This is a genomic window from Burkholderia sp. S-53, assembly GCF_025560745.1.
In the GTDB taxonomy this organism is placed as follows: Bacteria; Pseudomonadota; Gammaproteobacteria; order Burkholderiales; family Burkholderiaceae; genus Burkholderia; species Burkholderia pyrrocinia.
This window is the reverse complement of sequence record NZ_CP090484.1, coordinates 1,647,552-1,704,753: the sequence shown is the minus strand read 5'-3', so window position 1 is coordinate 1,704,753 and position 57,202 is coordinate 1,647,552. Positions and strand designations below refer to the sequence as shown.

General features: G+C 68.4%; 51 protein-coding genes (2 of these 51 only partly in view). 33 read left to right on the top strand and 18 right to left on the bottom strand.

Annotation, left to right across the window (positions count from 1 at the left end; translation table 11 throughout):
- The 6 genes from LXM88_RS29755 to LXM88_RS29730 form a co-directional block, all read left to right on the top strand.
- Positions 1–483, top strand: the 3' portion of a protein-coding gene (locus LXM88_RS29755; RefSeq protein ID WP_262542919.1) for a dihydrodipicolinate synthase family protein. 447 nt of this gene lie to the left of the window's left edge; only the last 483 of its 930 coding nucleotides appear in the window; its start codon lies off the left edge, out of view; the stop codon is at positions 481–483.
- A 25-nt stretch (positions 484–508) separates the two neighbouring features.
- Positions 509–1,438, top strand: a complete 930-nt coding sequence (locus LXM88_RS29750) for a Gfo/Idh/MocA family protein (RefSeq protein ID WP_262542917.1) — start codon at positions 509–511, stop codon at positions 1,436–1,438.
- 73 nt (positions 1,439–1,511) lie between these two features.
- Positions 1,512–2,525 (top strand): arabinose ABC transporter substrate-binding protein, encoded by a 1,014-nt coding sequence (locus tag LXM88_RS29745; protein ID WP_262542916.1) that lies wholly within the window; start codon positions 1,512–1,514, stop codon positions 2,523–2,525.
- Positions 2,526–2,546: 21 nt separating this feature from the next.
- The gene (gene araG, locus LXM88_RS29740) at positions 2,547–4,100 is read left to right on the top strand and encodes an L-arabinose ABC transporter ATP-binding protein AraG (protein WP_262542915.1); all 1,554 of its coding nucleotides are present in this window, start codon (positions 2,547–2,549) and stop codon (positions 4,098–4,100) included.
- Between the two features lie 31 nt (positions 4,101–4,131).
- On the top strand, positions 4,132–5,148 hold the full coding sequence (gene araH, locus LXM88_RS29735) for an L-arabinose ABC transporter permease AraH (RefSeq protein WP_262542914.1): 1,017 nt from the start codon (positions 4,132–4,134) through the stop codon (positions 5,146–5,148).
- A gap of 58 nt (positions 5,149–5,206) precedes the next feature.
- Positions 5,207–6,115: an SMP-30/gluconolactonase/LRE family protein gene (locus LXM88_RS29730; RefSeq protein WP_262542913.1), complete on the top strand. Its 909-nt coding sequence runs from the start codon at positions 5,207–5,209 to the stop codon at positions 6,113–6,115.
- Between the two features lie 16 nt (positions 6,116–6,131).
- On the opposite strand, the gene LXM88_RS29725 is transcribed toward LXM88_RS29730, so the two are convergent.
- The 7 genes from LXM88_RS29725 to LXM88_RS29695 form a co-directional block, all read right to left on the bottom strand.
- A complete protein-coding gene (locus LXM88_RS29725) occupies positions 6,132–7,091 on the bottom strand; it encodes a D-2-hydroxyacid dehydrogenase (RefSeq protein ID WP_262542912.1) in 960 nt (319 codons plus the stop codon).
- A 29-nt stretch (positions 7,092–7,120) separates the two neighbouring features.
- On the bottom strand, positions 7,121–9,100 hold the full coding sequence (gene tkt, locus LXM88_RS29720) for a transketolase (protein ID WP_262542911.1): 1,980 nt from the start codon (positions 9,098–9,100) through the stop codon (positions 7,121–7,123).
- 112 nt (positions 9,101–9,212) lie between these two features.
- Complete coding sequence (locus LXM88_RS29715) at positions 9,213–11,072, bottom strand: TRAP transporter large permease (RefSeq protein WP_262542910.1); 1,860 nt, start codon at positions 11,070–11,072, stop codon at positions 9,213–9,215.
- A gap of 4 nt (positions 11,073–11,076) precedes the next feature.
- The gene (locus LXM88_RS29710; protein ID WP_262542909.1) at positions 11,077–12,120 is read right to left on the bottom strand and encodes a TRAP transporter substrate-binding protein; all 1,044 of its coding nucleotides are present in this window, start codon (positions 12,118–12,120) and stop codon (positions 11,077–11,079) included.
- Between the two features lie 142 nt (positions 12,121–12,262).
- The gene (locus LXM88_RS29705; protein ID WP_262542907.1) at positions 12,263–13,027 is read right to left on the bottom strand and encodes an SDR family NAD(P)-dependent oxidoreductase; all 765 of its coding nucleotides are present in this window, start codon (positions 13,025–13,027) and stop codon (positions 12,263–12,265) included.
- 58 nt (positions 13,028–13,085) lie between these two features.
- Complete coding sequence (locus LXM88_RS29700) at positions 13,086–14,087, bottom strand: transketolase family protein (protein WP_262542906.1); 1,002 nt, start codon at positions 14,085–14,087, stop codon at positions 13,086–13,088.
- Positions 14,084–14,929, bottom strand: a complete 846-nt coding sequence (locus LXM88_RS29695; protein WP_262542905.1) for a transketolase — start codon at positions 14,927–14,929, stop codon at positions 14,084–14,086. Before LXM88_RS29695 ends, LXM88_RS29700 begins: the two co-directional genes overlap by 4 nt.
- A 219-nt stretch (positions 14,930–15,148) precedes the next feature.
- Between LXM88_RS29695 and gcvA the strand changes: the two genes are divergently transcribed.
- The 8 genes from gcvA to LXM88_RS29655 all read left to right on the top strand — a co-directional run bounded on the left by gcvA (position 15,149) and on the right by LXM88_RS29655 (position 25,493).
- On the top strand, positions 15,149–16,039 hold the full coding sequence (gene gcvA / locus LXM88_RS29690; protein WP_262542904.1) for a transcriptional regulator GcvA: 891 nt from the start codon (positions 15,149–15,151) through the stop codon (positions 16,037–16,039).
- A gap of 109 nt (positions 16,040–16,148) precedes the next feature.
- Positions 16,149–16,652, top strand: coding sequence for a MarR family winged helix-turn-helix transcriptional regulator (locus LXM88_RS29685; protein ID WP_262542903.1), 504 nt, complete (start codon positions 16,149–16,151; stop codon positions 16,650–16,652).
- 230 nt (positions 16,653–16,882) lie between these two features.
- Positions 16,883–17,713, top strand: a complete 831-nt coding sequence (locus LXM88_RS29680; RefSeq protein WP_262542902.1) for a p-hydroxycinnamoyl CoA hydratase/lyase — start codon at positions 16,883–16,885, stop codon at positions 17,711–17,713.
- Between the two features lie 47 nt (positions 17,714–17,760).
- A complete protein-coding gene (locus LXM88_RS29675; protein WP_262542901.1) occupies positions 17,761–19,209 on the top strand; it encodes an aldehyde dehydrogenase in 1,449 nt (482 codons plus the stop codon).
- Positions 19,206–21,119 (top strand): feruloyl-CoA synthase, encoded by a 1,914-nt coding sequence (locus tag LXM88_RS29670; RefSeq protein WP_262542900.1) that lies wholly within the window; start codon positions 19,206–19,208, stop codon positions 21,117–21,119. The genes LXM88_RS29675 and LXM88_RS29670 overlap by 4 nt, the downstream gene beginning before the upstream one ends.
- Positions 21,120–21,323: 204 nt before the next feature.
- A complete protein-coding gene (gene mhpT, locus LXM88_RS29665; protein WP_262542899.1) occupies positions 21,324–22,529 on the top strand; it encodes a 3-(3-hydroxy-phenyl)propionate transporter MhpT in 1,206 nt (401 codons plus the stop codon).
- A gap of 65 nt (positions 22,530–22,594) precedes the next feature.
- Positions 22,595–23,743 carry a porin gene (locus tag LXM88_RS29660; protein ID WP_262542898.1) on the top strand — a complete coding sequence of 383 codons (1,149 nt, stop codon included), beginning with the start codon at positions 22,595–22,597 and terminating at the stop codon, positions 23,741–23,743.
- Positions 23,744–23,771: 28 nt separating this feature from the next.
- Positions 23,772–25,493, top strand: coding sequence for a tannase/feruloyl esterase family alpha/beta hydrolase (locus tag LXM88_RS29655; RefSeq protein ID WP_262546900.1), 1,722 nt, complete (start codon positions 23,772–23,774; stop codon positions 25,491–25,493).
- 63 nt (positions 25,494–25,556) lie between these two features.
- Here the strand turns inward: LXM88_RS29655 and LXM88_RS29650 are convergent, their stop codons facing one another.
- Complete coding sequence (locus LXM88_RS29650) at positions 25,557–26,033, bottom strand: Lrp/AsnC family transcriptional regulator (protein ID WP_262546899.1); 477 nt, start codon at positions 26,031–26,033, stop codon at positions 25,557–25,559.
- Positions 26,034–26,212: 179 nt separating this feature from the next.
- On the opposite strand from LXM88_RS29650, the gene LXM88_RS29645 reads away from it, so the two are divergent.
- Together LXM88_RS29645 and LXM88_RS29640 are read left to right on the top strand one after the other, a co-directional pair.
- Positions 26,213–27,445, top strand: a complete 1,233-nt coding sequence (locus LXM88_RS29645) for a diaminopropionate ammonia-lyase (protein WP_262546896.1) — start codon at positions 26,213–26,215, stop codon at positions 27,443–27,445.
- A 29-nt stretch (positions 27,446–27,474) separates the two neighbouring features.
- A complete protein-coding gene (locus LXM88_RS29640; RefSeq protein ID WP_262546894.1) occupies positions 27,475–28,659 on the top strand; it encodes a M20 aminoacylase family protein in 1,185 nt (394 codons plus the stop codon).
- A 50-nt stretch (positions 28,660–28,709) separates the two neighbouring features.
- Here LXM88_RS29640 and LXM88_RS29635 read toward each other — a convergent pair whose 3' ends face one another.
- The gene (locus LXM88_RS29635) at positions 28,710–29,423 is read right to left on the bottom strand and encodes a GntR family transcriptional regulator (RefSeq protein ID WP_262546892.1); all 714 of its coding nucleotides are present in this window, start codon (positions 29,421–29,423) and stop codon (positions 28,710–28,712) included.
- Between the two features lie 172 nt (positions 29,424–29,595).
- On the opposite strand from LXM88_RS29635, the gene LXM88_RS29630 reads away from it, so the two are divergent.
- From LXM88_RS29630 to LXM88_RS29610, 5 genes are read left to right on the top strand one after another with little or no spacing between them, the layout of a single operon-like run.
- Entirely contained in the window at positions 29,596–30,894 is a 1,299-nt protein-coding gene (locus tag LXM88_RS29630; RefSeq protein WP_262546891.1) for an MFS transporter, read from the top strand.
- A gap of 58 nt (positions 30,895–30,952) precedes the next feature.
- Positions 30,953–31,681, top strand: coding sequence for a maleate cis-trans isomerase family protein (locus LXM88_RS29625; protein WP_262546889.1), 729 nt, complete (start codon positions 30,953–30,955; stop codon positions 31,679–31,681).
- Positions 31,682–31,691: 10 nt separating this feature from the next.
- A complete protein-coding gene (hydA, locus tag LXM88_RS29620; RefSeq protein ID WP_262546887.1) occupies positions 31,692–33,107 on the top strand; it encodes a dihydropyrimidinase in 1,416 nt (471 codons plus the stop codon).
- A gap of 49 nt (positions 33,108–33,156) precedes the next feature.
- Complete coding sequence (locus tag LXM88_RS29615; protein ID WP_262546886.1) at positions 33,157–34,353, top strand: serine hydrolase domain-containing protein; 1,197 nt, start codon at positions 33,157–33,159, stop codon at positions 34,351–34,353.
- Between the two features lie 46 nt (positions 34,354–34,399).
- Complete coding sequence (locus LXM88_RS29610; protein WP_262546884.1) at positions 34,400–35,629, top strand: serine hydrolase domain-containing protein; 1,230 nt, start codon at positions 34,400–34,402, stop codon at positions 35,627–35,629.
- A gap of 218 nt (positions 35,630–35,847) precedes the next feature.
- Here the strand turns inward: LXM88_RS29610 and LXM88_RS29605 are convergent, their stop codons facing one another.
- On the bottom strand, positions 35,848–37,206 hold the full coding sequence (locus LXM88_RS29605; protein ID WP_262546882.1) for an aspartate aminotransferase family protein: 1,359 nt from the start codon (positions 37,204–37,206) through the stop codon (positions 35,848–35,850).
- Positions 37,207–37,640: 434 nt separating this feature from the next.
- On the opposite strand from LXM88_RS29605, the gene LXM88_RS29600 reads away from it, so the two are divergent.
- Positions 37,641–39,641 carry a glycoside hydrolase family 28 protein gene (locus tag LXM88_RS29600; protein WP_262546880.1) on the top strand — a complete coding sequence of 667 codons (2,001 nt, stop codon included), beginning with the start codon at positions 37,641–37,643 and terminating at the stop codon, positions 39,639–39,641.
- A gap of 148 nt (positions 39,642–39,789) precedes the next feature.
- Here LXM88_RS29600 and LXM88_RS29595 read toward each other — a convergent pair whose 3' ends face one another.
- Together LXM88_RS29595 and LXM88_RS29590 are read right to left on the bottom strand one after the other, a co-directional pair.
- Entirely contained in the window at positions 39,790–40,299 is a 510-nt protein-coding gene (locus tag LXM88_RS29595; RefSeq protein WP_262546877.1) for a GNAT family N-acetyltransferase, read from the bottom strand.
- Between the two features lie 432 nt (positions 40,300–40,731).
- Positions 40,732–41,364, bottom strand: coding sequence for a glycine zipper 2TM domain-containing protein (locus tag LXM88_RS29590; protein ID WP_047902162.1), 633 nt, complete (start codon positions 41,362–41,364; stop codon positions 40,732–40,734).
- 535 nt (positions 41,365–41,899) lie between these two features.
- On the opposite strand from LXM88_RS29590, the gene LXM88_RS29585 reads away from it, so the two are divergent.
- The 3 genes from LXM88_RS29585 to LXM88_RS29575 are packed head-to-tail and all read left to right on the top strand — an operon-like array spanning position 41,900 to position 44,863.
- Positions 41,900–43,090, top strand: a complete 1,191-nt coding sequence (locus tag LXM88_RS29585) for an amidohydrolase family protein (RefSeq protein ID WP_262546874.1) — start codon at positions 41,900–41,902, stop codon at positions 43,088–43,090.
- Positions 43,091–43,148: 58 nt separating this feature from the next.
- The gene (locus LXM88_RS29580; protein ID WP_262546872.1) at positions 43,149–44,333 is read left to right on the top strand and encodes an amidohydrolase family protein; all 1,185 of its coding nucleotides are present in this window, start codon (positions 43,149–43,151) and stop codon (positions 44,331–44,333) included.
- A gap of 56 nt (positions 44,334–44,389) precedes the next feature.
- A complete protein-coding gene (locus LXM88_RS29575) occupies positions 44,390–44,863 on the top strand; it encodes a nuclear transport factor 2 family protein (protein WP_262546869.1) in 474 nt (157 codons plus the stop codon).
- Between the two features lie 61 nt (positions 44,864–44,924).
- Here the strand turns inward: LXM88_RS29575 and LXM88_RS29570 are convergent, their stop codons facing one another.
- Entirely contained in the window at positions 44,925–45,785 is an 861-nt protein-coding gene (locus LXM88_RS29570; RefSeq protein WP_262546867.1) for a LysR family transcriptional regulator, read from the bottom strand.
- A gap of 544 nt (positions 45,786–46,329) precedes the next feature.
- Between LXM88_RS29570 and LXM88_RS29565 the strand changes: the two genes are divergently transcribed.
- Positions 46,330–47,130, top strand: coding sequence for an ABC transporter substrate-binding protein (locus LXM88_RS29565; protein ID WP_262546866.1), 801 nt, complete (start codon positions 46,330–46,332; stop codon positions 47,128–47,130).
- Positions 47,131–47,161: 31 nt separating this feature from the next.
- A complete protein-coding gene (locus LXM88_RS29560) occupies positions 47,162–48,010 on the top strand; it encodes a phytanoyl-CoA dioxygenase family protein (RefSeq protein WP_262546864.1) in 849 nt (282 codons plus the stop codon).
- 84 nt (positions 48,011–48,094) lie between these two features.
- Here LXM88_RS29560 and hutC read toward each other — a convergent pair whose 3' ends face one another.
- Both hutC and LXM88_RS29550 read right to left on the bottom strand, forming a co-directional pair.
- On the bottom strand, positions 48,095–48,832 hold the full coding sequence (hutC, locus tag LXM88_RS29555) for a histidine utilization repressor (RefSeq protein ID WP_262546862.1): 738 nt from the start codon (positions 48,830–48,832) through the stop codon (positions 48,095–48,097).
- 31 nt (positions 48,833–48,863) lie between these two features.
- A complete protein-coding gene (locus LXM88_RS29550; RefSeq protein ID WP_262546860.1) occupies positions 48,864–49,406 on the bottom strand; it encodes a helix-turn-helix domain-containing protein in 543 nt (180 codons plus the stop codon).
- Between the two features lie 133 nt (positions 49,407–49,539).
- On the opposite strand from LXM88_RS29550, the gene LXM88_RS29545 reads away from it, so the two are divergent.
- From LXM88_RS29545 to LXM88_RS29535, 3 genes are read left to right on the top strand one after another with little or no spacing between them, the layout of a single operon-like run.
- Positions 49,540–50,322 carry an aldolase gene (locus LXM88_RS29545; RefSeq protein WP_262546858.1) on the top strand — a complete coding sequence of 261 codons (783 nt, stop codon included), beginning with the start codon at positions 49,540–49,542 and terminating at the stop codon, positions 50,320–50,322.
- 50 nt (positions 50,323–50,372) lie between these two features.
- Entirely contained in the window at positions 50,373–51,269 is an 897-nt protein-coding gene (locus LXM88_RS29540) for a dihydrodipicolinate synthase family protein (protein WP_262546857.1), read from the top strand.
- Positions 51,266–51,970, top strand: coding sequence for an MOSC domain-containing protein (locus tag LXM88_RS29535; RefSeq protein ID WP_262546855.1), 705 nt, complete (start codon positions 51,266–51,268; stop codon positions 51,968–51,970). The genes LXM88_RS29540 and LXM88_RS29535 overlap by 4 nt, the downstream gene beginning before the upstream one ends.
- A gap of 25 nt (positions 51,971–51,995) precedes the next feature.
- On the opposite strand, the gene LXM88_RS29530 is transcribed toward LXM88_RS29535, so the two are convergent.
- Positions 51,996–52,760: an SDR family oxidoreductase gene (locus LXM88_RS29530; RefSeq protein WP_262546854.1), complete on the bottom strand. Its 765-nt coding sequence runs from the start codon at positions 52,758–52,760 to the stop codon at positions 51,996–51,998.
- Between the two features lie 444 nt (positions 52,761–53,204).
- On the opposite strand from LXM88_RS29530, the gene LXM88_RS29525 reads away from it, so the two are divergent.
- A complete protein-coding gene (locus LXM88_RS29525) occupies positions 53,205–53,918 on the top strand; it encodes a YceH family protein (RefSeq protein WP_262546851.1) in 714 nt (237 codons plus the stop codon).
- A gap of 80 nt (positions 53,919–53,998) precedes the next feature.
- On the opposite strand, the gene LXM88_RS29520 is transcribed toward LXM88_RS29525, so the two are convergent.
- Both LXM88_RS29520 and LXM88_RS29515 read right to left on the bottom strand, forming a co-directional pair.
- Positions 53,999–54,421 (bottom strand): hypothetical protein, encoded by a 423-nt coding sequence (locus LXM88_RS29520; RefSeq protein ID WP_262546850.1) that lies wholly within the window; start codon positions 54,419–54,421, stop codon positions 53,999–54,001.
- Positions 54,422–54,452: 31 nt separating this feature from the next.
- Complete coding sequence (locus LXM88_RS29515) at positions 54,453–55,007, bottom strand: hypothetical protein (RefSeq protein WP_262546848.1); 555 nt, start codon at positions 55,005–55,007, stop codon at positions 54,453–54,455.
- A gap of 458 nt (positions 55,008–55,465) precedes the next feature.
- On the opposite strand from LXM88_RS29515, the gene LXM88_RS29510 reads away from it, so the two are divergent.
- On the top strand, positions 55,466–56,782 hold the full coding sequence (locus LXM88_RS29510; RefSeq protein ID WP_262546846.1) for a lipase family protein: 1,317 nt from the start codon (positions 55,466–55,468) through the stop codon (positions 56,780–56,782).
- Between the two features lie 192 nt (positions 56,783–56,974).
- A protein-coding gene (locus LXM88_RS29505) for a 3-deoxy-7-phosphoheptulonate synthase (RefSeq protein WP_262546844.1) crosses the window boundary here: on the top strand, positions 56,975–57,202 show its start. It continues 903 nt past the right edge of the window; the window shows 228 of its 1,131 coding nt (coding positions 1–228); its start codon is at positions 56,975–56,977; its stop codon lies beyond the right edge, outside the window.

Here is a 57,202-nt window from a genome sequence, read left to right as displayed (position 1 = left end):
ACCGCGCTCGCGGCGCCGTTCCTCGCGCGGATGGCGCGCGAGATCGAGCAGGTTGCGTACTTCAAGATCGAGACGCCCGGTGCGGCGAACAAGCTGCGCGAGCTGATCCGGCTCGGCGGCGATGCGATCGAAGGGCCGTGGGACGGCGAGGAGGCGATCACGCTGCTCGCCGACCTCCATGCGGGCGCGACCGGCGCGATGACGGGCGGCGCGTTTCCGGACGGCATCCGGCCGATCCTCGAAGCATGGCGCGAGGGTCGCCACGACGATGCGTACGCGCGCTACCAGGCATGGCTGCCGCTGATCAATCACGAGAACCGCCAGTCCGGGATCCTCACCGCGAAGGCGCTGATGCGCGAAGGCGGCGTGATCGCGTGCGAGCGGCCGCGGCATCCGATGCCGGAACTGCATCCGGACACGCGCGCGGAACTGCTCGCGATCGCGCGCCGGCTCGATCCGCTCGTGCTGCGCTGGGCGCACTGAGCGATACGCGAAGGAGGAACGCACAATGAGCAAGCAGGTTACGCTGGGCGTCGTCGGGATCGGCAAGATCGCGCGCGACCAGCATCTTCCGGCGATCGCCGCCGAACCGGGCTTCGCGTTGACGGCCTGCGCGAGCCGCCACGCGGAAGTGGCCGGCGTGCGCAACTATCAGGATCTTCGCGCGCTGCTGGCCGCCGAGCGCGAGCTCGACGCGGTGTCGCTGTGCGCGCCACCACAGGTGCGCTACGCGCAGGCGCGCGCCGCGCTCGAAGCGGGCAAGCACGTGATGCTCGAGAAGCCGCCGGGCGCGACGCTCGGCGAAGTGGCCGCGCTGGAGGCGCTCGCGCACGCGCGCGGCCTCACGCTGTTCGCGACCTGGCATTCGCGCTGCGCGAGCGCGGTGGAGCCCGCCCGCGCATGGCTCGCGACGCGCACGATCCGCGCGGTGCAGGTGCGCTGGAAGGAGGACGTGCGGCGCTGGCATCCGGGGCAGCAATGGATCTGGGAGCCGGGCGGCCTCGGCGTGTTCGATCCGGGCATCAATGCGCTGTCGATCGTCACGCGGATCCTGCCGCGCGAGCTCGTGTTGCGCGAGGCGACGCTGTTCGTGCCGAGCGACGTGCAGACGCCGATCGCGGCCGAACTCGATTGCGCGGATACCGACGGCGTGCCAGTACGCGCGGAATTCGACTGGCGGCACGGCCCGGTCGAGCAATGGGAGATCGCGGTCGACACGGCCGACGGCGTGCTCGCGATCAGCCGCGGCGGCGCGCAATTGTCGATCGCCGGCGAGCCGGTCGAGATCGGCCCCGAACGCGAGTATCCGGCACTGTATGCTCACTTCCGCGCGCTGATCGCGCGCGGCGAAAGCGACGTCGACGTGCGGCCGCTGCGGCTCGTCGCCGATGCGTTTCTGTTCGGCCGGCGCGTGCAGACCGACGCGTTCGGCCGCTGAATGTGCCGGCGCGCTTCGCCGCGACCGTGCACGATGAATGATGAAGACCCAAGACGATACCAGGAGACACGGCATGACCCGCACCACTCACACGATTCGCCGACACACCCTGCGCGCGCTGCTGGCCGCGCTTTGCATCGCGCCGCTCGGCATGCAGGGCGCCGCGCGCGCCGACGCGCCGCTGAAGATCGGCTTCCTGGTGAAGATGCCCGAGCAGGCGTGGTTCATCAACGAGCAGAACGCGGCGTCCGCGCTCGGCCAGAAGGAGAATTTCTCGGTCGTGAAGATCGGCACGCCCGACGGCGAGAAGGTGCTCGCCGCGATCGACAACCTCGGTTCGCAGGGCGCACAGGGCTTCGTGATCTGCGCGCCCGACGTGCGCCTCGGCCCGGCGATCTCCGCGCGCGCGAAGCGCTACAACATGAAGTTCGTGACCGTCGACGACCAGCTCGTCGATTCGACCGGCAAGCCGCTCGCGAACGTGCCGCACCTCGGGATGTCGGCGACCAAGATCGGCAACCAGGTCGGCCAGGCGATCTCCGACGAGATGAAGCGGCGCGGCTGGAAGCCCGAGGAAGTCGGCGCGCTGCGGATCACCAACAACGAGCTGCCGACCGCGAAGCTGCGCACCGACGGCGCGACGCAGGCGCTGCTCGCGAACGGCTTCCGCAAGGAGAACATCTTCGACGCGCCGCAGAAGACGACCGACGACGAAGGCGGCTTCAGCGCGGCCGCGCCGGTGCTCGCGCGGCATCCGAACGTGAAGAAATGGGTGGTCTACGCGCTGAACGAGGAAACCGTGCTCGGCGCGGTGCGCGCGACCGAACAGCTGCACATCCCGGCGGCCGACGTGATCGGCGTCGGCATCAACGGCGCCGGTGAAGCGTTCGCCGAGTTCCAGAAGAAGGAGCCGACCGGCTTCTACGGGACGATCGCGGTCAGCTCGACGAACCACGGCAAGGACAGCACGCAGAACCTCGTCGACTGGATCCGCAACGGCAAGACGCCGGCGGCCGACACGCAGACGAGCGGCAAGCTGATGACGCGCACGAACTGGCAGGCCGTGCGCACCGAGCTCGGCATCTGAGCGGTGCGAGGCGAACACGCGATGACGATGCAGACGATGACGGCCGTGTCCCGCAGCAACGACGCTGCGGCAGGCGCACCGCCGCAGGACGCCCCGCTGCTCGCGCTCGACGGTATCACGGTGACGTTCCCGGGCGTGCGCGCGCTCGACGCCGTGTCGCTGTCGGTGCGCGCGGGCGAAGTGCACGGGCTGATGGGCGAGAACGGCGCGGGGAAATCGACGCTGCTGAAGGTGCTGTCCGGCGTGAACCAGCCGCAGTCCGGCACGCTGACGCTGAACGGCACGGTGCAGCGCTTCGCGTCGACGCGCGCCGCGCTCGAGGCCGGCATCGCGATCATCTACCAGGAGCTGCATCTGGTGCCCGAGCTGACGGTTGCCGAGAACCTGATGCTGGGGCAACTGCCGAGCCGGCTCGGCGTGGTCGACGAGCGCACGCTCGCCGCGCGTGCGCTCGATGCGCTGGAGCGGCTCGGCGAGCACATCGATCCGGGTATTCCGGTGAAGTACCTGTCGATCGGCCAGCGCCAGATGATCGAGATCGGCAAGGCGCTGATGCGCGATGCGCGCGTGATCGCGTTCGACGAACCGACGAGCTCGCTGTCCGCGCGCGAGACCACGCAGCTGTTCCGGATCATCCGCGCGCTGCGTGCGGAAGGCCGTGCGATCGTCTACGTCACGCACCGGATGGAGGAAGTCTACGAACTGTGCGACCGCGTGACCGTGTTTCGCGACGGCCGCCGGATCGACACGTTCGATTCGGTCGCCGATCTCGACCGCGACCGGCTGATCGGCTGCATGGTCGGCCGCTCGATCGAGGACGTGTACGGCTACCGGCCGCGCGCGGCCGGCGATGTGCTGATCGAGGCGAAAGGGCTGGCGGGGCCCGGGCTGGCGGAGCCCGTGTCGTTCACCGCGCGGCGCGGCGAGATCGTCGGCTTCTTCGGGCTCGTCGGCGCGGGCCGTTCGGAACTGATGAAGCTGCTGTACGGCGCGGTGCGCCCGAGCGCCGGGCACGTCGAGCTGGGCGGGCGTCGCGTCGCGTTTGCCAGCCCGCGCGACGCGGTGCGCGCCGGCATCGCGCTGTGCCCGGAAGACCGCAAGCAGGAAGGCATCGTCGCGATCGCGTCGGTGGCCGACAACCTGAACATCAGCGCGCGCCGCCATTTCAGCCCGGCGCGCATGCTGCTCGACACGCGGCGCGAACGCGAGCTCGCGCAACGCTATATCGAGCGGCTCGCGATCAAGACCCGCGACGGCGACACGCCGATCGGCGCGCTGTCCGGCGGCAACCAGCAGAAGGTCGTGCTGGCGCGCTGGCTGGCCGAGCGCATCGACGTGTTCCTGATGGACGAGCCGACGCGCGGCATCGACGTCGGCGCGCGCGCGGAAATCTACAACCTGTTCTACGAACTCGCGGAAGCGGGCCGCACGGTGATCCTCGTGTCGAGCGATCTGGCCGAGGTGATCGGCGTGTCGGACCGGATCATCGTGATGAAGGAAGGCCGGATCGCGGGCGAGGTGGCGAAGGCGCAGGCCACGCCCGACGCGCTGATCAAGCTCGCGCTGCCGCGCTAGCGGCTTGCTGTTCAACCGGAATGCAAATGATATGAGCCAGGCAATGCAACCCCAACGCACTTCTCCATCCCCCGATGCCGCTGCGCCCATGAAGGCGCGCGGCGGCGTGTGGCAACTGATCAACCGTTCCGGCATCGTGATGGTGTTTCTGGTGCTGTTCGCGACGCTGTCGCTGACCGTGCCGGACTTCCTCACGCCGCGCAACATCCAGGGCCTGCTGCTGTCGGTCACGCTGATCGGGTCGATCGCGGTGACGATGATGTTCGTGCTCGCGCTCGGCGAGGTCGACCTGTCGGTCGCGTCGATCGTCGCGTTCTCGGGCGTCGTCGCGTCGACGCTGATCACCGCGACGCACAGCGTGCTGTTCGGCACCGCGGCCGGCGTGCTCGCGGGCGGCGCGGTCGGGCTCGTCAACGGCGTGCTGATCGCGCGCTACCGGATCAACTCGCTGATCGTCACGCTCGCGATGATGGAAGTCGTGCGCGGGCTCGCGTTCATCACGTCGAACGGCGACGCGGTGATGATCTCCGAGGAACGCTTCTTCGAACTCGGGGCCGGCTCGTTCCTCGGCATCTCGTATCCGATCTGGAGCAACGTCATCGGCTTCGTCGTGTTCGGCTTCCTGCTGCGCAAGACGGTGTTCGGCAAGAACGTGCTCGCCGTCGGCGGCAACGGCGAGGCCGCGCTGCTCGCGGGGCTGCCGGTGATGCGCATCAAGATCACCGTGTTCGTGCTGCAGGGGCTCGTGACCGGCTTTGCCGGCGTGATGCTCGCGTCGCGGATGAGCCTCGGCGATCCGAAGACGTCGGTCGGCCTCGAGCTCGGCGTGATCTCCGCGTGCGTGCTCGGCGGCGTGTCGCTGACGGGCGGCGTCGCGACGATTTCCGGCGTGCTGGTCGGCGTGCTGATCATGGGCGCGGTGCAGGACGCGATGAGCCTGCTGAACGTACCGACCTTTTACCAATATCTGATACGAGGCGGAATTCTGTTGCTCGCGGTGCTGTTCGACCAGTATCGTCGCAACCAGCGGCGCGCGATGAAGATCTGACCGGCAGCGCGCCGCCCGCGAACGCGACGGATATTCGCGACAGATATCGGGAGACGGCATGCAACAGAATCATCCGGCCGCGTCGGCGACGCTGCTGGCCGACAGCCGCAGCACGCTCGGCGAAGGCGCGACGTGGTGCGATACGACGCACGCACTGTACTGGACGGACATCGAAGGCGCGCAGTTGTGGCGATGCCGCGCGGACGGTTCCGACCTGACGTCGTGGGCGATGCCCGAGCGGCTCGCGTGTTTCGCGCTGACCGACGATCCGGGCGTGCTGCTCGTCGGGCTCGCGACGCATCTCGCGTTGTTCGACCTGCGCAGCGGCGCGTTCACGCGGATCGTCGACGTCGAACCCGAGCTGCCGACCCGGCTGAACGACGGGCGCTGCGATCCGTTCGGCGCGTTCGTGTTCGGGATGAAGGACGAAGGCGGCGAGCCGCCGCGCGCGATCGGCGGGTTCTACCGGCTCAATGCCGACCTCACGCTCGAACGGCTCGCGTTGCCGACGGCGGCGATCGCGAACAGCATCGCGTTCTCGCCGGACGGTTCGAAGATGTATTTCTGCGATTCGCTGGTGCGCGAGATTTTCGTTTGCGATTACCGCGCGGGCGGCGACGTCGCGAACGTGCGGCCGTTCGCGCGCCTGACCGACGCGACCGGCGACCCCGACGGCTCGACAACCGATCGCGACGGCGGCCTGTGGAACGCACAGTGGGGCGGACGGCGGGTGGTGCGCTACGGGCCGGACGGCGTCGAGACCGAGCGCGTCGACGTGCCGACCGCGCAGCCGAGCTGCGCGGCGCTCGATGGCGAAGGCCGCCTGTACGTGACGAGCGCGCGCGTCGGGCTGAGCGACGACGTGTTGGCGAGCGATGCGCATGCGGGCGGCGTGTTCGTCGCGCAGACGCGGCATGCGGGGCTGCCGACTGCGCGGTTTGCGCCCACGCGCGCGCTGCGCGGCTGATCGCGTACCGCCGGCATCACGCCTGCACCAGATTCCTCGGCGATCCCGCGACAAACCGTTCGATGTTGCCGATCAGCTGATCCGCGAGCGCCTGCTGCGCGTCGTCCGACGCCCACGCGACATGCGGCGTCAGGATCACGTTGGGGCGGCCGGCGATGCGCATCATCGGATCGTCGGCGGCCGGCGGCTCCGCCGATGCGACATCGAAGCCGGCGCCGCCGATCAGCCCTTCGTCGAGCGCCTCGACCAGATCGTGCTCGTTGACGAGCCCGCCGCGCGCGGTGTTGATGATCAGCGGCTTGCGCTTCATCGCACGGAATTCCGGCGCGGCGATCAGGTTGCGCGTGTCGCGCGTGAGCGGACAGTGCAGCGTGATGATGTCGCTGGTTTCGAGCACGGTTTCCCACGGCGTGTAGAGCATGCCGGCCGTGCCGCCGCCCTTGTGCACGGCGAACAGCGGCCGCATCCCGAACGCCTTCGCGAGTTCGGCGACGCGCTGCCCGAGCACGCCTTCGCCGACGATGCCGAGCGTCGCGCCCGACAGGTCGCGGATCGGATGGTCGAAGAAGCAGAACTGCCCCGATTCCTGCCAGACGCCGCGCAGCACGTCGTCGCGATATGCGACGAGGTTGCGGCGCAGCGCGAGAATCAGTGCGAACGTGTGCTCCGGCACGGTGTCGATTGCGTAGCCGCGGATGTTCGCGACCGCGATGCCGCGTTGCGCGCACGCGGTCTTGTCGACGCAGTCGGTGCCGGTCGCCGCGACGGCGATCAGCTTCAGGTCAGGCAGTTCGGCGAGCATGTCGGCGGTGATCGCGACCTTGTTGGTGATCGCGATGGTCGCGCCGGCGAGGCGTTCGACCACCTGTCCGGCGAACGTGCCCGGATATTCGACGAGGCGATGCGCGAACGCCGGCGCGGGCAGGGTGATTTGCGGCGCGAGCGTCGCGCGGTCGAGGAAAACGATCGTATGCATGGCAGTGGTTCGATGAATGGCTCGACGGTTCACAGATGCCGCGCTGCGGCGGCGACGATGTGCTCGGGCGTGATGCCGAAGTGCGCGTACAGCGTATCGGCGGGGCCCGATGCGCCGAAGCCGGACATGCCGACGAATTCGCCGGTGTCGCCGAGGTAGCGGTCCCAGCCGAAGCGCACGGCGGCCTCCACCGCGACGCGCACCGTGCCGGTGCCGAGCACGCTTTGCCGGTACGCGGCGTCCTGTTCGTCGAACAGCTCGCAGCACGGCATCGACACGACGGCGGTGCCGATGCCGTCCTGCTGCAGCCGTTCGCGCGCGGCCAGCGCGAGTGCGACTTCGGAGCCGGTCGCGATCAGCGTGACGCGGCGCGGGCCCGCCACCGCTTCGGCGAGCACGTACGCGCCGCGCTCGCACGCGTTGCCGGGGCCGGCCGAGCGACGCACGAGCGGCAGCGTCTGGCGCGCGAACACGAGCGTGCTGGGCCCGCTGCGGTGCCGGTACGCGAGCGCCCAGCATTCGGCGGCCTCGACCGCATCGGCGGGGCGGAACACGCGCATGTTCGGCATCGCGCGCAGCGACGCGAGGATCTCGACCGGCTGGTGCGTGGGGCCGTTGCGGCCGACGCCGATCGAGTCGTGGCTGAACACGAACTTGACCGGCAGGCCCATCAGCGCGGCCATCCTCATCGCCGGCCGTTCGTAGTCGGAGAACGCAAGGTACGTGACGCTGAGCGGAATCACGCCGCCGTGCGCGGCCATTCCGTTCGCCATCGCGCCCATCAGGTGCTCGCGGATCCCGCAATGCACGTACGCGCCGGCCCGATCCGCAGCGGTGAACGCGTGCAGGCTGCGCTTGTGGCTCGTCGGCGCTTCGAGGTCGGCACAGCCGACCATGCGCTCCGGCAGTACCGGCGCAAGCAGGTCGTTGATCTCCGCGGAAATCATGATGCCGGCCTGCGCTTCGCCGGAGTCGAGCGCGGTGCGCTGGTAGCGTTCGAGCACATCCTGCCAGCCGTCGGGCAGCTCGCCCGCGATCACGCGCTCGAATTCGGCGCGCTCGGCGGCCGGCAGCGCGGCCACGCGCGCGCGCCACGCGAGATACTCGCCTTCGCTGCGCCGCCCGGCCGCACGCCACGCGGACAGCACGTCGTCCGGAATCTCGAACGGCGCATGCGGCCAGTCGCGGTCGCGGCGCGCGGTATCGGCGTCGGCATCGTAGAGGCGTCCGCTATGCCCACCGCGCTGGCCCTGCAGGCGCGCAATGCCACGCGCGATGTCGGTGCGGCACGCGATCATCGATGGCCGCGGGTCGTTGCGGGCCAGTGTCAGCGCGGCCGACACCGCGTCGATGTCGTGACCGTCGACGTCGACCACATGCCAGCCCGCGACGCGGAACCGCTCGGCAACGTCCTCGGAAATCGACAGCATGGTGCTGCCGTCGTCGGTGATGCGGTTGTCGTCCCAGCACAGGATCAGCTTGCCGAGCCGCAGATGGCCGGCGAGCGAGATCATTTCCTGACCGACGCCTTCCTGCAGGCAGCCGTCGCCGACGAATGCGTACGTGTAGTGGTCGACGACGCCGTCGCCGAAGCGCGCGTTCAGGTAGGCCTCGGCCACCGCCATCCCGAACGCGTTCGCGATCCCCTGGCCGAGCGGCCCGGTGGTGATCTCGATGCCGGCCGCGGGATCGAATTCGGGGTGGCCCGCGCAGTGCGAGCCGAACTCGCGGAACGTCCTGATCGCGTCGAGATCGATGCGTCGGTAGCCGGTCAGGTGGAGCAGCGCATACAGCAGCATCGAGCCATGGCCATTCGACAGCACGAAGCGGTCGCGGTCGGGCCACGCGGGATCGGCCGGATTGAACTTCAGGTGGCGCGTGAACAGCGCGGTCGCGATTTCGGCCATGCCGAGCGGCACGCCCTGGTGGCCTTCGCCGGCGCGCACGATCGCGTCGATCGCGAGAAAGCGGATCGCATCGGCGAGCGGCGGGGTGGCGGGAACGGACATGATGCAGGACTCCTCGGCGCCGTCCGGTCACGGACGGCGCACACGATAGGCGTTGCGGGGAAAGGGAAGCGGACGTCCTCGCGAGCGTCGGAAAAATCGCGAGGACGCGGGATCAATGCAGCAGGCCGATCGAGATCCACGGCACCGCGGCGACCACGATCAGGCCGACGATCAGTGCGGCGATGTAGCCGACGATCGGCTTCATTCCTTCGTCGGGATTGATGCGGCTGACCGCGCAGGCCGAGTAGTAGCCGACACCGAATGGCGGCGCGAACAGGCCGACGCCCATCGACAGGATCACGACCATCGCGTAGTGGACGTCGTGGATGCCCATCTGCCGGGCGATCGGGAACATCAGCGGGCCGAACAGCACGATCGCCGGGATGCCTTCGAGCACGCTGCCGAGCACGATGAACGCGACGATCGACGCGGCCATGAACATCGCGGCGCCGCCCGGCAGGCCGGCCATCGCGCTCGCGAGCTGGCCCGAGAAGCCCGACTGCGTGAGCGCCCACGCCATGCCGGTGGCCGCGCCGATGATCAGCAGGATCGCGCCGGACAGCGCGGCGGTGTCGATCAGCATCGGCTTGAGCCGCCGCCATTCGAAGCGGCGGTAGATCAGCAGGCCGGCGATGACCGCGTACGCGATGCCGATCGTCGACACTTCGGTCGCGGTCGCGACGCCTTCGACGACGGCCGCGCGGATCACGAACGGCAGCGCGAGCGCGGGAATCGCGACGAGCAGCTTGCGCAGCACCTCGGCGCGGCTCGCGCGCTTCACGTTCGACAGGTCGTCGCCGCGGTAGCGCCACCAGACGACCGCGCACAGCGTGATCGCGAGCACGATGCCGGGCAGCATGCCGCCCGTGAACAGCGCGGAGATCGACACGCCGGTCACCGAGCCGAGCGTGATCAGCACGAGGCTCGGCGGGATCGTCTCGGTCTGCGCGCCGGTGGCCGCGAGCAGCGCGACGAGGTCGCCGGGCTTCGCGCCGCGCGCCTTCATCTCGGGGAACAGCACCGGCGCGACGGCCGCCATGTCGGCCGCCTTCGAGCCGGAGATGCCCGACACGAGATACATCGCACCGACCAGCACGTAGGACAGGCCGCCGCGCACGTGGCCGAGCAGGCTCGCGAGGAACGCGATCATCGCCGCGGCCATGCCGGTCATCTCGATCAGCTGGCCGAGGAATACGAACAGCGGCACCGACAGCAGGATCAGGTGCGACATCCCTTCGTCCATGCGGCCGACCACCACGACGAGCGGCGTGCTGGTCGTGAGCGCGAGATAGCCGAACGTCGCGAGCCCGAACGAGAACGCGATCGGCACGCCGGACAGCACCGCGACCGCGACGAGGCCGACGAAGAAGATCAGCAGGTTCACGTTGCCGAGGTTCTGCAGCAGCGGCGCGGCGATGACGAAGCCGCCGGCGATCGCCGCGACCGCCGCGATCGCGCCGAGCGTCAGGTGCCAGTTCGCGGTGCGGATCAGCCGCAGGCACGCGACGAGCGCCATCAGCGTCGTGCCGACCGGCAGCGCGGCCGCGCGCCAGCTGTTCGGGATCTCGAGCGCGGGCGACGTGATGAACGCCTCGTCCTGCGCGAAATCGACGGCCGGCCCGATCACCAGCACGAGGAACGCGAGCGGCGCGGCGATCGCGACGACGTCGAGGAACGCGCGCACGCCGGGCGACGCCTTGCCGACGAGCGCGGTCATCCGCATGTGCTCGCCGCGCCGCAGCGCGACGACCGCGCCGAGCATCGCGAGCCACAGGAACAGCATCGACGCGAGCTCGTCGGACCAGACGAGCGGCGCGTGCAGCAGGTAGCGGCTCGTGACGCCGGCGAGCAGCACGACGATCTCGGCAACGACGAGGATCGCGGCGGGAATCTCGACCAGGTGGCCGAGCAGCGTGTCGAGGGCACCGGCGATGCGGCGCGGCGCCGGGTGCGGGAGCAGGATCGTCGTCATCGCGTCATACCAGCTTGCCTACGTTCTTTTCGAGCAGCGCCCATGCTTCGGCGCCATACCTGGCCTTCCAGTCGCTGTAGAAGCTCGTCTTGCGCAGCGCGTTGCGGAACGCGTCGTGATCGACGTCGACGACCGTGACGCCCTTGGCCGTCAGGTCGGCGCGCAGCGACGTGTTCAGGCGCGCGATGTCCGCGCGCTGCAGCAGCGCCGCGCGCTCGAACTCGCGGGTGACGATCGCGCGCATGTCGGCGGGCAGGCGCTCCCACGCGCGGCGGTTGCCGAGAATCCAGTACGCGTCCCACACGTGCGACGTCAGGCTGATCGACTTCTGCACCTCGTACAGCTTCGCGGTCGCGATGATCGGCAGCGGGTTCTCCTGACCTTCGACGACGCCCGTCTGCAGTGCGGAATACAGCTCGTTGAAGTTGATCGGCGCGGGGCCCGCGTCGAGCGCCTTGAACATCGACGTCAGCATCGGCGCCTGCGGCACGCGGATCTTGAAGCCCTTCAGGTCTTCCGGCTTGCGGATCACGCGCGTCGACGAACTGACCTGGCGGAAGCCGTTGTCCCACGGCCGCGACACGGACACGATGCCCGACTTCTCGATCTGCGCGCGCACGTACGCGCCGAGATCGCCGTCCATCGCGCGCCACACCGTGTCGTAGTTCTGGAACGCGAAACCCGTGTTGACGATGCCGGCGGCGGGCGTCAGCGTCGCGAGGATCGACGACGCCTGGTTGAAGAACTCGACGCCGCCGCTTCGCACCTGCGACAGCAGGTCGGTGTCGGAGCCGAGCTGGTTCTGCGGAAACAGCTTGATGTCGAGCCGCCCGCCGGTCGCTTCGCGGATGCGGTTCAGCGCTTCCTGCGCGCGCACGTTCACCGGATGCGTCGGGTCCTGGCCGGTCGCGAGCTTGTAGTTGAATTCGGCCGCGAACGCGCGCCGCGTCGACACGCCCCAGAGCGGCACCGCCGCGGCTGCCGCTGCGCCCGCCTTCAGGAACGTGCGCCGGTCGATGCCTTTGGCTGCTTTCGAATCGATCGTCATGATGTCTTCCTCCAATGTGGTTTCGTTATCGTGTCGTCCGAGGCAACGCGCTCTGCGGCGTGTTTGCCGGGCGGCGCACCGTGTCGGCGCGCGCTGGCGGCGGCGCCCGCGCTGCCCGCGCGGGGCCCCGCGGCTCGGCTCGTCAGCCGTGGATCAGCATCCCGCCGTTGACGTCGATCACCGCGCCCGTCAGGTACGACGAGATGTCGGACGACAGGAACAGGAACGCGCCCGCGACATCGTCCGGCACGCCGAGGCGGCCGATCGGAATGCCCGCGAGGATGTCGCCGCGCTTGTCGTCGGGGATCTTGCCGGCGTTGATGTCGGTCTGGATCAGGCCCGGCGTCACGCAGTTCACGCGGATGCCGGCCGGGCCGAGCTCGCGCGCCATCGCCTTCGCGAGGCCGAGCACGCCGGCCTTCGCGGCCGAGTAGTGCGGCCCGCCGAGGATGCCGCCGCCGCGCTGCGCGGACACCGACGACATGCACGCGATCGCGCCCGAGCGCTGCTTCTTCATCTGCGGCACGATCGCCTGCGACAGATACAGCACGCCGCGCAGGTTCACGTCGAGGATCCGGTCCCAGCTTTGCGGGTCGATGTCGAGCAGCTGCGCGGGCTGCGTGATGCCCGCGTTGTTGATCAGCACGTCGATCTGACTGAAATCGGCGACGATCTGCCCGGCCGCCTGTGTGCACGCTTCGCGATTCGTCACGTCGCATGCATAACCGCGATGCTCGGGCCCGATCGACGCGGCCGCATCGCGCGCGGCGGACGCATCGAGATCGAGGATCGCGACACGCGCGCCGTGCTTCGCGAACATCCGGGCGGTGGCCATGCCGATGCCGCGCGGGGATGCGGCGCCGGAAATGACGGCGACCTTGCCGTGGAGAAGACGGGATTCTGACATGATGGGTTCTCCTGATGATGGTTGATTCATGTTGGTGTCGGGGTCGGGCGGCCGGTGCTCAGCCGAGCCAGCCCCTGATCGTGTCGCACATCGCCTGCGTGGAAATGCCGTAGCGGTCGTGCAGCGTCGGCAGCGCGCCGGCGTCGAGGAACGCGTCGGGCAGCGCGATCTGCCGGAACTGCGGCGTGACGCCGGCCGTGAGCAGCGCGGTGGCGACCGCCTCGCCGAGCCCGCCGATCGCCGAATGGTTTTGCGCGACGACGACGAGGCGTCCGCTGCGCTTCGCTTCGCGCAGGATCGTCGCGGTGTCGAGCGGCTTGATGGTCGGCACGTGCAGCACGCCGACGTCGACGCGGTCCGCCGCGAGCGCCTTCGCCGTTTCGAGCGCGCGCATCGTCAGGATGCCGGACGAGATGATCAGCACGTCCGCGCCGTCGCGCAGCAGCTTCGCCTTGCCGAGTTCGAAGCGGTAGTCGTATTCGTCGAGCACGACCGGCACGTTGCCGCGCAACAGGCGTGCGTACACGGGGCCGCGATGCGCGGCGATCGCGGGCACCATCTGCTCGATGTCGAGCGCGTCGCACGGGTCGATCACCGTCATGTTCGGCATCGCACGCATCAGCGCGAGATCCTCGGTGGCCTGATGGCTCGGCCCGTAGCCGGTCGTGAGGCCGGGCAGCGCGGCGACGATCTTCACGTCGAGGTTGTCCTCGGCGATCGCCTGGTGCATGAAGTCGTACGCACGCCGCGTCGCGAATACCGCGTAGGTCGTCACGAACGGCTGCGCGCCTTCGTGCGCGATGCCGGCCGCCGCGCCCATCAGCAGCTGCTCGGCCATGCCCATCTGGTAATAGCGTTCGGGGAACGCCTTCGCGAAGATGTGCAGGTCCGTGTACTTGCCGAGGTCGGCCGTCATGCCGACGACGTCGGGGCGCTCGCGCGCGAGTTCGACGAGCGCGTGGCCGAACGGCGCTGCGCGGGTCGCCTGCCCTTCGGCCGCGATCGACGCGATCATCGCCGAGGTCTTCAGGCGCGGTTTGGATGCGGTCGTGGTGCTCATGCGTGTCTCCCTGCATCCAGCGCGTCGAGGGCAAGCTGCCATTCGTGCGCGTCGACGCGGATGAAGTGGTTTTTCTCGCGGGCTTCGAGGAACGGGACGCCACAGCCCATCTTCGTGTCGCAGACGATGATCCGCGGCTGCGCGCGCGGATGACTGCGCGCGGCGTCGAACGCGGCGGCGACCGCGTCGATGTCGTTGCCGTCGACGCGCTGCGTGTACCAGCCGAACGCTTCGAGCTTCTCGACGAGCGGCTCGAACGCCATCACCTGCGTCGACGGGCCGTCCGCCTGCTGGTTGTTGACGTCGACGATCGCGATCAGGTTGTCGAGCTTCCAGTGGCTTGCGGAGAGCATCGCTTCCCACACCGCGCCTTCGTCGAGCTCGCCGTCGGAGAACAGCGTGTAGACGAACGCGTCCGAGCCCTTGCGCTTCAGGCCGAGGCAGCGGCCGACCGCGATGGTCAGGCCCTGGCCGAGCGAGCCGCCGGACATTTCCATGCCGGGCGTGTAGCTCGCCATTCCGGACATCGGCAGGCGGCTGTCGTCGCTGCCGTAGGTCTCGAGCTCCTCCGGCGGCAGCACGCCGGCTTCGAACAGCGCCGCGTACAGCGCGATCGCATAGTGGCCGTTCGACAGCAGGAAGCGGTCGCGTCCTTCCCATTCGGGGTCGTCGGGCCGGTAGCGCATTGCGTGGAAGTAGGCGACGGCGAGCACGTCGGCGATGTCGAGGGCCTGGCCGATATAGCCCTGCCCCTGCACCTCGCCCATCCGCAACGCGTTGCGGCGGATGCGGTAGGCGCGTTCTGCGAGATGGGCGGCGTGCCCGGCTTCGCGCGTATTCAAGCGAGTCTCCTTGCTGCGGCGCACCGTCGAACGGCGCGGCCGTCATGGGTTCGATCCGGTCGGCCGCTGCGTCGGGGCTGCGGCCGTCGTCTGCCGCGGGTCGGGATAAACCCTCGTTTCGGGTGTGCGGCAGGTATGAAACAGCGTATCGGCTTGAATGGGCGCGCTCAAACGAATTAAATAGGCCGACAGTTGAATTGAATTCATCCGGATCTTGCAATGCACAATCGAGTCACGCTCAAGTCCATACAAGCGTTCGAGGCGGCCGCGCGGCTGTCGTCGTTCGCGCTTGCAGCAGAAGAACTGTTCGTGACGCCGTCCGCGATCAGCCATCAGATCAAGCTGCTCGAGGAGCAGCTGGACGTGCGGCTGTTCCATCGCGTGCATCGCGCGGTGATCCTGACCGATGCGGGCCGTCAATACGCAGAGGAAATCGCCGCGGCGTTCGCGCGCATCGACACGGCGACGCGCAACATCGGCCGCACGACGAAAAGCGACATCCTGACCGTGCATTCGACGCCGAGCTTCGCGACGCAATGGCTGATGTCGCGGCTCGCGCGCTTCAGCGCGCTGAACCCGGATATCGACGTGCGGCTGAACGCGTCGGCCGACCATTGCGACCTGACGACCGAAGCGGTCGACATCGATATCCGCTACGGCGCGCGCAAGCTGCAGCCGGCGGGCACGATGGTGCTCGAGCTGCCGGCCGAGACGATCGTGCCGCTGTGCTCGCCGGCGCTGATGGAAGGCGAGCATCCGATCCGTACGACGGCCGATCTGCAGCATCACGTGCTGATTCACAGCGAAGGTTGTCTCGTCGGCTGGCGCGACTGGATGCGCCAGCATCGCAAGGTGCGGCTCGACATCACGCGCGGCCCGCGCTTCGACCGGTCGTTCATGGCGATCAGCGCGGCGGCGGACGGGATGGGCGTGTGCCTCGAAAGCCTGCTGCTCGTGCAGCGCGAGCTGGAGACGGGGCGGCTCGTCGCGCCGCTCGGGATGGACGGGCTGCGGATCAACGGCTACACGCTCAACCTGCTGAAATCGCGTGCCGACCTGCCGAAGCTGAAGAGCTTTCAGGACTGGCTGTTCGTGGAACTCGACACGTGAGGCGGCGGGCGCGATCGCGGCGGTCGGGTATCGCGGCCGCGCGCCCGGCATCGCCGGGCTGCGTTTCGCGTGCTGGTAAGATGGCCCGCAATTCCATCCCGCCCGCGCCATGAGCTCCGCACCGACCAAGCCCGCGAACCCGAAGAACGCCGCGAAGGCCACCACCCGCGCCACGGGCGACAAGCCGAAGGCGCGCATCCCGCAGCGCCTGACCTACGTGATCGGCGGCCTCGACCGGCTGCTGCGCCGCCATATGACCGACGCGCTCGCGCCGCTCGGCATCACGCTCGCGCAATACACGGCGCTGTCGGTGCTCGAGGCGCGCGGCGCGTCGTCGAACGCGCAACTGGCCGAACGCTCGTTCATCACGCCGCAATCGGCGAACGAGGTGATGAGCGCGATGGCAGCGCGCGGCTTCGTCACGCGCGAAGCCGACCCGTCGCACGGGCGCATCATCCTGCTGACGCTGACCGACGAAGGCGCGGCGATGCTGCGCGAATGCGAAGCCGTGCTGCGTCCGCTCGAAACGCGCATGCTCGGCGATTTCTCTGCCGACGACGCCGCGCACGTGCAGCGCGCGCTCGAACTGTTCGCACGCAACCTGCGCGGCTGACCCGTTCCCGACCCTTCCCGACGCGGGCCCGTCCGGCCCGCGTCCGCTTCACGTCCCTGTCGCCGGTCGCCTGACCGTTCCCTGATTCTGTCGTTTTCCCCGCCTTCCGATCCGGGTTTACACCGGCGCTCGTGCTGCTTGCAATATCAGGTAGCCTGATATTAAATGAAGCCGTCCGCAGCAGGAATGCTGCGCACCGAATCGCACAGGAACGAACGACAGGAACAGACATGAGCAAGTACGACAACCGCTGGCAGACCGTTGAAGTGAACGTGGAGGCCGGCATCGCGTGGGTGACGCTGAACCGTCCGGACAAGCGCAATGCAATGAGCCCGACGCTGAACCGGGAGATGCTGCAGGTCCTCGACGCGGTCGAGTTCGACGATGAAGCGAAGGTGCTGGTGCTGACCGGCGCGGGCGCCGCGTGGACGGCCGGCATGGATCTGAAGGAATATTTCCGCGAGATCGACGGCGGTTCCGACGCGCTGCAGGAAAAGGTGCGGCGCGACGCATCGGAATGGCAGTGGCGCCGCCTGCGGATGTACAACAAGCCGACGATCGCGATGGTGAACGGCTGGTGCTTCGGCGGCGGGTTCTCGCCGCTCGTCGCGTGCGACCTCGCGATCGCGGCGGACGAAGCCGTGTTCGGGCTGTCGGAGATCAACTGGGGCATCCCGCCGGGCAATCTCGTCAGCAAGGCGATGGCGGATACGGTCGGGCATCGCCGCGCGCTGCACTACATCATGACCGGCGACACGTTCACCGGCGTCGAAGCGGCGGAAATGGGCCTCGTGAACAGCAGCGTGCCGCTGGCCGGGCTGCGCGACGCGACGATCGCGCTGGCCGCGCGGCTGACGGACAAGAACCCGGTCGTGCTGCGCGCGGCGAAACACGGCTTCAAGCGTTCGCGCGAGCTCACGTGGGAACAGTGCGAGGATTACCTGTATGCGAAGCTCGACCAGGCGCAGTTGCGCGATCCGGAGCGCGGTCGCGAGCAGGGGCTGAAGCAGTTCCTCGACGACAAGTCGATCAAGCCGGGCCTCCAGGCATACAAGCGCTGATACAAGCGCCGACGCAACCGAAAGAGACAGGCAAGGCAGGAGACGACATGACCGACAGACGGATGCTGATCGCCGGCGAGTGGTGCACCGCCCGTGACGGGCGAAGCTTCGACCGATTCAACCCCGCGACGGGCGCACTTGCGTCGCGTGCGCCGGCGGCCGGCGTCGCCGACGCCGACGCGGCGATCGACGCCGCGCACCGCGCATTTCCCGCGTGGGCCGCGCTCGCGCCGACCGAGCGCCGCCGGCTGCTGCTGAAGGCGGCCGACCTGATGGATGCGCGCATCGACGCGTTCGTTGCAACCGGTGTCGCCGAAACCGGTGCGACGCCCGGCTGGATCGGCTTCAACGTGACGCTCGCGGCGAACATGCTGCGCGAGGCCGCGTCGATGACGACGCAGATCGCCGGCGACGTGATCCCGTCCGACGTGCCGGGCAATCTCGCGCTCGCGATGCGCGTGCCGTGCGGCGTCGTGCTCGGCATCGCGCCGTGGAACGCGCCGGTGATCCTCGGCACGCGCGCGCTGGCGATGCCGCTCGCGTGCGGCAACACGGTCGTGCTGAAGGCCTCGGAAGCGTGCCCCGGCGTGCACGCGCTGATCGGCGCGGTGCTGGACGAAGCGGGGCTCGGCGCGGGCGTCGTCAACGTGATCACGCACGCGGCGGCCGATGCGCCCGAACTCGTCGAGCGGCTGATCGCGCATCCGCACGTGAAGCGGATCAACTTCACCGGGTCGACGCATGTCGGGCGCATCATCGCGCGCCATGCGGCCGCACACCTGAAACCCGTGCTGCTCGAACTCGGCGGCAAGGCACCGGTGCTCGTGCTCGACGATGCCGATCTCGATGCAGCCGTCGACGCGATCGCGTTCGGCGCGTTCTTCAACCAGGGGCAGATCTGCATGTCGACCGAGCGCGTGATCGCTGCGCGGCCGATCGCCGATGCACTCGTCGAGCGTCTCGCCGCGAAGGCGCGCACGCTGGTCGCCGGCGATCCGCTGGCCGGCCATCCGCTCGGCACGATGGTCGATGCGGCGGCCGCCGCGCGTGCCGCGTCGCTCGTCGAGGATGCGCGTGCGCACGGCGCGCGTTTGCCGCTCGGCTGCCGGATCGACGGCGCGACAATGCAGCCGGCGATCGTCGACGGCGTCACGCGCGACATGCGGCTCTATCGCGAGGAGTCGTTCGCGCCGGTCGTCGCGATCCTGCGTGCGGACAGCGACGACGAAGCGGTCGCGCTCGCGAACGACAGCGAGTTCGGGCTGTCGGCGAGCGTGTTCAGCCGCGACGTTGCGCGCGCGATGGCGGTCGCGCGGCGGATCGAATCGGGAATCTGCCACATCAACGGGCCGACCGTGCACGACGAGGCGCAGATGCCGTTCGGCGGAACGAAGGCGAGCGGCTACGGCCGCTTCGGCAGCCGCGCGTCGATCGCCGAATTCACCGAGCTGCGCTGGATCACCGTGCAGACCACGCCGCGTCACTACCCGATATGAGCGAGCCGACGATGAATGGTGCGACGCCCGCCAGCGGGCCGGTGAACGACACGGGCGGCGTGCGCTATCGCGCGGCGGCCGTCGCGGTAGGCGCGGCCGAGATCCGTCGCGCGGAAAACGGCGCGTGGTACCTGCGCTCGCGCGAACCGCTCGACGACTACCCGACGCGCCTGACCGACTGCCTCGTGCGCGGCGCGCAAGCGCATCCCGACCGCGTGCTGGCCGCGCGGCGCGGCGCCGACGGCCGCTGGATCGAGATCACCTATGCGCAGATGCTCGAACGCGCTCGCGCGCTCGGCCAGGGCCTCGTCGATCTCGGACTGTCGGTCGAGCGTCCGCTCGCGGTGCTGTCCGGCAACGATCTCGAGCATCTGCAGCTGATGTTCGCGGCGATGCTGGCCGGCGTGCCGTATGCGCCGATCTCGCCCGCGTATTCGCTGGTGTCGACCGACTACGGCAAGCTGCGTCACACGCTCGGCGTGCTGCGGCCGGGCGCGGTGTTCGTCGCCGAACGCGCGCCGTTCGCGCGTGCGCTCGACGCGACGTTGCCGGCCGATGCGGCGCTGATCGTCGCGCACGACGCCGACGCCGACGCCGATGGCGGCGCGGAGGGTCGCGTGGTGCCGCTGTCACGCCTGCTCGCCACCGTACCGCGCACGATCGACGCGATCCATGCGGCGATCGGCCCCGATCATCTCGCGAAGATCCTGTTCACGTCCGGTTCGACGAAGCAGCCGAAGGCCGTGCCGACCACGCACCGGATGCTGTGCAGCAACCAGCAGATGCTGCGCCAGACGATGCCCGAACTGACGCGCGAGCCGCCGGTGCTGGTCGACTGGCTGCCGTGGAATCACACGTTCGGCGGCAGCCACAACCTCGGCATCGCGCTGTACAACGGCGGCACGCTGTACATCGACGACGGCCGTCCGGTGCCGGGTCGCTTCGACGAAACCGTGCGCAACCTGCGCGAGATCGCGCCGACGATCTACTTCAACGTGCCGAAGGGCTGGGAAGAGCTGACCGCCGCGCTCGAACGCGATGCCGTGCTGCGCGACACGTTCTTCTCGCGCGTGAAGCTGTATTTCTTCGGCGGCGCGGGCCTGTCGCAGGCCGCGTGGGACCGGCTCGATCGCGTGACCGACGCGCATTGCGGCGAGCGCATCCGGATCATGGCCGGCCTCGGGATGACGGAGGCGTCGCCGTCGTGCCTGTTCACGACCGGGCCGCTGATGCGCGCCGGCTATATCGGGCTGCCCGCGCCCGGCTGCGACGCGAAGCTCGTGCCGTGCGGCGGCAAGCTCGAACTGCGCTTCAAGGGGCCGAACGTGATGCGCGGCTACTGGCACGCGGACGTCGATCCGCGCGACGTGTTCGACGACGAAGGCTATTACCGCAGCGGCGACGCGGGGGTCTTCGCCGATCCGCAGCGGCCGGAACTCGGGCTGCTGTTCGACGGCCGGCTGACCGAGGATTTCAAGCTGAGCAGCGGCACCTTCGTCAGCGTCGGGCCGTTGCGCGCGAACGCGGTGTCGAGCGGTGCGCCGTATGTGCAGGACGTGGTCGTCACCGGGATCAATCGCGACGACATCGGGCTGCTGGTGTTTCCGCGCGTCGACGCGTGCCGCGCGCTGGCGGGGCTTGCAGCCGATGCATCGGTCTCCGACGTGCTGCGCGCGCCGGCCGTGCGCGCGGCGTTCGCAGCGTGGCTTGCCGCGCTGAACCGGCATGCGAGCGGCGGGTCGACGTTCGTCGCGCGCATCCGGCTGATCGACTCGCCGCCGTCGCTCGATCTCGGCGAAGTGACCGACAAGGGATCGCTGAACCAGGCGGCCGTGCAGCAGCATCGCGCGGCGACGATCGACGCGCTGTACGACCCGGCGCGGCGCGATCCCGACGTGCTTTACGCGTAAGCAGAAGCAAACCGAAGTACGCAGACGCAAGCAGGCATCACGACCGGCCGGCCACGATACCGGCAGGCATTCTTGCGGCCCGTTAATCAGGCTGCCTGATAAAGGCGGCCGTTCGGACGACACGTCGCGCGCCGCTTCGCCACTGGCCGGCGACGGCGCGCGGCGGCCGTTGCAGGGCCGACCGACTACAAGACAGGAGACAGGATGAACACTTACGTTGCCGAAAAACCCGCGGTCGCGACCACGCTCGCGCTGTGTTTCGCGATCGCCCTCCTCGAAGGGCTCGACCTGCAGTCGGTCGGCGTCGCCGCGCCGCGCATGGCGCGCGAATTCGGGCTGAGCGTGTCGCAGATGGGCATCGCGTTCAGCGCGGGCACCTTCGGGCTGCTGCCGGGCGCGATGCTCGGCGGGCGGCTTGCCGACCGGATCGGACGCAAGCGCGTGCTGATCGCGTCGGCCGTGCTGTTCGGTCTGCTGTCGATCGCCACCGCGCAGGTGTCGACTTTCGCGATGCTGGTCGTCGTGCGCGTGCTGACCGGCATCGGCCTCGGCGGCGCGATGCCGAACCTGATCGCGCTGTCGTCCGAAGCGGTCGAGCCGCGCTCGCGCAGCAGCGCGGTGGCCACGATGTACTGCGGCATCCCGTTCGGCGGCGTGATCGCGTCGCTGATCGGCGTGCTGCTCGCCGGCGACACCGAATGGCGGCACATCTTCTACGTCGGCGGCGTGGGGCCGCTGCTGCTGGTGCCGCTGCTGGCGTTGTTCCTGCCGGAATCGCGCGCGTATCTCGACGTCGCCGGCACGCCGGCCGCGCGCACCAGCGTCGCGCGCACGCTGTTCGGCGACGGCCGCACGACGTCGACGGTCGCGCTGTGGATCAGCTACTTCTGCACGCTGATCGTCCTCTACTTCCTGCTGAACTGGCTGCCGTCGCTGATGGCCTCGCGCGGGCTCGATCGCGAGCACGTCGGCCTCGTGCAGATCGCGTTCAACGTCGGCGCGGGGCTCGGCGCGCTCGGCATCGGCGCGGCACTCGACCGGATGCGCGCGTCGCGCGTGGTCGGCGGCATGTATGTCGGGATCGTGCTGTCGCTCGCCGCGCTCGCGGCGGCGCCCGGCTTCGCGTCGCTCGCGGCCGCCGCATTCGCGGCCGGGATGTTCGTGGTCGGCGGGCAGTCGGTGCTGTATGCGCTCGCGGCGATCTATTACCCGACCGCGATGCGCGGCACGGGCGTCGGCGCGGCGGTGGCCGTCGGCCGGCTCGGTTCCGTCGTCGGGCCGCTCGCGGCCGCGACGCTGCTGGCCGCCGGTCGCAGCGCGCCCGTCGTGATCGGCGCGAGCATTCCGGTCACGCTCGTCGCGGCCGTCGCCGCGCTGGTGCTGATTCGCCGCCCGCAAGCCGGTGACTGACGTTTCGTTTTTTCAATGCGCGCCGTCAGAGCGCGCGATTCAACAAGGTCTGGAGACGCAACGATATGAAGACGAAGACAAGGAACGGCCTGCTGGCCGCCGGCGCGTGCTGCGCGCTGGCCGCGACGAGCGCGCACGCGCAATCGAGCGTGACGCTGTACGGGATCATCGACACCGGCGTCGAATTCGTGTCGCACGCGAACGCGGCCGGCGATCACGTGGTGCGGATGCCGGGCGTGACCGGCGAGATGCCGTCGCGCTGGGGCCTGCGCGGCAGCGAGGATCTCGGCGGCGGCTACCAGGCCGTGTTCGTGCTCGAAAGTGGCTTCAACGTGCGCGGCGGCGATCTCGGGCAGGGCGGGCGGCTGTTCGGGCGACAGGCGTTCGTCGGGTTGAAGGGCGGCTTCGGCACGCTCGCGTTCGGTCGCCAGTACACGATGACCTACCTCGCGCTGCAGGGCGCGGACATCATCGGCCCCGACATCTACGGGCTCGGCTCGTTCGACGCGTACGTGCCGAACGGCCGCGCCGACAACGCGGTGACCTACCTCGGCACGTATCGCGGCGTGACGCTCGGCGCCGCCTATTCGTTCGGCCGCGACGGCGCCGGCACCGGCAACTCGCCGGGGCAGGGCACGTGCGCGGGGCAGGTGCCGGGCCACGCGGTCGAATGCCGCAACTGGTCGGCGATGCTCAAGTACGACAGCGCGTATTTCGGCGCGGCGGCGTCGTACGAGGAGCAGCGCGGCGGCACCGGCGCGGCCGCGAACTTCTTCGACGGCGTCGCGCCGGTCGCCTTCACGAGCAGCGCGGGCAAGGACGCGCGCGTGCACGTGAGCGCGTATGCGCAGGCGGCGGGCGCACGGATCGGCGCGGGCTGGATCGGGCGGCGCGTGTCGACCGGTTCGCCGGCCGCGCCCGGCGCACATTCCGACCTGTTCTTCGTCGGCGCGTCGTATGCGGTGAAGCCGGACTTCATCGTCGACGGCGAAGGCTACCGGATCGTCAACAGCGCGCACGACACGCGCGCGACGATGGCGACGCTGCGCGCGACCTACCTGCTGACGAAGCGCACGTCGGTCTACGCGCAAAGCTCGTATCTGTGGAACAGCGCGCATGCGCGCTACGCGGTCAGCGGCGGCGGCCCCGGCACGACGCCCGGTGCGGGGATGGGGCAGCTCGGCGCGATGGTCGGCGTCAAGCACTTGTTCTGATCCGGCAACTTGACGGACGGGAGATATCTTGAACAGAAAATCTGTATTCCTCTGCATTGCACCGCTGTCCGCGGCGATGCTCGCCGGCTGCGGCGGCGACGATTCGGTCAGCTCCGCGCCCACGCACCTGAGCGCCGCGACGCCGGCCGCGATGGCCCAGACCTGCGACGCGCTCGCCGCGAAGCTCGCGTTTGCGAACACGTCGTTCACGTCGGTGACGACCGCGGCCGCCGGTGCGCTGACGGTGGCCGGCAAGCCGATCGCCGAGCACTGCGTGATCGAAGGGAAGATGAACGAGCGCGTGAGCGCGGTGGACGGCAAAACCTATGCGATCGGCTTCGAGATGCGGCTGCCGAAGGCGTGGAACGGCCGATTCTTTTACCAGGCGAACGGCGGGCTCGACGGCAACGTCGTGACCGCGACCGGCGAGATCGGCGGCGGCGGCCCGCTGACCGATGCGCTGAACCAGGGCTTCGCGGTGATCAGTTCGGATTCCGGGCACAGCGCCGCGCAGAACCCGCTGTTCGGCCTCGATCCGCAGGCGCGGCTCGACTACGGCTACGGCGCCGTCGATGCGCTGACGCCGATGGCGAAGCAGGTGATCCGTCTCGCGTACGGGAAGGCGCCCGACCGCAGCTACTTCGGCGGCTGCTCGAACGGCGGCCGTCACGCGATGGTCACGGCGGTGCGCAACCCGGCCGACTACGACGGCATCATCGCGGGCGATCCGGGTTTCCATCTGCCGAAGGCGGCGATCGGCGAGATGTACGGCGCACAGCAGTTCGCGAAGATCGCGTCGGCGACCGGATCGAACGGGCTGCCGGATATCCGCAGCGGCTTCACCGACGCGGAGCGTCAGTTCGTCGGCGCGAAGATCCTCGACAAATGCGATGCGCTCGACGGCGCGGCCGACGGGATGGTGCAGGACGTCGCCGCCTGCCAGGCGCACTTCAGCGTCGAGACGGACATCCCGACCTGCGCGAACGGCACGCGCACCGGCGCATGCCTGACAACCGCGCAGAAAACCGCGCTCGAAAACGTGTTCGCGGGTGCGCGCAACAGCGCGGGCACGGCGCTCTACGCGAGCTTTCCGTACGATCCGGGCGTGGCCGGCGGCGGCTGGGCCGCGTGGAAGCAATCGAATTCCATCACGCTCGATCCGGCCGCGATGGCGTTCACGTTCATGTCGCCGCCGAAAAGCACCGCGACGCTCGCGAACCTGCCCGGTTTTGCGCTCGGCTTCGACATGGACAACGATGCGCCGGCGATCTTCGCGACCAACGGCACCTACACGCAATCCGCGTGGTCGTTCATGACGCCGCCCGACGAGACCAACCTGTCCGCGCTGAAGTCGCGCGGCGCGAAGCTGCTCGTCTATCACGGCACGGGCGACCCGGTGTTCTCGTCCAACGACACGACCGACTGGTACCAGCGGGTCGCGCAGGCGAACGGCGGCGATGCGTCGGATTTCGCGCGCTTCTATCCGGTGCCGGGGATGAACCACTGTGCGGGCGGGCCGGCGGCCGACCAGTTCGACATGCTGACGCCGCTCGTCGCGTGGGTCGAGCAGGGGCAGGCGCCCGCCGCGATCGTGGCTGCCGCGCGCGACGCGACGAGCGCGGTGCCGAATGCGGACGTGCCCGCGTCGTGGGGCGCGGGGCGTACGCGCCCGCTGTGCCCGTATCCGCAGGTGGCACGCTACAACGGCTCCGGCGACGTGAATTCGGCGGCGAGCTTCAGTTGCCGCTGACGTAGCCGTCGATGGGATGCGGCCGGCGCGTGCAGTCGCGCGCCGGCCGTTTCATTGGGGCACTCATTCGCCGGGTTCGACCGGCACCTCGAGCCCGACCTTCACGCGGCTCATGCTTACCAGCGTCTTGAACCGCTTCACGTTGTTGTTCGCGAAGAACAGCTCGCGCGTGAGCGCGTTGTACTGATCCATGTTGCGCACGGCGAGGATCAGCACGAAATCCCATTCCCCCGTCACGTAGTAGCACTGCTGGATCTGCGGGCACCGCTCGAAGGTTCGCTTCATCGCGTCGAGCTGGTCGATCTGCTCGCTCTCGACCTCGACGTTCACGACGATCGTCAGCGGATGATCGACCTTGTCCGGCGCGACGACGGCCGTATAGCGCTCGATCACGCCGTGTTCCGCGAGACGCTTCAAACGCCGGTTCACGGCCGCCGTCGACAGGTTCACGCGTGCGCCGAGTTCGCTTTGCGGCGTCTGCGCGTCGCGCTGCACTTCCATCAACAGCTTGCGATCGAACGCATCGAGTGGGGTCGTCATGATGGTGCGCGAAACCTCGAAAGAATGAGAAATTTTTGCGTCCGGGCAGCCGAATTGGCGATTTTGTTGACCGGCATGCGCAATATTATTTTCGGACCGACGGCGAACGCAACCCGCGCTTGCCCGATCCGACCCACCCGACGGACCGCGGGCGCGGTCCTGCTCCGGAGCCTTTCGCCATGCTGATCGCCAATCCCCGCGCGTCGCGCGCCGCCTATCCGAACGCGCTGCGCCGCGTGATGAACATCGCGTCCGCCGACGAAAGCGGCGCGTGGCTGTCGCACTGGCCGCTCGTCGGCAACGCGCGTACGCCGCTGCGCGCGCTGCCGGACCTCGCCGCGCGGCTCGGCGTCGCGAGCGTCAGCGTGAAGGACGAGTCGTGCCGCTCGCCGCTCGGCAGCTTCAAGGCGCTCGGCGCGCCGATCGCGCTGGTGCGGCTCGTGAAGCGCCTGCGGCGCACCCACGATCTCGATCCGCAGGGGCTGGTTACCGGCCGCTACGCAGCGCAGCTGGCCGACCTGACGGTGATCAGCGCGACCGACGGCAATCATGGCCGCGCGCTGGCCGCCGCCGCGCGCGCGATCGGCTGCGGGTGCGTGATCGTGCTGCACGCGAACGTCGACGCCGAGCGCGAACGCGCGATCTCGGCGTACGGCGCGCGGATCGTGCGCATCGCGGGGAACTACGACGAGTCGGTCGTCTGCGCGGCGCAGCTGGCGCAGGCGAACGGCTGGTACGTCGTGTCGGATACGTCGTACGACGGCTACGAAGCGATTCCGCGCGACGTGATGCAGGGTTATGGCGTGATCGCCGCCGAGGCCGCCGCGCAGGCGGCGCAACACGATGGGCGGCCGTTCACGCACGTGTTGCTGCAGGGCGGCGTGGGCGGCCTTGCCGCGGGCGTCGCGAGCTACCTGTGGGAGCGAGACGGCGCGCAGCGGCCGCATTTCATCGTCGTCGAGCCGCGCCAGGCCGACTGCCTGTACCAGAGCGCGCTCGCGGGGCGCGCGGCGAAGGCGACCGGCAGCGTCGATTCGGTGATGGCCGGGCTCGCGTGCGGCGAGGCGTCGCCGCTCGCATGGGATTTCCTCGAGCTGTGCATCGACCATTTCATGCTGATCGACGATGAAGACGCAGTGCACGCGATGCGCGGCCTCGCGGCCGGCAGCGCACGCGACGTGCCGCTCGTCGCCGGCGAATCGGGCGCGGCCGGCATCGCGGGGCTGGAAGTGCTGATGCGCGACCCGGCGCTCGCGCGACAGGCGGGGCTCGACGCGAGTTCGCGCGTGCTGGCGATCAATACGGAAGGCGCGACGGCGCCGTCCGTGTACCGGAACTGCGTCGGCGACACGGCCGACGCGGTGCTCGCGCGGCAGCGCGACTGGCTGAACCGCGCGGCAGTCGCGGCCTGAACGACACCACGACCGACGAGGCAAGCGCAATGAACACGATCGACGCAATCGAAGCAAGCACGCTGCAGGGGCGACTGCAGACCTGGCGCCGCCATCTGCACCAGTTTCCGGAGACGGGTTTCGAAGAGATGAACACGTCGGACTACGTCGCGCGCATCCTGACGACGCTCGGGCTCGACGTGCATCGCGGCATCGGCGGCACGGGGCTCGTCGCGAACCTGACGGCCGGTACGGGCCAACGCGCGATCGGCATCCGCGCGGACATGGACGCGCTGAACATCGCCGAGCACGCGCCGGGCCGCGAACACGCGTCGCGCACGCCCGGCAAGATGCATGCGTGCGGGCACGACGGCCACATGTCGATGGTGCTCGGCGCCGCGCAGCTGCTGGCCGAACGCAAGGATTTCGACGGCACGGTGCGCTTCATCTTCCAGCCGGCCGAGGAACATGGCCGCGGCGCGAAGGCGATGATGGCCGACGGGCTGTTCGAGCGCTTTCCGGTCGACGCGATCTTCGGCGCGCACAACATGCCGGGCATGCGCGCCGGCACGTTCTCGACGCGCGCGGGCGGCATCATGGCGAGCGAAGACAATTTCGTGATCCGGATCGGCGGGCGCGGCACGCATGCGGCGCGTCCGCACATGGGCATCGATCCGATCGTGATCGGCTCGCAGATCGTGCTGGCGCTGCAGACGATCGTGTCGCGCAATCTCGATCCGGGCCAGCAGGCCGTGATCTCGTGCACGGAATTCATCACCGACGGGCTGCGCAACGTGCTGCCGTCGACCGTGACGATCAAGGGCGACACGCGCAGCTATTCGCGCGACGTGCAGGCGCTGCTGGAAACGCGGATGCGCGAGATCAGCGAAGGGATCTGCCGTGCGCATGGCGCGACCTGCACGTTCGACTACACGCACGAGTTCGCGCCGACGGTGAATTCTCCGGAGTGGGTCGACACGGCCGTGCAGGCCGCGGCGCACATCGCAGGCGCCGATGCGGTGAGCGCCGACGTGCAGCCGATGATGATCTCCGAGGATTTCGGCGCGTTCCTGCAGGCCGTGCCCGGCAATTTCGTGTTCATCGGCAACGGCGAAGCGGCCGGTCGCGGCGGCGTGCCGCTGCATAACGCGACGTACGATTTCAACGACGAGATCCTGCCGGTCGGCGCGCGTTATTTCGCGGAAGTGGCGCGGCGCGCATTGCGGGCCGCGTAGCGGGCGTTCTTCGGGCCTTCGGGCCGTCAGGCCCTCAAGCCCTCAACCCATCACGCTTCGGCCGCCCGCCTGTCCGGCGCGTCGGCCGTACCCGTGCGATCGAGGATCGCGAGCACCTCGCGCGCGGTGTTCTCGGAATGGCTGCGCAGCACCTGCGGCAGCACCGCGTGGTCGGGATCGGCGAGCGCGGCCATGATGTCTTCGTGCTCGTGCAGCGATTCGGCCCAGCGCAGCGAGTCCGTGTTCGCGGCGCCGCGCGCGCGGTGCACCTTCGACATCAGCGACGCATAGATGCCCGACAGCACGGGGTTGCCCGCCGCGTCGACGATCATCTGGTGGATCTGCTGGTTCAGCCGGAAATATTCGACGCGCTTGCCGGCCTCGTGGCACTCGACCATCCGCCGGTGCTTCGCCTGCAGCGCGGCGAGCGTCGACGCGCCGATACGCTTGCGCAGCAATTCGCCCGCCATCGCCTCGAGCCCGTGCAGCAGCTCGAACGTCGCGACCAGGTCGTCGATGTCGATCGACGCGACGCGATAGCCGATGTACTGGCGATGCGTGACGGCTCCTTCCGCGACGAGCACCTTCAGCGCTTCGCGCAGCGGCGTTTTCGACACGTCGAACGCGAGGCTGAGTTCCTTTTCGTCGATCCGCGCGCCGGGCGGCAGTTCGCCCTCGTCGATCATCACGCGCAGGCGCGCGGCGATCTCCGCGGCCATGCCGCGCGTGCGCAGAAGCAGGGGATTGCGGGGTGTCTGGCTCATGATGGGTGCAAGCTTATCACGATATCGGGGCCAGCCGTGCCGTTGGTAGCGTAAACACAATTTCAATAAAACCAAGCGTTTACACCATGTGTAATTATAAATTTCTAATCCTATACTCGGCTCAACGTTGCGCGACGTCCCGACCATCCTCGTTCACTCCTGGAGTCCGTCCATGTCTTCAACCTCCGGTGTCGCCGCCATGACGGTCGGCAAATCCGCCGTCCGCTGGAAGATATTCGTCGTCATGCTGAGCCTCATCGCGATCAACTACGTCGATCGCGCGTCGCTGTCCGTCGCCATGCCTTACATCTCGCAGGAGTTCAATATCGGACCCGCGATGGAGGGTCTGATCCTCAGTTCGTTCTTCTGGACCTACGCGGTGATGCAGATCCCGGGCGGGATGCTGGCCGACCGGTTCAAGCCGCGCATCGTGATCGCGCTGGCGACGGTGTTCTGGGGCTTCTTCCAGGCGATCGCCGCGCTGTGCACGAGCGCGCCGGCGCTGCTGCTCACGCGCCTCGGCCTCGGCGCGTCCGAAGCGCCGATCTATCCGGCCGGCGGCAAGCTCAACGCGATCTGGATGACGCAGACCGAGCGCGGCCGCGGCGCCACGCTGCTCGACGGCGGCGCGCCGCTCGGCGCGGCCCTGGGCGCGGTGCTGATCGCCGGGCTGATCGCGGTGCTCGGCTCGTGGCGGCTCGCGTTCGCGGTGGCCGGCGTCGGCACGGTGCTGGCCGGCCTGCTCGCATGGCGCTACATCCGCAATTCGCCGCGCGAGCATCCGGGCGTCAACGACCTGGAAGCCGAATACATCGAGGCGTCGCATGCGAGCGACCTCGCGGCCGAGCCGGCCGGCGCGTCGGGCCGTTCGCGCGACTTCTTCAAGTACCGCTCGGTGTGGTGCATGTTCTTCGGCTGGATGTGCTTCAACAGCGTGTTCTACGGGCTGCTCACGTGGATGCCGAACTACCTGCACAAGGTGCACGGCTTCGATATCAAGCAGATGGGCGGCTCGACCTTCATCATCTTTTTCAGCGGCTTCGTCGGCGAACTGCTCGGCGGCTGGATCGCCGACAAGTGGAAGGCCGCGGGCGGCCGCCCGAACGTCGTGATGCGCACGCTGTTCGGCATCGCCGCGGTGATCGCCACCGTGTCGATCTTCTCCGTCGCCTATGTGAAGGATCCGCTCGTCGTCGTCGCGCTGCTGTCGTCGACGCTGTTCTTCCTGCGCTGGTGCGGACTGTACTGGTGCATCCCGTCGTCGCTCGGCACGCGCAACAAGATCGGCTTCCTCGGCGGGCTCATGAACCTCGGCGGCAACATCGGCGGCATCACCGTGCCGATCCTCGTCGGCGCGATCGTGCAGTTCACCGGCTCCTATTTCCTCGCGCTGATGGTGTTCGCGGCGGCCGGCGTTGGCCTGCTCGTGTGCTCCAGCGCAATCGACTACGAAAACAAGCTCCCCGTCTGACCGGCCCCTTTCACCGCATTTACCGCATTCACCGCTTTCACTGGTAGAGAGACTCATCATGAAAAAACGCACCCTGCTCGGCATGCTGACGCCGTCCTCCAACACCTCGCTCGAACCGCTGACGAGCGCGATGGTCGCCGGCCTGCCGGGCGTGTCCGCGCACTTCGCGCGCTTCCCCGTCACCGAGATCTCGCTGACGGGCCAGGCGCTCGGCCAGTTCGACGACGACAAGATCATCCAGGCCGCGATGCTGCTGGCCGATGCGAAGGTCGACGTGATCGCATGGAACGGTACGTCGTCGGGCTGGCTCGGCTTCGAGGCCGACGAGCGGCTGTGCGAGCGCATCACCGCGGCGACCGGCATTCCGGCCACGACCTCCGTGCTCGCGCTCAACGAGATCCTGAACAAGACGAACGCGCACGAGTTCGGCCTCGTCACGCCGTACCTCGACGACGTGCAGACGAAGATCGTCGACAACTATCGCCGCTCGGGGCTGGACTGCATCGCCGAGCGCCACCTGAACCTGAAGGTCAATTTCTCGTTCTCCGAAGTAACGGGCGACCAGATCGGCGGGATGGTGCGCGAAGTCGCGAAGGCCGGCCCGCGCGCGATCTCGATCTTCTGCACGAACCTGAACGCCGCGCATCTGGTGCCGGCGCTCGAGGAAGAGACGGGCATCCCGATCTACGACACGATCTCGACCGTCGTGTGGAAGTCGCTGCAGCTCGCCGACTACGACACGCGGCAGGTCAAGGGCTGGGGACGTCTCTTCAGCGAAGTGATCTGAGGCGCGCGCCATGTCGAACGATCTCGATTTCGTGATCCGTCACGCGGACGTCGTGACGGCATCGGACCGGTTCTCGTGCGACATCGGCATCCGCGCGGGGCGCGTGGCGATGCTCGGCCACGGGCTGCCGCGCGCGCCGCGCGAGCTCGATGCGGCCGGGATGCTCGTGATGCCGGGCGGCGTCGATGCGCACTGCCATCTCGACCAGCCGATGCCCGACGGGCTGAAGATGGCCGACGATTTCCTGTCCGGCACGCGCTCGGCGCTGTGCGGCGGCACGACCACCGTGATCCCGTTCGCCGCGCAGGCGAAGGGGCAGTCGCTGCAGGCGGCCGTCGACGACTATCACCGGCGCGCCGAAGGGCGCGCGCTGGTCGACTACGGTTTTCACCTGATCGTCGCCGATCCGACGCCGCACGTGCTGGCCGAGGAGCTGCCGCGGCTGATCGCGAACGGCTACACGTCGTTCAAGGTGTACATGACCTACGACGACCTGAAGCTGAACGATCGCCAGATGCTCGACGTGCTGTCGGTGGCGCGCGAGCACGGCGCGCTCGTGATGGTGCACGCGGAGAACTCGGACTGTATCGGCTGGCTCACCGAGCGGCTGCTCGGCGACGGCCACGTCGCGCCGCATTTCCATGCGCATGCGCGGCCGGCCGTGGTCGAGCGCGAGGCGACGCATCGCGCGATCGCGTTCGCGGAACTCGTCGACGTGCCGATCCTGATCGTGCACGTGTCGGGCGCCGAGGCGATCGAGCAGATCCGCTGGGGGCAGTCGCGCGGCTTGCCGATCCTCGCGGAGACCTGCCCGCAATACCTGTATCTGACGGCCGCCGATCTCGGCCACGACGATCACGGCGGCTACGAAGGCGCGAAATGCGTGTGCAGCCCGCCGCCGCGCGATCCGGCGAACCAGCAGGCCGTGTGGAAGGCGCTGAAGCAGGGCGTGTTCTCGGTGTTCTCGTCCGACCATGCGCCGTTCAACTACGACGATCCGTGCGGCAAGCATCCGGGCGGGCAGGCCGTATCGTTCGACCACATTCCGAACGGGATTCCGGGGCTCGAGACGCGGCTGCCGCTGCTGTTCGACGGCGTGCGGCACGGGCGGCTGTCGCTGCACCAGTTCGTCGAGCTCACGTCGCTGCGGCCCGCGAAGCTGTACGGGCTGTATCCGAGGAAGGGGACGATCGCGGTCGGCGCCGATGCGGACATCGTCGTGTGGGATCCGGACAAGCGCGTGCGGATCGCGAATGCGTCGCTGCATCATGCGGTCGACTACACGCCGTACGAAGGGATCGAGGTGACGGGCTGGCCGCGCCATTGCCTGTCGCGCGGCGAACTGCTGGTCGAGGACGGCCGGCTGCTCGCGGCCGAGCCGGGGCGCGGGCAGTTCGTGCCGGCCGGCAAGCCGTGCCTCGATTGATGCGATGGCCCGCGCGACGCCGCGGGCGCAGGTTCCGACAGGAGCAAGAATGAGCGTTTCCCATGCAATGCGCGGCATCGCGGCCGCCGCGATCGTTGCCGGTTCGTGCGGCGGCCCGGCACTGGCGGCCGCCGGTGCGCCGCAGGACATGCCGAGCGCCGTGCCCGAATCGGTCGGCGTCGATTCGGCGCCGCTCGTGCGGATGTCGGCCTGGTTGCGCCACGACCGGATGGACGTGCGCAGCCTCGTCGTCGTGAAGGACGGCAGGATCGTGTTCGAGCGCTACGGCGACGGCCTCACGCGCGACAACAACTACGAGCTGTATTCGGTGACGAAGACGGTCACCGCGCTGCTCGCCGGCATCCTCGACGGCGAAGGCAAGCTCGGCCCGTCGACGAAGGTCGCGCCGCTGATCGCGGCCGCGCGGCCCGATCTCGCGAGCGAACTCGCGGACAAGCAGGACCTCGAGCTGCGGCACCTGATGTCGATGTCGAGCGGGCTGCGCTACACGACGCGCGAAGGCACCGATCCGCTCTACTACGATGCGCCCGACCGGCTGCGCGTCGCGGTGACGAGCCGCGCGGCGCAACCGCCCGGCGCGCAATTCGACTACATCGACGTGAACCCGGTGCTGGTCGGCACGGCCGTGTCGATCGCCGCGCGCGAGCGGGAGGACGAATTCGCGCGCAAGCGGCTGTTCGACCCGCTCGGCTTCGCGCATTACCGCTGGAGCGGCGCCGACGGCACGGGCGCGGTGGCCGGCGGCTGGGGGCTGAGGTTGCGTGCGGTCGACATGGCGAAGCTCGGGATGCTGCTGCTCGACAACGGTAGGTGGAACGGCAAGCAGGTCGTGCCGGCCGCCTGGGTCCGGCAGATGACTACGCCGTCACCGGCCGCGGCCGACTATGGCTACTACTGCTGGATCAGCCACGTGGTCGAGCACGGCACGCCCGAATTCGGCGCGATGGGCTTCAAGGGGCAGTTCATCACGGTGCTGCCCGCGCAGCGCGCGGTGGTGGTGATGACGAGCCTGCTGCCGACCGACGGCGGCCTGCGCGATGCGACCTACCTGAACCTGTATCGCAGGATGGTCAACGACTACATCCTGCCCGCGCTCACGCCGGCACAGCCGCCGGTCGAGCGCGCGGACACGACGCAGGCGCTGCGCGACGAGCTGGCGCGCAGCCGGCAGACGAAGGGGGTGCCCGGTACCGCCGCCGCGTTCAACGACGCGCCGGAAATTTGATGAGGATTGCAAACATGATTGCCGACCGGGCCGCGCGACCTGATGCGTGCGGGCCCGCGTCGCGCCTTTTGTTCGCCGGCTGCTCGCGCGGCTCGCGACGTTGCTGATCGGTGGCGGCGCGCTTGCGCCCGCGCTATCGGCGGCGCAGGCAGCCGACGCGCTGCCGCCGCTGCACGAAACGGGCATCGAGGCCGCCGCGCCGGAGGACGTCGGCGTCGATTCGCGCAAGCTCGTCGACCTGTCGCGCTGGATCCGCGAGCAGAAGCTCGACGTGTACAGCCTGCTCGTCGTGAAGGACGGCAAGCTGATCTTCGAGCGCTACGGCGCGAACGCGTCGCGCGATGCGACCTACGAGCTGTATTCGGTCACGAAGGCCGTGACGTCGCTCGTCGCGGGCATCCTGGTCGACCGCGGCGCCGTGCATCCCGACGACCCGGTGGCCGCGCGGCTCGCCGCATGGCGGCCCGACCTGGCCGGCGCGCTTGCCGACAAGCGCGATATCGCGCTGAAACACGTGCTGTCGATGTCGAGCGGCCTGCACTACGACTTCAGCCCGAAGGACGATCCGATCTACTACACCGCGCCGGACCGGCTGAAGCTTGCCGCGTCGGCGGCGCCGAAGGTCGCGCCCGGCACCGCGTTCGAGTACACCGACGTCAACCCGATCCGCGCATCGGCGATGTTGAGCGCGGCGGCCGGCGAGCCGGTCGAGCGCTATGCGCAGACGCATCTGTTCGGCCCGCTGGACATGAAGCGCGCCGCATGGGAGCGCGCCGACCGCACGGGGCTCGTGTCGGCCGGCTGGGGCTTGCGGCTGCGCGCGATCGACATGGCGAAGCTCGGCATGCTCGTGCTCGACGGCGGCCGCTGGCAGCGGCGGCAGGTCGTCCCGCAAGCGTGGGTCGCGCAGATGACGACGCCGCGCGTGTCGCCGCATTTCGGCTACTACTGGTGGATCAACAACATCGTCGAGACCGAACCCGAGTTCGATGCGATGGGCTTCAAGGGGCAATTCATCACGGTGCTGCCGAAGCGCAATGCGGTGGTCGTGATGACGGGCGTGCTGCCGGTGGAAGACGGCTTGCGCGACGCGGGGAACGTGAAGCTGTTCCGCCGGATGGTGAGCGGCTACATCCTGCCGGCGCTCGATGGCGGGGCCTCCGTGCAGGCTTCCGGCGGCGAAGCGCATGCGGCGCTCGTGCGCGAGCTCGAGTTGAGCGCGCGTGCCGAAAGCGTGCCCGGCACGCAGGTCGATCCGACGGACCTGCCGAAGTAGCGCGAGAAGCCGGCAAGGGCGCCGGATGCGCGATGTCGCTTATCGCTCGCCGTGACGCACGACGCATGACGCATGACGCATGACGCATGACGCATGACGCATGACGCAGCGGCGATGCGGCGATGCGGCGATGCGGCGATGCGGCGATGCGGCGATGCGGCGATGCGGCGATGCGTCCGACTCGCACGCATCGGCGAGTCGGACGCGGTCGCATCACGTCAAACCAGCTCGCCCAGGCAAGCGTCGAACTGCGCGACGAGTTTGTCGACATCGTCGCTCGTCGTCTGCGGGCACACGAGCATCATGTTGTGGAACGGCGTGATCAGCACGCCGCGATTCAGCAGGTACAGGTGCACGATGTGTTCGAGTTCGCTGTCGAGCTGCGCGCCGGCGAGCGTGCCGTTGCGGGGCGGCTCGGGCGCGAACTGGAATTCGGTGCGCGCGCCGATGCGCGTCACGCACCATGGCAGCCCGTGTTTCGCGATCGCCTGTTCGAGCCCGGCGGCCAGCCGCGCGGCCAGTTCGAACATGTGCGCATACGCGGCGTCGGTCGCGACTTCGGCCAGCGTCGCGCGCATCGCATGCATCGCGAGCATGTTCGCGGTGAGCGTCGTGCCGATCCCCGAATGGCCAGGCGGCGCGTTCAGCTTCGCCTGCTTCGCACGTTCCGCGAATTCCGCGCTGAAGCCGTACACCGCGCACGGCACGCCGCCTGCGATCGGCTTGCCGACCACCAGCATGTCCGGTTCGAGATCGTGCGCGACCGCGTAGCCGCCCGGGCCGCTGCTGATCGTGTGCGTCTCGTCGATCACGAGCAGCGTGCCGTAGCGGCGCGTCAGTTCGCGCGCCGTATCCCAGAAGCCCGGGTCGGGCAACACCATCCCGATGTTCGTCATCGCGGGCTCGGCGAGCACGCATGCGACATCGCCGCCCTTCAGCACTGCTTCGAGCGCGTCCAGGTCGTTGAATTCGACGACGCGCGTGTTCGCGAGCAGGTCGTACGACTGCCCGAGCAGGCTGTCGCGCTGCACGGGGCGGCCGTCGACGAGATCGACGAACACGTCGTCGACCGTGCCGTGATAGCAGCCGTTGAATACGACGATCGTGTTGCGGCCGGTGGCCGCGCGCGCCCAGCGCAGCACGAAGCGGTTCGCGTCGCTCGCGCTCAGCGCGAACTGCCAGACCGGCAGCCGGAAGCGGCGCGCGAGCTCGCGCGACACCCACGCGGCGTCCTCGCTCGGCAGCATCGTCGTGTAGCCGCGCGTCGCCTGCTCGACGAGCGCGCGTGCGACCGGTTCGGGCGCATGGCCGAACATCGCGCCCGTATCGCCGAGGCAGAAGTCGACGTAGCGATGGCCGTCGACGTCGGTGAAGGTCGCGCCGCGCGCTTCCTTCACGTACAGCGAGAACGGCGTCGACCAGTCCTGCATCCAGTGCAACGGCACGCCGAACAGCAGGTGCTCGGACGCTTCCGCGGACAGCGCGCGGGACGCCGGCATGGCTTCGGTGAACGCACGGCGCTCGCGATCGAACAGTGCGCGGGCGCGGATGAGGTCGACTCCGTGACGGGAAGGCAAGTGGGGCTCCGGGGCTGTGAAGATGGGGGAAACGATAGCGCGGGCGGCGGGGGGCTGAACAGGGGGCGGAATTACGGAGGCGGGTTGGCGGCGGGCAGGTGCCGATGTTCGGACCGGCGCGTCGGCAGGACGCGAGCCGGCGGCGGCGGCAATCGCGGCGGATGGCGAGCGGGGACGTCGCCCCGGCAAACATCGTCGATCGGTGATTTCAGTTGAAGTTTTTGCGCATAAACATACGACAACATATCTCTAAAGATGCATTTGCAGATGTGAGTGTGCGCACACATTCGACGAGTTGATTCAGTAAAAACAGGGTAAACGACAAATACGTGTCCGGCTTCGATCGCATTTAGACTGCTCTATGTAGTACGACGACGTATAAATAACGATCCGCCACCCGGCGCGTCGATACCCCATACACTGAAGGAGTGCCCATGGCCGCAAACCGCCGCCGTTCGTCTTCGCCTGTCCGCTCGCCCTCGTCGAAGCGCGTGTCGCGCCGCGCATTCATCGGCTGGACCGGCGCGCTCGCCGGCGGCGCCGTGCTCGGCGGACCGCTCGCGGCGACCCGGGCGTTTGCGGGAGGCCACATGCCCAATGCGTCGGCGGTCGACCTCGTCTGGGGCGAGCATGGCGCGGCGGCGCGCATCGCCGCGTCGCTCGCGCACGTGTCGCGGCTCGCGCTGCGCGGGCGCGATTTCGACGTGACGCACTACGGCGCGCGCCCGTGCGCGACGGTCGCGCAGACGTCGCCTTACACGAACGTCGCGAAATCGCCGGTGAGCCCGGGTTCCGAACTGACGACCGCGCCCGGCGCGTTCGATTCGCGCCCCGCGTTTCTCGCGGCGATCGATGCGTGCCGCCGTGAAGGCGGGGGGCGCGTGGTCGTGCCGTCCGGCAACTGGTACTGCGCGGGGCCGATCGTGCTGCAGAGCAACGTCACGTTCCACCTGAGCGCGAACTGCACGATCTACTTCAGCCCGAACCCGGCCGACTACGCGAAGGACGGCCCGGTCGATTGCGGCGCGAACGGCCGGCTGTACTACAGCCGCTGGCAGGCGAACGATTGCGTGAACTACGGCGCGCCCGTCTACGCGCGCAACGCGACGAACATCGCGCTCACAGGCGAAGGCCCGACGTCGGTGCTCAACGGGCAGGCGATGACGCCGTTCTCCGGCAGCGGGGCCGGCAGCGTCTGCTGGTGGACGTTCAAGGGTTCGTCGGGCGCGTACGGCGCAGCCGCGGGGGTGCCGAGCCAGGCGTATGCGAACCCGAACAACGTCGACCTGCGGATCGTCGCGCCCGCGATTCCCGACGCGCTCTATGCGCTGCTCACGTCGCCGGTCACGCCGTGGCAGCAGGACCAGAACTACCTGCCCGCGCTGTCCGAGGCCGGCGTGCCGGTCGAGAAGCGCATCTTCGGGCTCGGCCACTACCTGCGGCCATGCATGGTCGAATTCATCGGCTGCACGAACGTGCTGATGGCGAACTACCAGACGCAGAACACGCCGTTCTGGCAGCACCATCCGACCGCCTCGCGCAATGTCGTGATTCGCGGCGTGACGACCAACAGCATCGGCCCGAACAACGACGGCTTCGATCCGGACGCGTGCACCGACGTGCTGTGCGAGGACTGCACGTTCAACACCGGCGACGACTGCATCGCGATCAAGTCGGGCAAGGATCGCGACACCGAATACGGCCCCGCGAAGCGGCACCTGATCCGCAACTGCACGATGAACAGCGGGCACGGCGGCATCACGCTCGGCAGCGAGATGGGCGGCGGCGTCGAGCAGATCTATGCGACCAACCTGTCGATGCTGAACGCGAACTGGCAGACCAACCCGCTGAACATCGCGATCCGCGTGAAGACCAACATGAATCGCGGCGGCTACGTGAAGGACTTCCACGTGAAGGGCGTCATGCTGCCAAATGGCGTGACGCTGAAGGGCGGCGGCTACGGCAGCGCGCTGCTCGCGGGCAGCCCGGTCAATGCGAGCGTGCCGCTCGGCGTCGTCACGCCGTCGGCCGGCAACCCGTCGGCCGCGCAGGGCGGCATCGTCACGTTCGACTGCGATTACCAGCCCGCGAACGATGCGGTGCGCACGCGCGCGCCGGTCGTGCAGAACGTGACGATCTCGGACGTGAACGCGAGCAACGTGACGCTGAACGGCGTGACCGCGTCGTGCTTCCAGGCGATCGTCGCGCAGGGGCCGGTCGCGTTCGACTACAACGGCACGCCGCCGGTGCCGGCCGTGCAGCCGATCTCCGGCGTGACGATCAGCAACTGCGACTTCGGCACGCCGGTTGCGTCGGGTACGGCGACGGTCACGTCGCCGGGGCCGATCTATGCGTTCAACGTGAGCACGCTGACGCTGACGAACGTGACGATCGCCGGGCAGATCGTCAACACGACGATCACCGACAAGCGGTGATGGTGCGAGCAAGGGGGGGCGCGTGCGTGCGCCGGTCGATGCGCGCGCGTGACGCAAAGTTGCCCGCGCTCGAAAGCGAGCGCAGATTGCGAGCGGTGCGGCGTATCGGCGTTCGCGCTGCGCTGCCTGTCCCCGCCGCTTCACCGCGTTACGCCAGAGTCTTGACCATGTAGTGTTCGTCGTAGAACCGTCCGTCGACGAACAGCGAGCGCGGCTCCGTGCCGAACCGGACGAACCCCTGCGACGCATACAGCCGCTCGGCGTTGGCGTTGACCTCGTTCACGCACAGCATCAACTGCTTGCACTGCCACGCCAGTGCCGCGTGCGCGGTCGCGCTTTCGAGCAGCGTTTGTGCGATGCCTTGCCCGCGATAAGCGGGATCGACGAACACGCCCCAGATCGTCGCCTTGTGCGCGATCTTCACGCGCGCATCGCGGCGCACGCCGGTGATGCCGATGAGCGTGTCGCCATCGAACGCGCCGAACACGGCGCGTTCGTGGGTCGGCGTGATGCGCGTCGCGAATTCGTCGATCGGTACCTGCGATTCTTCGTCGAGCGTCGGCAGGAAAGACGTGGGCGCGGTGTCGACCGCACGCAGGCGAAGGGTCTGGAAACGGGCGGCGTCGGCCGCGTCGAGCAGGCGGGTCGTGATCGTCATCGAGGGCATTCCGGTTGGGGGACGTGCATGCCGGCGCGGGCTGCTGCGGCCGCGGGATGCATCGTGCCTATGCTAATCGGAATCCGGATGTCGCGCGGCGGCGTTCGATGCGTGTTGCATCCCGGGTGCGCGTTGCTCGTCCGAGCCGGATCGCGTCGCGCGGTCGGCGCATATCGCGCGCGGTGCGGTGCGCGTGTGACGGCAACGCGCCAGGTCCGAGCGGGCGAGCGGTGCAACGGACGAGCGATGCGTCGCGCTGGAAGCGGGCGCGAAGGCGGAGGAACGGCGGAGTACCGGCGACGCGTGATGCGCGCCGCGTCGGCACGAAGGATGAGGGTGACGTAAAACAGGCGCGCCGTCGTGCCGTACCCGCACGCGACATCAAACGCGCAACGTGCGCCCGCTCAGGTCAGCAGGCACACCGAATCGGCATCAATACCGCGACAGCTGATTGCCGTTGATCTGCACGCGGTCGCCCGGCCGCAGGTTGCCCGGCGACTGCACGTCGAACGAACGCGTCGAGCCGTCGCTGACCTGCACGTCGATCCGGTAGCTGCTCGGCGCTTGCGCGGCGCCCATCTGCTGGCCGATCTGGTTGCCCGCGACCGCGCCGCCGAGCGCGCCGATCACGGTGGCCGCTTCGCGGCCGTGACCGCGGCCGACCTGGTTGCCGAGCACGCCGCCGATCAGTGCGCCGACGACGGTGCCGGCGACGCCCGACGGGCCGACCGAGCCGTTGACCGGCTGGATGTTCGCCACCGTGCCGTACTGCGTGCCGTAGCCGTTGCCGTACTGGTTGCCGTATTGCTGTTGCTGATTGCCGTACTGGTCATACGGCTGCGACCCGTATTGCGGCTGGTTGCCGTATTGATCGTACGGTTGCTGCTGCACGTAGCCGGGTTGCGAATACGCGGGCTGCGCATAGGCGGGCGTTGCGTATTGCTGCTGCGGATAACCCGGCTGCGCGCCGTAATAACCCGGCGCGACGCAGGCGGTCAGCGGAAGCGCCGCCACGGCAACGAGCGAGGCGAACAGAACGGTCTTCGTGGTAGGCATGCGCATCAAGATGTTTCCTGCATCGGCAACGTGTTCGCCGGCGGAACCCGGAAGGGTGGCGAACTCGGCGTGAGTATAAGTAATGGCCGGATGCGCGTCCGGTGCGGCCGGGTAACAACGTGTAAAGTCTGTTGCCGCGTAAATCGCCGGTCGGGCGGGGCGCTGAAGCGAGGGCCGGCAAGGGCGCCGGCGCCCGTTCGGCAGCTTCGATGACGTGCATCGATAGCAGTCCGGCGGCGTGTCTTCCGAGGCGGTCGGCGCGTCGATTCCGGCGCCCGAAACCTCGGCTTCCGCGACCTTGCCCGACGGGCCATTCGCATGCAGGCCGTCTCCGACGAGATCGGACCCCGCCGCCGCACGTTGCTGGCGCGGCGTTTGCGCCCATCGCGAAATCGAATGCGCGGCATCGCGACATTTAATTGGCCTCGGGCGGCGCCGTTCGATATCGTGGCCGGATTCCCTGCCAACGGTTGCGCCGCGCCGGCTGCGGTTCCTTCCGCTGTCCGCGCCGGTGTCGCGCGGCGACCGCCCCACATTCCGAGCCATGACCGATCGTATCTTCATCAACGCCGTCGACGCCGGCGGCCAGCCCATCAACCTCGTCGTCCGGGACGGCCGTTTCACCGCGATCGGCGCCGATTGCGCGGCCGCGCCCGGCACGGAGACGATCGACCTCGACGGCCGCGTCGTGCTGCCCGGCTTCGTCGATGGCCACATTCACCTCGACAAGAGTTTCGTCGGCGATCGCTGGGTGCCGCACGAATCGGTCGGCTCGCTGCGCGAGCGGCTCGCGGTCGAGAAACGCCAGCTCGCGGCCGCGCCGCCGATCGTCGAGCGCGCGAACGCACTGATCGCGCAGGCCGCCGCATTCGGCACGGTCGCGATGCGCAGCCACGTCGACGTCGATGCGACGACCGGCCTGTCGAACCTGCAGGCCGTGATGGCCGCGCGCGAGCAATGGCGCGGGATCGTCGATATCGAACTGGTCGCGTTTCCGCAGGCCGGCGTCGTGTCGTGCCCGGGCACCGCCGACGTGCTCGATGCGGCCGTGCGCGAAGGCGCGGGCGTGGTCGGCGGAATCGACCCGACGACGCTCGACGGCGATGCGGACGGCCAGCTCGACATCGTGTTCGGCATCGCCGAGAAGCGCGGCGCGAAGATCGACATCCATCTGCACGAACCGGGCGAAACGGGCATCGCGCAACTGCTGCGGATCGCGGCGCGCACGCGCGCGGCGGGGCTCGGCGGGCGCGTGAACGTGAGCCATGCGTATGCGCTCGGCGAAGTCGGCTACGACGACGTTCAGCGCACCGCCGCGGCCCTCGCCGAAGCCGGCGTGTCGATCCTGACGAACGCGCCGGGCGACTGCGCGTTTCCGCCGGTGCAGCAGTTGCGCGACGCGGGCGTGCATGTGTTCGCGGGCAACGACAACATCCGCGATGCGTGGTGGCCGTACGGCAACGGCGACATGCTGCAGCGCGCGATGATGGTCGGCTACCGGTCGGGCTTCTACACCGACGAAGCGCTCGGCATCGCGCTCGACATGGCGACGCATGCCGGCGCGCGCGTGATCGGCAAGGAGAACTATGGAATCGCGGTCGGCTGCGATGCGACGTTCGTCGCAGTGCGCGCGCCGAACGCCGCAGCGGCCGTCGCGGGCGTGCCGGCCGAACGCTGGGTGTTCCGCCGCGGCGAAAGCGATACGGGCGCGCCGTTCGCCCCGTCGCTGCGCTGACCGACCTGACCGCGGGCACCGCGCCCGCTTCGCACTGACCGACCACACCGGAACCGACATGACGAACCTGCTGATCCGCAATGTCCGCACGAGCGCCGACGCTGCGCTCGACATCCTGATCGAAGACGATCGCATCGCACGCGTCGGCTCGTCGCTCGACGCGCCCGCCGGCTGCGCGATCGAGGACGGCGCGGGCGCGCTCGCGCTGCCCGGCCTCGTCGAAGGCCATACGCACCTCGACAAGACGCACTGGGGGATGCCGTGGTATCGCAACCAGGTCGGGCCGCGCCTCGTCGATCGCATCGAGAACGAACGGCACTATCGCGCGACGAGCGGCCATGACGCCGGCGCTGCTTCGCTCGCCCTGGCGCGCGCATTCCTCGCGGCCGGCACGACGCGCATCCGCACGCACGTCGACGTCGATACCGAAGCCGGGCTGCGGCACCTGCACGGCGTGCTCGCGACGCGCGACACGCTGCGCGGGCAGGTTGAAATCCAGATCGTCGCGTTTCCGCAATCGGGCGTGCTCAAGCGGCCGGGCACCGACGCGCTGCTGTCCGACGCGCTCGGCGCCGGCGCCGATCTGCTCGGCGGGCTCGATCCGTGCGCGATCGAAGGCGATCCGGTCGAAGCGGTGGACGTGCTGTTCGCGATCGCCGAGCGCCACGGCCGCGGGCTCGACATCCACCTGCACGAGCGCGCGTCGATGGGCGCGTACTCGCTCGACCTGATCCTGCAGCGCACGGCCGCGCACGGCATGCAGGGGAAGGTCACGATCAGCCACGGGTTCTGTCTCGGCGATATCGCCGAACGCGAGCGCGATGCGCTGCTCGCGCGGATGGCCGAACTCGGCGTCGCGATCGTCACGACCGCGCCCGCGGCGGTGCCCGTGCCGCCGGTGGCCGCATGCCGCGCGGCGGGCGTGACCGTCATCGGCGGCAACGACGGCGTGCGCGACACGTGGACGCCGTACGGTTCGCCCGACATGCTCGAACGCGCGATGCTGATCGGCATGCGCAACGATTTCCGTCGCGACGACGCGCTCGAAATCGCGCTCGACTGCGTGACGCACAGCGCGGCGCGCGGTTGCGGTTTCGCCGGCTACGGGCTGCAGCCGGGCAGCCGCGCGGATGTCGTGCTCGTCGACGCGCTGACGTTCGCCGAGGCGGTCGTCGCGCGGCCGGTGCGGCGTCTCGTCGTGTCGTCGGGGAAGATCGTCGCGCGCGACGGCGCGCTGGTCTGAGCGTAGCGTTGCATCGGTATGATCGGGTTTTCAGCCGGATGTCCCGGGAGACGACGATGCGACGCACGACAGCGGCACGGGCCGCACGATGGATGGCGGCGGCCCTGTTCGCCGTGACCGCCGCGCAGGCGGTGGCGGCCGGCCCGAACGACGCGCAGCAGGAAGCCAATCGGCGGACCGTGCTCGCGTTCTACGAAAAAGGCCTGAACGAGAAAGACGCGGACGCCGCGCTCGCGTATGTCGGCGAGCGCTACGTGCAGCACAACCCGAACGCGGCCGACGGACGCGACGGCTTCCGCAAGTTCGTCGCGTTCCTGCGCGACAAGTATCCGCAGTCGCACAGCGAGATCAAACGCTCGTTCGTCGACGGCGACTACGTGATCCTGCACGTGCACGCGGTGCGCGAACCCGGCACGCGCGGCAGCGCGATCATGGACATCTTCCGGCTCGAGAACGGCAAGATCGTCGAGCACTGGGACGTCAACCAGCCGGTGCCCGAGCAGGCCGCGAACGGGAACACGATGTTCTGAGTCCGAGTTGTCCGGGGTGTGCAGCCCCCTTCTTCCTTCCTGAACGAACCCCGCCGCTCGACTACTCCTCGTGCTCCAGCATCGCCGCGAGCGTCTTCGTCAGCTCGCTGACCATCGGGTCGGCCGTCGGCCGATGCAGGATCGCGATGTCCATGTGCTCGATCGGCGCGAAACCCTGCTTCGCGGTCAGCACGGTGTGCTCGTCCGTCACCACGCGCGCCGGCAGCACGCTGATGCCGAGCCCGTCCGCGACGGCGGCCTGGATGCCGCTCAGGCTCGACGTCGTGAAGCTGATCCGCCAGCGGCGGCCGCGCTCCTCGATCGCCTTGATCATGTCGTCGCGATAGAGCCCGCGCGGCGGAAACACGACGATCGGCACCGGATCGAGATCGATCGACGGATGCTTCGCGCTGTCGATCCAGCGCAGCTTCTCGGGCCAGCGTACGACGGCCTCGCGGCTGTCGCGCCGCTGCTTGATCAGCACGAGGTCGAGTTCGCCGCGGTCGTATGCGGCGCTGATGTCGCGGCTCAGCCCGCACATCACTTCGAGCTTGACCTGCGGATGCGCGCGACTGAACGCGGCGAGCGCATGGGTCGTGCGGCCCGCCGCGAAATCGTCGGGCACGCCGAGCCGGATCGTCAGCGCGACCGTCGCGCCCGACAGCGCTTCCAGCATCTCGTCATTCAGCGCGAGCATGCGCCGCGCATAGCTGAGCACCGTCACGCCCGCGTCGGTCGGCCGTACGTCGCGCGTGCCGCGGTCGAGCAGGCGGTGCCCGGCAATTTCCTCGAGCCGGCGCACCTTCTGGCTGACCGTCGACTGCGTCGAGTGCAGGCGCGCGGACGCCGTCGTGAAGCTGCCGCAGTCGGCGACCATCACGAGCGCGCGCAGCAGGTCGAGGTCGAACAGGGGTCTATTCATTTATGCACTTTTTTGGATTCGAGCATTTCATTTCCAAATGCGTGCGACGATTTTTAACATGACCGGACGCCGTGGGCAATCGCGGTTTCGCCGGACCCGGCGCGGCGTTGCGGGTGAAGTGCGCACGGTTGGGTAAATTTGCGTCTCGGAGGATTTCCGCTGCGGTATAGGTCGCATCATCAATACAGCCGAAACCGTATCGGACAAGATTTCGCGCTGCCCGCCTGTACAGACGTCGCCATCCCGCCGATATCGGTAAAAACACGCTCTGTGGCAGACATGCGTCGCACCGGGTAAACACCCGAAATCCCGACTATACAGCCAGAATTCAAGCCCCGTCCCTTCCTTCTCGCCCCCGCCCGGCCTCGATCCACCTCACCCCCGTTCCCGCCGCTTGCGCTCAAAAATTGAGCGGTCTAGACTGCATCGCAGTTTCATCGAAGTCCCCGTCTTTCGCGCACTGCCCCACGCCGGCATCCCGGCGCGGTGCCATCCACCGGACGCCGGCGGTCGCCCGCCGCGTCGAGACTTTCAAGGACACGCCATGAACCGCACTGCAAAGCTCCTCGTTACCGCGCTGGCGTTCGCGCCGCTCGTGTCGTTCGCGCAGGACACGTCGACGATCCGCTGGGGCATCGATCCCACGTATCCGCCGTTCGAGGCGAAGCAGCCCGACGGGTCGCTTGCCGGGTTCGACATCGACCTGCGCAATGCGATCTGCGAGGAACTGCATGCGAAGTGCGTGTGGGTCGAGCAGGGCTTCGACGGGATGATTCCGGCGCTGCGTGCGCGCAAGTTCGACGTGATCATGTCCGCGATGACGGCCACCGACGAGCGGCTCAAGCAGATCGACTTCTCGAACAAGCTGTATGCGTCGCCGGGCGCGCTCGTCGCGCCGGTCGGCTCGAAGCTGCTGCCGACCGCGGCGTCGCTCGCGGGCAAGCGCATCGGGATCGACCAGGGCACGACGCAGGAGGCGTACGCAAAAGCCGAATGGGCGACCAGGGGCGTGACGATCGTCTCGTACCAGAACCAGGACCAGGTGTACCAGGATCTCGTCAACGGCCGCCTCGACGCGACCTTCCAGGACAAGACGCAGGCCGGCTACTCGTTCCTGAAGACGCCGCGCGGCAAGGGCTACGCGTTCGCGGGCCCCGACGTGACCGACGCACGGATCACCGGCTACGGCGTCGCGATGGGGCTGCGCAAGGGCGACGCCGACATGAAGAAGCGGCTGAACGACGCGATCGTCGCGATCCGCGCGAACGGCACGTACCAGAAGATCGCCGCGAAATACTTCGACTTCGACATCTACGGCGCGAAGCAGTTGACCGCCGCACCGTGAACCCGTGATTCATTCATTCGACAGGCAAACCATGACGAGCATCCAGGACCGTGTCGCGCAAGCCGTGACGCCCGAACTGATCACCGCATTCCGCGAGGAAGGCGCGGTCTGCATCAAGGGCATCTTTTCGCCCGACGAAGTGGCCGCGCTCCGCGCCGGCATCGACACGAATCTCGCGCAGCCGAGCGAGCGCGCGAAAGTCGCGAGCCGGCCCGACGATCCGGGCTGGTTCTTCGAGGATTTCTGCAACTGGCAGCACAACGACGCGTACCGCGACTTCATCGTGCGCTCGCCGGCGCCGTCGGTGGCCGCCGCGCTGATGGGCACGGAGCACGTGCGACTGCATCACGACCACCTGCTCGTGAAGGAGCCCGGCACGCGGCAGCGCACGCCGTGGCACCAGGACCAGCCGTACTACAACATCGAAGGCGACGACAACGTCAGCATGTGGATTCCGGTCGATCCGGTGCCGCTCGAGTCGACGCTGGAATTCGTCGCGGGTTCGCATCGCGGGCCGTGGCTGATGCCGCGCACGTTCATGGACAAGGAGGCGAAGTGGTTTCCGGAGGGCAGCCTCGCGGACCTGCCCGACATCGAAGCCGATCGCGCGGCGTTCCCGATCCGCCACTGGGCGCTCGAGCCCGGCGACATGGTGTGCTTCCGGATGCTCACGCTGCATGCATCGGGCGGCACGCAGAACCGCCGGCGCGCGTTCTCGATCCGCTTCGTCGGCGACGATATCCGCCACGCGCCGCGCCGCTGGAAAACGTCGCCCGATTTCCCCGGGCTCGCGGAGCAACTGCCCGACGGCGTGCCGCTCGAACACCCGCTGTTTCCGGTCGTGTGGTCGCGCGGTGCGGGGCAGGTCGGCGCGATCTGACCGGCGCATGTAACGAGCGCGGCGGCCGTTTCCTGACGAAACGGCCGCCGCGCGTTTTTGTGCGTGCCGGAGTGCGGCGAAGGATCAGGTCGGGTGGCGCCCGGCACCCGGCTTGAAGCGCGAGCCGAGCCGGTAGCGGTTGCCCGGATGCAGGAAATGCACGAACGTGACGGGCAGCCCGTCCGTCCAGGTGCGGCGCGTGAGCGTGAGGCACGGCTCGTCGGCGCGCATGTCGAGCAGCCGCGCCTGTTCGCCGGTCGGCAGCGTCGCGTCGACGACGTGCTCGATCTCCAGTTCGTAGTGCGACACGTTGTTGTACAGGTATTCGGACGGCGGTTCGGTCTGGAAATCCTGGTCGATGAAAGCGGGTGCGGCGGCCGGGTTCACGTAGCGGTCCTCGAGCTGGATCGGGCGGCCGTTTTCCTCGTGCACGCAGACCACATGAAAGACCGGCGTGTTGACCGGCAGGCCGAACGCGGCCGCGACGTCGAACGACGCGGGCTCGCTCGACCGGCTCAGCACGCGGCAGCGATATTCGTGCCCGCGCGCGCGGATTTCGTCGCGGATATGCGCAATCATCAGCAGGTTCGACTGCGGCTTCACTTCGGCGACGAAGGTGCCGACGCCTGCGATGCGTTTCAGCACGCCTTCCTCGGTCAGCTCGCGCAGCGCGCGGTTGACCGTCATGCGTGCGACGCCGAACTGCGCGGCGAGATCGAGCTCGGACGGAATGCGGTCACCGGGGCGCCAGTCGCCCGATTCGACGTTCTGGCGAACCAGCGTCTTGATCTGCTGGAACGGTGCGGTGGCCTTTGTGACCATCGGAGGATCCTTGCGCGAAGAAGTGACGGGTCTAGTCGTCGTGACTGACGATGACCAGGATCTCCGCCTGCGCGGTGCCGAGGCTGCGCGCGCGGTGCGGGATGAGTGCGTTGAAATAGACTGAATCGCCGGTCCTGAGTTGCACCGTCTCGTTCGGAAATTCGATTTCGACGCGCCCCTTGTGTACGAACAGGAATTCCTCGCCTTCGTGCTCTCGGAACGTCGACGCGACGAATTCGTGCGGCGGATGCACGACGAACGGCAGCATCTTCTTCGGCGCGACGCCGGCCGCGATGCTTTCGAAGCGGTGCGCGTGGCTGTCGGCCGCCGCACCCATCGCCGTGCGCTCGCCGGCGCGCGTGACCGTGATCAGCTCGCGATTGCTGCTCTCCGAGAACAGTTGCTCGACGTCGACATTCAGCGCCTTCGACAGCTTCAGCGCGACCGCGATCGACGGCACGCTCAGGCCGCGCTCGACTTTCGACAGGTAGCTCTTGGTGAGGCCGGTCTCGTCGGCCAGCACGTCGAGCGTCCAGCCCTTCTGTTTTCTGAGCAGCTTCAGGCGAATCGTCATGGGGCGCCGGGTGTCCTTCGAAAAACCGATTGTAACGCATGACACAATGTGTCATATAATGGATCGGGTGTCACGGATCCCGGAGAAGCGGCTGCGGACGACGCGACACATCCGACCCATTCAGGAGGTGAACATGGCGGAAACGCTGAATTTGACGAAGGAGGCGCTGGTCGCGCTGGCGGAGCGGCGTCTTGAAAACGAGGTGGGCGACAGCGGCTGGTCCGCGCGACAGAAGCTCGCGCTCACGTGCCGGATCCTGTTCGACGCCGGCCACGATTCCGGCCTGGCCGGGCAGATCACCTGCCGCGCGGGCGACGCCGGCACGTACTACACGCAGCGGCTCGGGCTCGGTTTCGACGAGATCTCGGCCGCGAACCTGCTGCGCGTCAACGAGGATCTCGACGTCGTCGACGGCGAGGGCATTCCGAACCCGGCCAACCGGTTCCACACGTGGATCTATCGCGAGCGCCCGGACGTGAACTGCATCATCCATACGCATCCGGCGCACGTCGCGGCGCTGTCGATGCTCGAGCAGCCGCTCGTCGTGTCGCACATGGATACCTGCCCGCTGTACGACGATTGCGCATTCCTGAAGGACTGGCCCGGCGTGCCGGTCGGCAACGAGGAAGGCGAGATCATCTCGAAGGCGCTCGGCAGCAAGCGCGCGATCCTGCTGTCGCATCACGGCCAGCTCGTGGTCGGCAAGACGATCGAGGAAGCGTGCATGCTCGCGCTGCTGATCGAGCGGGCCGCGAAGCTGCAACTGCTCGCGATGTCGGCCGGCGAGATCAAGCCGGTGCCGCCGGCGCTGGCGCGGGAAGCGCACGACTGGATCTCGAATCCGAAGCGCGATGCCGTGACATTCGACTATTACGCGCGCCGTGCATTGCGCACGCATCGCGACTGCGTCGCGTGAACGAGCGCATCGCTTCCGTCGCGTTTACTCATCATTGAGGAATACACATCGTGTCTATCCTGCTGCAAGGCATCATTGCCTACCCGGTCACGCCGTTCTCCGCCGACGGCGGCGTCGACCTGAAAACGCTCGATGCGCTGATCGACCGCCTGATTGCCGACGGCGTTCATGCGATTGCCCCGCTGGGCAGTACCGGCGAGAGCGCGTACCTGTCCGACGCCGAATGGGAGGCGGTTGCCACCGCGTCGATCCGCGCGGTGCGCCGGCGCGTGCCGACCGTCGTCGGCATCTCCGATCTCACCACGGCGGGCGCGGTGCGCCGCGCGCGCTTCGCCGAACAGGCCGGCGCCGATGCGGTGATGGTGCTGCCGGTGTCGTACTGGAAGCTCGGCAACGACGAGATCGCCGCGCACTACCGCGCAATCGGCGACGCGATCGGCATCCCGATCATGCTGTACAACAACCCGGCGACGAGCGGCGTCGACATGTCGCCCGACCTGATCGCGACGATCTGCCGGACCGTCGACAACGTCACGATGGTCAAGGAGAGCACCGGCGACATCGGCCGCATGCACCGGCTCGCGCAACTGAGCGACGGGACGATCCCGTTCTACAACGGCAGCAATCCGATGGCGCTCGCCGCGCTGGCGGCGGGCGCGGCCGGATGGTGCACGGCCGCGCCGAACCTGAATGCGGCGTTGCCGCTCGCGCTGGTCGAAGCGATGCGCGCGGGCGACCTGACGCGCGCCAGGTCGGTTTTTCATGCGCAGTTGCCGTTGCTGCAGTTCATCGTCAACGGCGGGCTGCCGGTGACCGTGAAGGCCGGCTTGCGTCTGCGCGGTTTCGACGCCGGCGAACCGAGGAAGCCGCTGCAACCGCTTGGCGAAGCGCGCACGCGCGAACTCGAGCGCCTGCTCGCGGCGCTGCCGGACGGCGTGCCGGCATGAGCGATGAAGCACGACCGGCGATCGCGGCCATCGTCGGCGCGGTGCGGGTCGGCACGAGCCGGCCGCTGGCCGGCACGCCGCACGCGAGCGCGATCGACAAGCGTGCGGTCGACTCGCGTCTGTGGCTGGGCGCGCTCGGCTTCGCCGGCGACGAGCAGGCCGACCCGCGGCATCACGGCGGCCCCGACAAGGCGGTTCACCACTATGCGCACGATCACTATGCGTGGTGGTCCGCGCAGATTGGCGCACGCGACGTGCTCGGGCAACCGGGCGCGTTCGGCGAGAACCTGTCGACGCGTGGCGTCACCGAGCATGACGTGTGCGTTGGCGACGTGTTCACGCTGGGCGGCGCCGTGCTTCAGGTGACGCAGTCGCGGCAGCCATGCTGGAAGCTCAACGCGCGCTTCGATCATCCGCGGATGGCCGCGCTCGTGCAGCAAAGCGGCCGGACCGGCTGGTACTACCGCGTGCTGCACGAAGGCTGGGTCGCGCCGGGCGACGTACTGGCGCTGCATGAGCGCCACTATCCGCAATGGCCGCTGTCGGCGGTGCTCGATGTGCTGTACCGGCGCACGCTCGACATGGCCGCGCTCGATGCGCTGTGTGATGTCCCGGTGCTGCCGCCCGGCTGGCGCAAGATGCTTGAAAAGCGCCGGGCCGAGCGGCAGGTCGAAGACTGGACGAAACGGCTCGACGGATGACCGGCCGCGTTTCGCGGCCGGTCGCTTAGCTGGCCGGCAATTCCCGTACGTCGGCCGTCGGCGTGGATCCGAACGCATCGCTCAGCGCATAGCCGATCAATTGGCGTGCGGCCGCCTCCGGCGTCGCGAGCGCGCCGCTCGACTTCAACTGTTCGAACTTTTCGCGCATCGGGAAGTTGTCTTCGCTGGTCGAGCGGATCGTCGCCTGCATGCCCGTATCGACGACACCCGGCGCGACGCTGCAGATCCGCAGCGCGCGGTTTGCGTCGAGCGCGACTGCGCGCGCATGGTGATCGAGCGCGGCCTTGGTCGCGCAGTAGATGCTCCAGCCCGCGTATGCGTTGCGCGCCGCACCGCTCGACAGGTGCAGGATCCGGCACTCGGTCGTGGCGGATGCCGCCTGCGCGAGCGCGGCCGACAGCATCAGCGGCGCCGCGACGTTCAGGCCGACCGCGCGCGCGACGATCGCCGGATCCTGCGCGGCGAGCGTGCCGATCGGATCGACGATCCCCGCGTTGTTGAACAGCAGCACGATCGACGCGCCGTCGACGAAGCTGCGCAGCGTGTCGCCGGCCAGCCAGGCCGCGACGGCCGACGCGTCCGACAGGTCGAGTTCGACTTCGGCGAAGCGGTCGCCGGCTTGCGACGCGAGCGACGGATGGCGGCTGCGCGACACGCCGAGCACGGCGATGCCTTCCTGCAGCAGTTGTTCGGCGAGCGATGCGCCGAGACCGCGCGTGTGTCCGGTGACGATGGCGCGCACGTGCGGCGTGGTTGAGGATGCAGTCATGGTGGCGAACGGGTGAAGGGATGAAAGGGTGAACGGTGTTGACGAGCGGCGCGCACGCGCGGCGGTAGTGCGTGCTGGGCGGGCGATGCGTGGTATCGGCGTGCGGAGGTGTGCAGAGGCGATTGTGCGTGGCGCCGCGGATGACCGCGTGAACGCATATCGTAGCGCCGGCATGCGTGTCGCGCAAACGCGGGCATGATCTCGCCGTGCATGCGCCGCATGCTGCGGCGTGTGGAGCGCGTATTCGCAAATGCCGTGCGCATGCGTCCCCGCGCGGCATCTTGAGGTCGATACATTGGACGAAAGCGGCTGCGGCAAGTGCGCGCGCCGGCACGGCGAGCGGCGCCGGGCCACGCGTCGCGAGCTATCATATGGCTCGCCCGTTTGCGATGCCGGACGGCCGCGACCGTTTCCCTTCACCTGCTGCACGCTGCGAAGCCAACCATGAACACCACGCCGGATACGCCCACGCCACGCCCTCTTCGCGAACTCACGCCTCTCGAGGCCCGCATTCTCGGTGTGCTGGTCGAGAAACAGCACACGGTGCCGGACACGTACCCGCTGTCGCTGAATGCGCTGACCGCGGGCTGCAACCAGAAAACCGCGCGCGCGCCGGTGATGAACGTCAGCGAGGATGAAGTCACGACCGCGCTCGACGGGCTGAAGCACCTGAGCCTCGTGATGGAAGGCAGCAGCAGCCGTGTGCCGCGCTTCGAGCACAACATGAACCGCGTGCTCGGCATCCCGAGCCAGGCGATCGCGCTGCTGACGATCCTGCTGCTGCGCGGCCCGCAGACGGCCGCCGAGCTGCGTCTGAACAGCGCGCGCCTGCACGGCTTCGCGGATATCTCGTCGGTCGAGGCGTTTCTCGACGAACTCGCGGTGCGTGCACAGGCGCTCGTCGTCCGGCTGCCGCGTGCGCCGGGCGCACGGGAGAACCGCTGGATGCACCTGATGTGCGGCGAGGTGAACGTCGCCGACTTCGCGGGCGCGGATGCCGGCGGTGCGGATTCCGTGCCGCCTTCCGAATTCGAGGCGCTGAAGGCCGAACAGAAGCGCCTCGCGGACGAAGTGGCGCGACTGACTGCGCTGGTTCATCGGATGGCCGGCGAACTTGGAATCGACGTCGACGTCGGCGCGCAAGGCGACGCGGGCTGATCCACGCATTCGATGCGACGCGGTGCCTGCACGGACACGCGTGCGCCGTGGAGCAGGCGTCAATCGCCGCGACACCCTGATTACCAGCGGCACCCCGATTTCGCCGAAGCGCCGACATCCGACGCCCACGCGAAATCGGTCTTCTTGCCGGTGCGCGCGTTGGTGTAGGTCATCGAATAGACGATGGCGCCCTGGCTCATCATTTCGTACTCTCCGTTGATCTTGCCGTCGACCATTTCCCACCACGTCGTCGTGTATTGATACGGCCGGTCTTCCGCCAGTATTTCCTCTTCCCGGTGCTTGAACAGCAGCGGAATCGCCGTCTTCGATTTCGCATAGCGGACGACGCCGCCGGACCATTTCGCCACGTCGTCGTAGTACGTTCGCAATTCGAAGCGAACAGGTTTGTCTCCATCCGTCCGGAAGCACAGCACTTCCGTGCTGACTTCGGCCGAAGCGGGCAGCGCGATGCAGAGCAGCAGTGCGGCGAGGGTTTTTTTCATGATCGTGGTGTGCAAGAGATAAAGCGGCATTTCAACCGATACTGATCCGCGTCGCTCCGGCATCGACAAGCCGGAACAGCAGATCCTCGACGGCCGTCTCGGGCGCGGAGCCGAGATCCGCGTTGACGCGCCACCCCTGTTCGGTGTGAACCGGTTCCGACAGGTAGTGAACGATGCCATGCAGCCCGTCTTCGGCCGGCGCGTTCTCGTCGTCGACATCGAACCACGCGAGGAACCACGTCTTGAATGCGTCGGCTGCCGCGCTTTCGTCGAGACCGTCGGCCTCGATCGCGGCCCAGTCCCACACGAACGGGCGGATCGACACGGCAGCCGTTTCGAGGTCGAACGCGAACGGCTCGAATTCCAGTTGCGACGTCGAATCGACCATCGACGGCTGGCCGGCCGCGTCGCCGTCGGCCGGGATCGTGTCGGCCCGGCACGGCAGTGCGAGCGGCCCTTCGGTGGCCAGCGTGCCATCGGCCTGCCGGTAGGCCGGTTCGACGATCACGGCCGGTTGCGCAGCCGCTTTCGCGAGCAGGTCGGCATAGGGTTGGCGGATGGCGCGGAGCAGTTCGGAGACGGTCATCGTGGCAACTCGGACGGGTCAGGTAACGATCGAATCTCAGGCGGGTAGTCATCAGGGCAGCGCCCGTGAGGCTCGCACCGATCGACTCGGACAGACGCAATCGTACGGCACTCCGGCCGCGTGCCGGCACTCGGCCGAACGGCCGGGACACGCGCTGCGATATGCGTCTGCCGCGAAATGCGGGACACAAGACGCCGGCCCGATCGACACGACACTCGTATCGCGATTTAGGCGTTTACCTTCAAACAACAGAAAACGCCCATCGATCACGTTCCCGTTGTGCTTCAATTCATCCGGTTTGCACTCCTACTAAAACTGCAGATTCAGTACAGGCCGGATCATTCATTCACAGGAGACAGTCCATGGCTTGGAAACGGTATTGAAGCGGCAATCACGATGGTCTGCAACACCGCCGAACTTCCTTCGATGAAAGCAGGTTATCCCAGGGGCCCCCATCCATGTCCACCCGACGTTTCATGATCGCCGCGGCCGCCGTGTCCGCCGCGCTGACCCTTGCCGCACCGCCGGCCAGCGCCGCCGCGCCGACCGTGTCCGATCCGTTCTATACGTACACCGGCTCGACGCCATTGGCATCGATTCCACCGGGCACGGTGCTGAAGACGCGCAACGTCGCCTATCACGTGGCCGGCGTTCCGACCGCGCTGACCGCGCAGCAGTTGCTGTATCGCACCAACAACGCGCAGAACCAGCCGGTCGTCAACGTGACGTCGGTGATCCGGAGCGCGGTCAGCAACGGCCAGGCCATCTCGTACCAGTCGGCCTACGATTCGCTGAACCCGTACGACGAGCCGTCGCAGGTGATCGCCGGCGACCGCGACGTCACCAAGGTCATCAACGTCGGTACGTTGCTGTACAGCGTGGAATCGATTCCGCTGTCGACGCTGCTGCTGCTGGGCTACAACATCATCGTGCCGGATACGGAAGGCCAGACGGCGGACTTCGCCGCCGGCCCCGAATACGGGATGACGACGCTCGATTCGATCCGCGCGGCGCTCAATACGCCGTCGACCGGCCTGAATCCGTCGAGCAAGGTCGCGATGATCGGCTATTCCGGCGGTGCGATTGCGACGAACTGGGCCGCGCAACTCGCGCCGAGCTACGCGCCGGACATCAACAAGCAGCTCGTCGGCGCGGCGGAAGGCGGCGTGCTGGTCGACCCCGCGCACAACCTGCGCTATGTCGACGGCAGCATCGTCTGGGGCGGCGTCGCCGCGGCCGCGCTCGCCGGGCTGGCGCGCGGCTACAACTTCGACCTGACGCCCTATCTCAGCGACACCGGCGTCGCCGTGTTCAAGGACATCCAGAATCAGTCGCTCGCGTACATCCTGCCGAAGTACACGGGCCTGCACTGGGCGACGCTGTTCAAGCCGCAGTACGCGAACGACATCAACAGCATTCCGGTGTATGTGACGTATGCGAACAAGGTGAATGCCGGGCTGGCCGCGTCGCCGACGATCCCGATGTATATCGGCCAGGGCACGGCCGGCGCGCTGGATGGCACGTTCAGCAGCCAGGTGGGCGACGGCGTGATGATGGCCTACGACGTGCGGGCGCTGGCGCAGAAGTTCTGCTCGAGCGGCGTGCCGGTCACGTACACCGAGTATCCGCTTGAACATGCGGGCGCGATCGTGCCGTGGGTGGCCGGCATGCTGCCGTGGCTCTACGACCGCTTCAACGGGAAAGCCGCGCCGAGCAATTGCTGGTTGACGGCGCTGCTGCCGAGCAATTCGCTGGCGCCCGAGACGCTGCACTAGACGCGCCGGGCGTCACGGCGAACGGCGGGGCGATCCACTGCGGATCGCCCCTTTTTTCATTGCGTGATTGACCGTCTGTCGCGTTCTCCCGACCACCGTCGCATCCATTCCCCCGCCCTGAGCGGCTGCCGTCGCTCCCGGGTGCCATAATCGAGCCTGCACATCATTCCAGACGTCCCCCGGAGAATCACCATGCAGAACCTCGACAATCCTTCCCACGATCGCGAGGTAGGCAGCGCCGACGCGACGCAGGACACCACGCGCATCGACGACGTCCGCATCGGCGCCGTGCGTCCGCTGATTTCGCCGGCGCTGCTGCTCGACGAACTGCCGGTGCCGGCCGCCACGCAGACGCTCGTCGAGGATACGCGCCGTGCGATCGGCGACATCCTGCACGGCCGCGACGACCGGCTGCTGCTC

Excerpts from the sequence above, each read along its gene's own strand:
- LXM88_RS29750 (WP_262542917.1), top strand. The coding sequence starts at position 509 with ATGAGCAAGCAGGTTACGCTGGGCGTCGTCGGGATCGGCAAGATCGCG.
- LXM88_RS29745 (WP_262542916.1), top strand. The coding sequence starts at position 1,512 with ATGACCCGCACCACTCACACGATTCGCCGACACACCCTGCGCGCGCTG.
- araG (WP_262542915.1), top strand. The coding sequence starts at position 2,547 with ATGACGATGCAGACGATGACGGCCGTGTCCCGCAGCAACGACGCTGCG.
- araH (WP_262542914.1), top strand. The coding sequence starts at position 4,132 with ATGAGCCAGGCAATGCAACCCCAACGCACTTCTCCATCCCCCGATGCC.
- LXM88_RS29730 (WP_262542913.1), top strand. The coding sequence starts at position 5,207 with ATGCAACAGAATCATCCGGCCGCGTCGGCGACGCTGCTGGCCGACAGC.
- LXM88_RS29725 (WP_262542912.1), bottom strand. The coding sequence starts at position 7,091 with ATGCATACGATCGTTTTCCTCGACCGCGCGACGCTCGCGCCGCAAATC.
- tkt (WP_262542911.1), bottom strand. The coding sequence starts at position 9,100 with ATGTCCGTTCCCGCCACCCCGCCGCTCGCCGATGCGATCCGCTTTCTC.
- LXM88_RS29715 (WP_262542910.1), bottom strand. The coding sequence starts at position 11,072 with ATGACGACGATCCTGCTCCCGCACCCGGCGCCGCGCCGCATCGCCGGT.
- LXM88_RS29710 (WP_262542909.1), bottom strand. The coding sequence starts at position 12,120 with ATGACGATCGATTCGAAAGCAGCCAAAGGCATCGACCGGCGCACGTTC.
- LXM88_RS29705 (WP_262542907.1), bottom strand. The coding sequence starts at position 13,027 with ATGTCAGAATCCCGTCTTCTCCACGGCAAGGTCGCCGTCATTTCCGGC.
- LXM88_RS29700 (WP_262542906.1), bottom strand. The coding sequence starts at position 14,087 with ATGAGCACCACGACCGCATCCAAACCGCGCCTGAAGACCTCGGCGATG.
- gcvA (WP_262542904.1), top strand. The coding sequence starts at position 15,149 with ATGCACAATCGAGTCACGCTCAAGTCCATACAAGCGTTCGAGGCGGCC.
- LXM88_RS29685 (WP_262542903.1), top strand. The coding sequence starts at position 16,149 with ATGAGCTCCGCACCGACCAAGCCCGCGAACCCGAAGAACGCCGCGAAG.
- LXM88_RS29680 (WP_262542902.1), top strand. The coding sequence starts at position 16,883 with ATGAGCAAGTACGACAACCGCTGGCAGACCGTTGAAGTGAACGTGGAG.
- LXM88_RS29675 (WP_262542901.1), top strand. The coding sequence starts at position 17,761 with ATGACCGACAGACGGATGCTGATCGCCGGCGAGTGGTGCACCGCCCGT.
- LXM88_RS29670 (WP_262542900.1), top strand. The coding sequence starts at position 19,206 with ATGAGCGAGCCGACGATGAATGGTGCGACGCCCGCCAGCGGGCCGGTG.
- mhpT (WP_262542899.1), top strand. The coding sequence starts at position 21,324 with ATGAACACTTACGTTGCCGAAAAACCCGCGGTCGCGACCACGCTCGCG.
- LXM88_RS29660 (WP_262542898.1), top strand. The coding sequence starts at position 22,595 with ATGAAGACGAAGACAAGGAACGGCCTGCTGGCCGCCGGCGCGTGCTGC.
- LXM88_RS29650 (WP_262546899.1), bottom strand. The coding sequence starts at position 26,033 with ATGACGACCCCACTCGATGCGTTCGATCGCAAGCTGTTGATGGAAGTG.
- LXM88_RS29645 (WP_262546896.1), top strand. The coding sequence starts at position 26,213 with ATGCTGATCGCCAATCCCCGCGCGTCGCGCGCCGCCTATCCGAACGCG.
- LXM88_RS29640 (WP_262546894.1), top strand. The coding sequence starts at position 27,475 with ATGAACACGATCGACGCAATCGAAGCAAGCACGCTGCAGGGGCGACTG.
- LXM88_RS29635 (WP_262546892.1), bottom strand. The coding sequence starts at position 29,423 with ATGAGCCAGACACCCCGCAATCCCCTGCTTCTGCGCACGCGCGGCATG.
- LXM88_RS29630 (WP_262546891.1), top strand. The coding sequence starts at position 29,596 with ATGTCTTCAACCTCCGGTGTCGCCGCCATGACGGTCGGCAAATCCGCC.
- LXM88_RS29625 (WP_262546889.1), top strand. The coding sequence starts at position 30,953 with ATGAAAAAACGCACCCTGCTCGGCATGCTGACGCCGTCCTCCAACACC.
- hydA (WP_262546887.1), top strand. The coding sequence starts at position 31,692 with ATGTCGAACGATCTCGATTTCGTGATCCGTCACGCGGACGTCGTGACG.
- LXM88_RS29615 (WP_262546886.1), top strand. The coding sequence starts at position 33,157 with ATGAGCGTTTCCCATGCAATGCGCGGCATCGCGGCCGCCGCGATCGTT.
- LXM88_RS29600 (WP_262546880.1), top strand. The coding sequence starts at position 37,641 with ATGGCCGCAAACCGCCGCCGTTCGTCTTCGCCTGTCCGCTCGCCCTCG.
- LXM88_RS29595 (WP_262546877.1), bottom strand. The coding sequence starts at position 40,299 with ATGACGATCACGACCCGCCTGCTCGACGCGGCCGACGCCGCCCGTTTC.
- LXM88_RS29585 (WP_262546874.1), top strand. The coding sequence starts at position 41,900 with ATGACCGATCGTATCTTCATCAACGCCGTCGACGCCGGCGGCCAGCCC.
- LXM88_RS29580 (WP_262546872.1), top strand. The coding sequence starts at position 43,149 with ATGACGAACCTGCTGATCCGCAATGTCCGCACGAGCGCCGACGCTGCG.
- LXM88_RS29575 (WP_262546869.1), top strand. The coding sequence starts at position 44,390 with ATGCGACGCACGACAGCGGCACGGGCCGCACGATGGATGGCGGCGGCC.
- LXM88_RS29570 (WP_262546867.1), bottom strand. The coding sequence starts at position 45,785 with ATGAATAGACCCCTGTTCGACCTCGACCTGCTGCGCGCGCTCGTGATG.
- LXM88_RS29565 (WP_262546866.1), top strand. The coding sequence starts at position 46,330 with ATGAACCGCACTGCAAAGCTCCTCGTTACCGCGCTGGCGTTCGCGCCG.
- LXM88_RS29560 (WP_262546864.1), top strand. The coding sequence starts at position 47,162 with ATGACGAGCATCCAGGACCGTGTCGCGCAAGCCGTGACGCCCGAACTG.
- hutC (WP_262546862.1), bottom strand. The coding sequence starts at position 48,832 with ATGGTCACAAAGGCCACCGCACCGTTCCAGCAGATCAAGACGCTGGTT.
- LXM88_RS29550 (WP_262546860.1), bottom strand. The coding sequence starts at position 49,406 with ATGACGATTCGCCTGAAGCTGCTCAGAAAACAGAAGGGCTGGACGCTC.
- LXM88_RS29545 (WP_262546858.1), top strand. The coding sequence starts at position 49,540 with ATGGCGGAAACGCTGAATTTGACGAAGGAGGCGCTGGTCGCGCTGGCG.
- LXM88_RS29535 (WP_262546855.1), top strand. The coding sequence starts at position 51,266 with ATGAGCGATGAAGCACGACCGGCGATCGCGGCCATCGTCGGCGCGGTG.
- LXM88_RS29530 (WP_262546854.1), bottom strand. The coding sequence starts at position 52,760 with ATGACTGCATCCTCAACCACGCCGCACGTGCGCGCCATCGTCACCGGA.
- LXM88_RS29525 (WP_262546851.1), top strand. The coding sequence starts at position 53,205 with ATGAACACCACGCCGGATACGCCCACGCCACGCCCTCTTCGCGAACTC.
- LXM88_RS29520 (WP_262546850.1), bottom strand. The coding sequence starts at position 54,421 with ATGAAAAAAACCCTCGCCGCACTGCTGCTCTGCATCGCGCTGCCCGCT.
- LXM88_RS29515 (WP_262546848.1), bottom strand. The coding sequence starts at position 55,007 with ATGACCGTCTCCGAACTGCTCCGCGCCATCCGCCAACCCTATGCCGAC.
- LXM88_RS29510 (WP_262546846.1), top strand. The coding sequence starts at position 55,466 with ATGTCCACCCGACGTTTCATGATCGCCGCGGCCGCCGTGTCCGCCGCG.